Genomic DNA, 57,671 nt, shown 5'->3' with positions numbered 1-57,671 from the left:
TATCAGATCCATTAGAAATAATGTTATGCACTGTATTATTAGATATATTTTCTAATAAAAAAACAGGAATAATAGATAAAAAAAATTTTGTATTAAAAAACATCATTTTCACCTCATTTAAACCAATCACAAAATTGTCGAAATATATTTAATAAAATAGAATAAAATGAATATTCTTTTTTTTTTTTTACAATATACATTTTATTTTGAGGTAATTCTTTTATTAAATTAATCGAATTTTCAGTTACACCTAATAAAAGTTTAACGTTATTAACGTATAATATACAAATATATTGTGTAGGACTTAAATAAATTTTATCAACAATACAAATTGTATCAGAACTACTTTTTTTCCTAAAAAAAAATTTAAATTTTGTTATCAATAAAAATAATATATATAATAATAAAAAACAATAAATATATTTTCTTCCTAAACTAATTTCCTGGTTATATTGATTCCATATTTTATCTTTTATATCAAATGTATCGATAAATTGAATATAACTATATAATTCCATAAAATATCCATATTATTAAAATAATTTCTTAAAATCAATTTCATAATAATTTTATTATTCGAACACCATATTTTTTATTATGAACAACTAATTCTCCTAAAGCAACAAGATTTTTATTTACAAATATATTTAATGGTTCATCTACTTTATCTTCTAATTCTAAAATAGAACCTTTTGATAATTTTAATAATTCTTTAATAGTAATTTTTTTTTTACCTAACTCTATAGTAACAGAAACTGGAATTGATATAATTGATTTTTTATATACAAAAAAATCATTAATAATTTTTTTGTTAAAATCTATATTTTCTATTTTTTTTTTTACTATATCGTCATCATATATATTATTTATATTATCTTCTAAGTTTAATTTACTTGATATTGACTGTACACTATCTTTTTTAAATTTTTCATTTTTTTTATGCATAAAATTATTCTCAATACAAGTGAATTTTAATATTCACATAGTTTAAATATTATATATATAATATATCAATTAATACAAGAAAATTATTTTAAAAATTAATAAATATATTTATATGTTCTATTAAAAATTTTAAATTTTTAAAACATTTAAATATTTAAATTGTTCTACAACATTAATAGGTATATAAATCTTTAATATACTAATTACTTTATTTAAATTTATTTTAAAAACAAAACACACATAAGATAGATTAACAAAATGATTATATAAAAATTTATTTATTATAATATATTTAAAATCATTAATAACAAATGTTTTAATATTTTTTAAAAAAGTTTTATTTAAAATTACAAAAATTCTTTTAAATAAAATATTTAAAATTTTAATTTCATTTTTATTTAAATATAAATTTTTATCACATTCATATAAATCAGATGTATAATTACCAAAAAAATAATTCATAAAAATATAAAAAAAATTATTTTTTAAAAGCAATAAACACCTATCAGTATAATTATTTAAAAAAAACTGTTTTCCTTTGTAATTAAAGTATTTAAAATTAAAATTTTTTTTATTATATTTAACATAACTATCTAAAAGTTTTAGATTAACGCAAAAAGAAAAAAACTTTTCAAATTTTTTCTTAAATAAACAAAAAAAATCATAAAAAAAATTTTTATAAAAAGATTTATTTCTTTTTAAAATAAAATTTAAAAAATTTATACGATTTAATATTTTTTTGTCTATTTTTCTAAATAAATAGTCAGATTTTAAAGATATAATATGAGACTTTCTGTTTTGTATATAAATATACGCAGGTATATATTTTTTTAATAACATATTATTTTCACATATAACTTAATAAATAATTTCATTAAATAAATAAATAAATATAAATTATTTTTTTTTATTATACAAAAAATAATTATAAATATTCAAACATATAATATTATCTTCACTTTGTTCCGCTATTCTTTTTCGTTTCTTTTTATAAATTTTTAAACGCATTTCTAATTTTTTCCATTGCTCTAAATTAGAATATAATTTTTTATATACTAAAAACTTTTCTTTAATTTTTTTTTTTAAATAATTTATTAAAGTATTCTGTTGTATTATTAACTTTTGTAACATTGATAAAAATTCTATATAACGTTTAATTATATACTGTAAAGTACCATAAATAAACTTTTTATACAAAAAAAAATTATATTGATCTTGATATTTCTTTAATTGTAATAAATATCTTTTTATTTCTATTTTTTTATTCTTATAACTTTCCATAGAAAAAATATTTTTTTTTATATCTAATTCTATTTTTTTTTTAAAATATATATATGAGAAAGATTAAATTTCATATTTATTACCTTAAATATATTAAATTCTTTTTAATAATTCTGTTAATTCTAAAAGAGATTGATCATATGTACAACATTCTAAAAAATTTTGCTGCAAAAATTTTTCTAAAAAGGGCCATATCTTAATTGAGTCATCTAACAATTTATTATTTCCTTTAGAATAAATACCTAAATTAATTACATCACGATGATAATAATAACATGAAATTAATTTTTTAATATAAATAGATTTTTTCTGATGATCATGATCAACAATAGAATGCATAGATCTACTAATTGATTTTTCAATATCAATAGATGGGTAATGACCAGATTTTGATAAAAAATTTGATAAAATAATATGACCATCTAAAACAGATTTTGCTATGTCTAATATAGGATCATTATGTTCATCACCTTCAGTTAAAATAGTATAAAAAGAAGTAATTGAACCAAATCCTTCACTATTAATATTACCTGTTCGTTCAATTAAATATGGAATATTCGAAAAAATAGAAGCTGGATAACCCTTTAAAACCGGTATTTCATTCATAGAATTTGATATTTCTCTATAAGCCATAGCATATCGTGTAAGTGAGTCTACTATTAGTAGTACATGATTATTTTTTTTACAAAAATATTCCGCAATAGATGTGGCATATTGAACAGATTGAATCTTAAACATCGGAGAAACATCTGCGGGAGATACAATAACAACTGATTTTTTTAAACTTTCAATTCCTAATGTATTATTAATGAATTCTCTTACTTCCCTTCCCCTTTCTCCAACTAAAGAAATAATAATTATATCTGCGTTAGTATGTCTAGATATCATACCAAGAAGCATGCTTTTTCCAATTCCAGCTTGAGAAAATATACCCATTCTTTGACCTCTACCAATAGTTAATAAACTATTAATAGCTCGAATACCAGTATCTAAAATTTCTGTAATTAAAGTTCTTTTTAATGGATTAATAGATGGTTTGAAAAAATCAAATAACATTTTTTTTGATTTAATGTCACCTAAATTATCTAAAGGATTACCAAATCCATCAAGTACTCTTCCAAGTAATTTAAAACCAAAAGGAAATTTTAAATATGAGTTTATTTGTTTCTGAAAATTATACTGTGAAAAAACTTTTGCTCCCGGAAAAATACCATCTAATCTATGAATAGGTATTAAAAAAACGATTTTTTCTTTAAAACCTAATATTTTACATAAAACAGTAGATAATTTATTATTATATATACGTTCTACCCAACAAAAATTTCCTATAGGTAAATATATACCAGTAGCTTCAATAATTAAATTATTTACACTTATTACTCGACCAAAAAATAATTCATAAGAAAAAATTGATATGTTTTTTTCAAATTTATCAATTTTATTAAACCATTTATTTAATACATCATTCATATTTACTAATCCAATAAATTAGCTGATCTATAAATTCTATCCCAAAAAGATTGAATTGAAGCATTTATTTCTCCTTCTGAAGTAATAATTCGGTAATCATTAATATTCATTTTTTTATTTTTAATAACTGTCCATCCATATGTGTTCATTAATACTCCAAATTTTTTTATTATTAAATAATAATTATCTGGATGAACATGTAACTGTAATTTATTAAAAATATAATGTGATGTTTTAATTAATTTGTCAATTTTTTTTATTATATAATTCTTATTAACTGATAAAATATCATCTACTAAAATTTTTGATATATGCAATACAATTCTTATTAAACGTTTTGAAAAATTATTATTAAACTGATATATAGCAATACGAAACTTATTTAATAAATCGGCATATTTCATTTCTATACATTTATCTTTATTTTCCAAAAAGTAATTATTTGAAAAAGAACACCCTTGTAACCATCCATCTATATATCCTTTTTTATACCCCTCAGTTAATCCATTTTTATAATTTTTTTGATATATATCAGAATAAGATGTATTATTATCTTTTTCTTTAGTAATTTCAACAAATGATAAATTTTTATATTTAATAAAATTAGAAGTAGGTATTAAATCTAATTTTTTAGATAAATTTTTAGGTTTCCATTTTTTCCATAAATTATCTTTTGAAATATTTTTCATATATTATAACCTATTTTTCTTTTATAATAATTTTGTTATCTTTTATAAATTTCTTGATATTTCTCAATAATAAATTTTTTTTTAAATATATTGTTTCAAAAGAAATTAATTTTTTTTTAAAAGAATTTTTTTTAAAATATTCGTATTTTTTATGTGACATATTAGAAATAAATTTATTTTTTATAGCATAATCTGTGTTATGCAAAACAATACATAAATTATCTATATCTGTATTATTTATAATAAATTTAATACTACTATCTTCAATATTTATTATATTTTCAAATTTAAAATATTTACTAATTATTTTATTCAAAATATTTATATACGGGGTATTTATTTTTTTTACAAGTTGAATTATATTTTTTTTTTTAAAAAAAGATACAATATTTATTATTTTATTAATTCTTTCTTCTTCTAAAATAAAAATTTTATGTGTATTTAACCACAAATTAATTATTTTATTTAGTTCAATAAACCCAAAACGATTTAAACCTGAAAAATTAAGCATTTTCATTAAAATATCTAATCTTTTTTTTGTATCAAAAAATGATAATATTTTTATAGATAAATTAGTATTCATATACATTAATACAGAAGAAGTAATATTTAAATTTTCTTTTTTTATTAATATAAAAATATTTTTTGAACCTAATTTTTCTAAATTATAGATATTTTTTAAAAAAGAACTTTTAATAAGACTGTCCTTTAATAATTTATAAGCTTTATCAGTATTCATGGTTTTTTCTAAAATTTTTAATAAATATGTTCTTAAATCAAAATTAAAAATTTTATCTTTTTTTAATAAATCATAAAATTCATAAATTACAATATCGGAATATTTTATAATTTTTATATCAAACGATATTATTGTATCAATAAATTTCTTAATTTCTGATTTAGTAAAATATTTTAAAACTCTAGCTGAATCTTCTATATCCATAGATATTAGCAATAAAGCACTTTTTTGTATACCATTTAAATGCATCATTTCTTTTTTATCCAATAACGTATAACTTGTTCAATAATTTTTGGATTTTTCTGAAGAAAATCCTTTTTTATAAAAAAATCATTTTTATTTACATTATCTATTTTATCAAGATCAGATTTATTTATATGTCCTATAGAATTACTTGTTTTATGTTTATTTAAATTATCTTTTGAATTTAAAAAAAATTTTTTTTTATTAATTAATTTACCCTTCATAAATAGAAAATAAAAAAACAAAAAAATAATTAATATTCCAAAAAAAATATATATTTTATAATATTGATTAAAATTATTATATACAGAGTTTTTATTAAAAAAAATAGTACTAGATGAATCAGAAAATAAATAATTCATTATATGAATATGATCACCTCTTTTACTAGAAAAATCTATTACCAATTTAATTGTATTTTCTATATCTTGTAATTCTTTTTTAGATAAAGGTGACAATATACCTGAACTATTTTCTTTATAATTTATCAATATTGTTACAGTTAAATTTTTAATATCTGATTCTTTAAACCCTAAAAGAGAAATATTATTATTTGTAAATACTGTATTAGAATCTAATATTTTATTTTTGAAACTAAAAAAATAATTACTTTTAGATGAAAAAATATCTAAAATATTATTTATTGATTGTTGTGATTTTGGGTTAATTAAATGTATTTTTTGTTTTTTAGGTTTATTTACAAAAATATTTTTATTATTTTTATTTACTTTAACATGTACAACAAAATTTTTTAATCCATATATTGGAATTAAAATTTTACTAATACAATCACAGTAATACTCTTCTAATATATTAATATTTCTATATCGATTATCATTAAAAAATTTAGTATTATTCAAATCAAATTTATTTAAAATATTTCCAAGATGATTAACTAAAACAATATTATCCGGGGATAAATCAGGAACACTGCCAGAAATTAATAATATAATAGAATCTATTTGTTCTTTTTTTAAACTAGTATTTGGAAGCAAAGTCACAATTATCGAAGCAGAAGGAGTTTGTTCATCTCGAAAAAAATCAGTATCTTTCTTACAAACTAAATGTACTCTAGCATGTTGAATGGGAAAAATATGTTCTAAAGTTTTAGATAATTCACCTTCTAATCCTCGATGATAATTAATATGCTCACGAAATTGACTCGTACCTAATTTTTCTTTATCTAATAATTCAAAACCATAATTTTTTTTTAAAATATTATTATTTATTAAAGAAAAACGTATTTCGTTCAATTTATTTTCAGGTACTAATAATGTTCTAGAAAAATTACAAAAACGATATGAAATATGCATATTCTTTAATTTAGATATAACCCATCTACTATCTGCGTCTGAAAGATTAGTATATAATACTACATAATTAACCTGTTTAGACCATAAAAAAAAAGAAAAAGAAATAAAAAAAACAAAAAACAGAATAAAAAAAACGAATTTTATTTGATTAAATATATAAATTAAAAAATCATTCCATTTTTTTTTAATATTTAAAAAAAACATATTAATAATATCCATAATTTTTCCCTCAAAATAACTATGATATAATACTTAATTTATTAAGAATTATATTTTAAAAAAAATATTTTTAATTATATAAAAAATTTAAGTATATTAATTATATTTATAATATAAAAATTATATTATATAATATAAGATATTAAAATAGGAAAAATATTATGAAAATAAATCGTATACAAAAAAAAATTATAAAGTTCGCAGAACCTATAAAAATAAAAAATGAAAAGAAAAATAAAAAATTTATTAAAATATTCAAAAATATATTAAAAAAACCAGTTTATATTAAAAATAATATACAAAAAAAAAATAATAAAATTATCTCTAAAAAAAAAGTAAGTATCAAAGAAATAGAACTTAAAAAAAAACAAATAAATATATTAATACAAATTAATAATAAAATAATAAAAACATATGAAGAAATAATGAATATGCCGGTTTAATTTTATTTAAAAAAATAATTAATCATACTTATTAAAATATTTTATTAAAAAAATTGTAAATATAATTTATATTATTTAAAATATTTTTTATGTATTATATGTTTAATATCATTAAATATAATAAACATGTTATTATATTTATAATTATTTGATATATAAACATATAATTTTTTTTAAAAATATTATTTTTAATATTTATTATATTTATTTATATAATAATAAAAATTATTATTTATCTATAAATATATATTTATTTCTCTAATATTTTTAATTCTATATATTTTATTAAATTTTTTATTCTAGATAAAAATTTATTCTTTCCAATATATAAAATTATAGAAGAAATATTAGGTGTATCTTTTTTACCTGCAATACTGATTCTAATTAAAACTGCTATATCTTTAAAACATACTTTAAACTTTAGTATAGATTTGTTTATTAATAAAAGAATATTTGATATACTCCATTGGGTTAATAAAAAAAATTTTTTATATAAAAATTTTAATATCTTTAAATTAAAAATACTACAATACACATGAATATCAAGTATTTTTGATAAATTAATATCTTTATAAAAATAACGATAGGATAAAGCAAATTCATGCAAAGTTTTATGATGACATAAAAAATCCTTTATTAAACCTTTCATATCAATATTTTTATCTAAAAAAATTTTTTTTATTTGAGTATACATAATAAAATATTGATATACTTTTTCAAAAGGAAGATTATTTAAATGATAGTGATTTAACCATAAAAGCTTTTTATCATTTACAATACTAGGAGATTTACTAAGAGATTGTAAATTAAATAAATTTTTCATTTCATTAATCGTAAAGATCTCTTTATCTTTATAAGACCATCCTAATCTTAAAACATAATTTAATATCGCTTCTGGTATGAAACCTTTATGAATATAATTACTAACACTCATTACATGATTTCTTTTAGATAATTTTTTTCCTTCAGAATCCAAAATCATTGATACATGGGCATAAACCGGAATTCTTGCATTTAAAGCATTTAATAAATTAATTTGTCTAGGAGTGTTATTAATATGATCTTCACCTCTAATAATATGTGTTATATTCATTTTCCAGTCATCAACAACCACACAAAAATTGTATGTTGGCATACCATTAGATCTCTGAATAATTAAATCGTCTAATTCTTTATTAGAAATACATATTTCTCCTCGAATCATATCTGTAAATTTAACTAATCCAGAAGTAGGATTTTTAAATCGAACAACATACGGAATATTAAATTTTTTAATACAAGAATTTTTATATCTACATTTTCTATCATATTTTGGTTTTTGTTTATTTAAAATTTGATTTTTTCTTAATTTATTTAATCGATCCTGTGAACAATAACATTTATATGCAATATTATTTTTTAACATAGATGATATTATATCTTTATATATCTTTAATCGATTACTTTGATAAAAAGGCTCTTTATCCCAAAATAAACCCAGGTAATTTAAAACATATAAAATGTCTTTAATAGAATTATCATTTACTCTTTTTATATCAGTATCTTCAATACGCAGAATAAATGTTCCGTTATTTTTACGCGCAAACAGCCATGAATATAAAGCAGTTCGTAAACCACCAATATGTAATAGTCCGGTTGGACTAGGAGAAAATCTAGTTTTAATTTTCATAAATATACTCAAGTTTAATAATAATAATTACTATAAATATTCACAACAATAAATATATTCTAATAATTGTATATTTTTTAACCAAATAAACAAATATATGTAAAATATATATTGACTCATAATATATCTGCTTTACAATATATAATAGAAAAAGGGTGATTAGCTCAGTTGGTAGAGCTTCTCCTTTACACGGAGAGGGCCGGCGGTTCAAGTCCGTCATCACCCATAAATAAATATTAGGGTCGTTAGCTCAGTTGGTAGAGCAGTTGACTTTTAATCAATTGGTCGCAGGTTCAAATCCTGCACGACCCAAAAAAATATTTAATTAATTATCTATTTTATTTAGATATAAAAAAAATATTCAATATTTGAATTAAATTTAAAATAATTTTTTTATTGTTTTTTTTTTGTATAAATTTAATTATAGAATTTGCAATATTTGTACCAATACCTTTTATTTTTAATAATGTCAAATAATCTGTATATAAAAATTTTTCAATAGACATAAAATAATTAGATAAAAGTCTAGAAATAGAATTTCCTACATATAAAATTCCTAAAGAACAAATAAATTTATCTAAACTAACATTTTTAGAAAAATTAATATTTTCAATAATTTTATTAGATAATTTTTTACCTAATCCAGATATTTTCTGTAAATAATTAATATTTAAATTAAAAAAATCTACTGGAGTATTTAAGTAACCGTAATTTACTAATTTAACAATATTTTTTGGACCAAGTCCTTTAATTTTCAAACAATTTTTTGAAGAAAAATAAATTAATTTTTTTAAATTTTGATCTGGACATAAAAAATCATTAGGACAAAAATAAGAAACTAAATTTGTAGAATATAATAATTTAGTCCCACAAGATAAACAGTTAAGTGGAAAAATAATTTTTTTAATTGATTTATCCCTTTTACTTATTATAACTTTTCTAATTTTAGGGATAACTTCTCCAGCGCGGTATACAAGAATAAAATCATTAATATGTAAATCTAATTTTTTAATTATTCCAATATTATGTAAGGATGCTTTACTAATAGTAACTCCCCCAATATTTATAGGTATAAAATGAGCAATAGGGGTAATAACTCCTGTTCGACCAATTTGAAAAGATACACCTGTAATTCTTGTTTCTACATCAAAAGAAGGAAATTTTAAAGCAATAGACCAACGAGGATACTTTTCTACATAACCTAATTTTTCCTGTAAAAAAATAGAATCGACTTTTACAACAATTCCGTCTATTTCAAAATTTAATTTGGATCTACGAATATTAACTATATTATAAAAATTGATAATTTTATTAATACAGCCAGATAACAAAAAATCTTTATTTAATGGAAAACCCCATTCTTTTATTTTTATTAATCGTTCATAATGACTATTAATCTTTTTTTTATAATGAAATAACCCATAACCATAAACAAAAAACATCAATTTTCTTTGCTTAGTAATTTTATAATCTAATTGACGCAAAGAACCAGCAGCAGCATTACGAGGATTAGAAAATATTTTCTTATTACTAGAAATTCTAGATTTATTTAAAATAAAAAAATCAGATTTTGTCATAAAAACTTCTCCACGTATTTCTATTTTTTTAGGAAAATCATTTCCCTTTATTTCCTTTGGTATAGAAGAAATTGTAAAAACATTTTTAGTAATATCTTCTCCTATTTTGCCGTCTCCACGTGTAGAAGCTGATACTAACAAGCCATTTTCATAAAATAAATTAACAGCTAATCCATCAAATTTAAAATCACAATAATATTTAATGTTATCTGTATTTTTTAAGTATTTTTTTATTTTTTTATCAAAATAAATTATATCAGAAATATCATTAGTACTATTTAATGATAACATTGGAGTTTTGTGAATATATTCAGAAAAAACATATAATTTTTTTCCACCGATTTGATTTAAAAGACGATCTGATATATCAAATGATTTTTTTTGCCCGTATTCTTTTTCTAATTTAATTAATTGAATACATAATTCATCATATATAGAATCTGATATTATAGGAGAATCTAAAGTATAATACATATAATTATGATATCTTAATTGTAAACGTAATTCTATAATTTTATCATAAATTGATTTAATCATATATACACCATAAAATAAAAAAACTAATAAATAAATTATAAATATTATATATATTAATATTATTTTAATAAATAAATATATAATATTATTTATACTATAAAATAGTATTTCTTATATAGAAGATAACTTCTATATATAAAAATTATACATAAAAAATTTTTTTATTAAAAAAAATAAAATTTATTTTATTAATAAAAATTAATTTAAATATATATTCAACATAACTACATATACATATATTTATTTAAAAATGAAAAATAAAAAATATATTTTTTCACCAATATCTGGATTTATTCAAAATATTAATGAAACAAAAGATTCATTAAACTATAAAAAAAAAATAATAATTCATTCAAATAAAAAAATAATTGTTTCTCCTTGCGATGGAATAATAAAAAACTATTTTCCTAAAAAAAAGAATTTTATAATTCAATCTTATCCTAATTTAAATATATATGTAAAAAATAAATATATTTTTCATAAACAAAAACTAGATAATTTTATTTCTATAATAAAAAAAACTAGAAAAATATGTTCTGGAGAAACTATTTTTGTAATAAATGATTTAAAAAAACATAATAAATCTATATATACTCAAACAATAATTGAAATCTTATGTAATAAAAAAATGCATAAAATAAAAAATTCTTTATATAAAGTAAAAGCCGGTGTAACTATATTAACGTATATATAATAAAATTTATATTTATATAAAAAATATATTATTTATTTCTCCAAACATTTAATGCTTTTACTCTTAATCGATATAATTCATTTTTAATTTCAATACCTTGAAATAAATTTTTATTTATAAAAGAATCAATAGATATATTTTTAATAATAGAAAACATAGATTTTAATAATTTACCCAGTGTCATATTTTTATTTAAATTTTTTAAATCATTTTTATAATAAAAATTTAAATATATTAATTTATTTAATCTATCTGGCTTTCTCCACACATCAATAATATTAAAAAAATTAACAATTAATTCAGAACTTTGTAATTCTATTATTTGTAAAAAATTGTGAAAACCACACAGAAAAATTGCAATTTTTTGAGTTTCTTTTGGAACTTTCAGTCTTTCACATAAACTTTTAACTAATAAAACAGGTTTTTTATAAAAAAAATAATTTTTTGTATTAAATCTCGAAATAGAATATATTTGACTAATAAATTGTAAAAAATAAGCAAATCTTATGTCTAAGTTATTTGTAATTTTAGAAATACGTGATAGTTCAAAAAAACTATAGCGTAAGAAATTCTTTTGATTTATAAAAAAATGACATAAAAGAGATTTTTTATAAAAAAAATTAATTTCTGGAAATAAATAAATTAATGCATTACAACTATGTAATACCTGAAAATAAATATGAGGGTTAGGAGAACATAAACCTTTTTTAGTTTCGCTCCAAACTCTTTCAGGTGTTAAATATAACAATTCTTTCCGCATACACATTAATTTCATTAAAAATAAAGTTTTTTTTGCAATATAAAAACCTAAATGAGATAATGTAGCAGCAAAACGAGCAACTCGTAATACCCTTAAAGGATCTTCTTGAAAAGAAGATGAGACATGCCTTAAAACTCTTTGTTTAAGATCTCTTTTTCCATTAAAAAAATCAATAATATTTCCATAATTATCTTGTGCCATTGCATTGATAGTTAAATCACGTCTAATTAAATCATCTTTTAATGTGATATCAGGAGAAAAATTAAATAAAAAACCTGAATACCCAAATCCATGTTTTCTTTCAGTTCTAGCTAAAGCATACTCTTCATGTGTTTTAGGATGTATAAAAACCGGAAAATCTCGTCCCACTTGTTGATATTTTTTTTTTAACATTTTTTCTGGAGTAGAACCAACTACTAACCAATCACGATCATGAACAGGAAAACCTAACAAACGATCTCTAACAGATCCACCAACTAAATAAATTTTCAATAAAATATCCAAATAAAAGTATAATAAAAAAAATAATAAAAAAATTATTTTTAAAAATTTACTAAAAATTAATAAAAAATATTTAATATTTAGCAGAATAAACAAAAAATAATTTGATTTATATAAAAATAAATATTATTAAAATAATATATTAATTACTAAAATTTGTCTGTTATATTGTAATAATAATTAAATTAATCAATTTTATCATTAATTAATAAATCTGGGAATACTCTAATAGAGTTATGGCAAGAATATATATTAGAATTATATTTTAAAAATCCTACATACGCAATCATAGCTGCATTATCTGTACAAAAAATTTTTTTAGGAAAAAAACATTTTCCTTGATTAGATTCAACTAAATTTTTTAATTTTTTTCTTAATAAATGATTAGAACTAACTCCCCCACATACTAATAAATTTTTCAAATTAGTTTTTTGAATAGCAAGTTTACATTTTACTACTAACGTATCCACAATTGCTTCTTCAAAAGACTTAGCAATATTAAATCTTTCTTGAAGTAAATTAGGATTATTTAAAATAATATTTTTTACATGTGTTTTTAAGCCAGAAAAACTAAAATTTAAATTAGAATATTTAGTCATAGGACGAGGAAAAAAATATTTTCCAGACTGACCATGTTTTGCTAAATCAGATAATTTTTTACCACCTGGATATCCTAATCCTAATAATTTTGCTATATAATCAAAAACATTTCCAACTGAATCATCTAAAGTTTCACCTAAAATAGTATATTGACCAAATTTATGAGAGCTAATTAACTGAGTATTAGCCCCTGAAACTAATAATGCTAAAAAAGGAAAAATATTATTTGTATGGTTTAACATAACAGATAATAAATGACCTTCTAAATGATTAACTGAAATAGAGGGAATATTAAGAGATAAAGATAAAGATAAAGCAATCGTTGAACCAACTAAAAGAGACCCTGAAAAACCAGGACCAATAGTGTATGCAATTGCATCAAAAATATTTTTCTTAGTAATAAAATTTTTATCAGTAAAATGTTGAGAAAAAATTTTTTTAATTAAAAAAATTAACTGATTCAAATGAGATCTTGCAGCTAACTCAGGTACTATACCGCTAAATTCAGCATGAACTTTATTTTGATTAAGTGTAGAGTGAAAAACTAATCCTATCTTTTGATCATAAATAGCAACTGAAGTATCATCACATGATGTTTCTATTCCCAATATTCGCATAATTATCCTAAAATTTTTTATAACTAAAATTTGTTAAAATATAAATTATCTATCTAAAAATCTATATTATATATTATGATATAATATATATTATAAAAATAAATATTATTCCGTATATATTCTATTTATGAAATAATAAAATTTATATAAAAAATTATACTCTATTAATTTTTACTGTGCTAATATTCATTTAGAAGTAAATAAATAAATTTATAGGAATTATTATGCCGATGATCAAAATAAGAGAAAATGAACCTTTTGATGTTGCATTAAGAAGATTTAAAAGATCTTGCGAAAAAGCAGGAATACTCTCTGAAACACGCCGAAGAGAATTTTATGAAAAACCTACAACAGAAAAAAAAAGAGCAAAAGCTTCAGCAATAAAAAGATTAGCAAAAAAATTAGCAAGAGAAAATGCTAAACGTACTCGAATGTACTAATAAAAAACATTATTATATTCTAAAATATTGAGACCGTTAATTATATATAATAACGGTCAAAAATCAAAAATAAATATATGATAATCAAAAAAAAAACAAAAAAAATTCCACAAAAATTTATTTATGAATTAGTAGAAAAAACAGATATTATTGAATTAATTAATAAATATGTTACATTAAAAAAATCAGGAGATAATTATAAAACTTTGTGTCCTTTTCATAATGAAAAAACACCTTCTTTTATTGTAAATCAAAATAAACAATTTTTTTATTGTTTTGGTTGTGGAATACACGGAAATGTAATAGATTTTTTAATGCAATATGAAAAATTAGATTTTTTAAGTAGTATTATGGAATTAACTACATTAAATGGAATGAATATTCCATATATAAATAATAATTATACACTTAACAAAAAGTATTCTTATAAACAAAAAATATATTTAGTTTTAAAAAAAATATCAGAAATATATACAAATAATTTATTTATTTTACCAAATACAGCATATATATATCTTATAAAGCGCGGTATTAATCAAAAAACAATGAAAAAATTTTCATTAGGTTTTGCAACATCCAATAATTATCAAATTACTAGTTATATTCAAAAAAAATACACAAATAAATCAATTATTAAAGATTGCGGTTTAATCCTTCAAAATACAAAAAAAACAAAATATGATCGATTTAAAGAAAGAATTATTTTTCCTATAAAAAACAAATATGGACAAATTCAAGGATTTGGAGGAAGAGTTTTAAAAAAAAATATTAAACCTAAATATTTAAATTCTCCAGAAACAATTACATTTCATAAAAAAAAAAATCTTTATGGAATATATGAATTAAATTTATATAATCCAAAACCTAAAAAAATATTAGTAGTAGAAGGATATCTAGATGTTATTTCACTAAATCAATTTAATATAAATTATTCAATTGCTTTACTAGGAAGTATAATTACAAAATATCAAATACAAATACTATTTAAAATCAGCAAAAACATTATTTTTTGTTTCGATGGAGATAACGCCGGTCGTAAAGCAAACTGGTTTTCATTAAAATTATCATTATCATTTTTAGATGATAACTGTACAATAAATTTTCTATTACTACCAAAAAACGAAGATCCAAGTAGTTTGATTGTTAAAGAAGGAAAAAAAAAATTCGAAAAAAGAATCCAAAAATCTGAAACATTATATTCTTTTTTTTTTAGAAAAATTTCTGATAAAATGAATTTAAGTTGTATCAATGATTGTATAAAATTAAGTTTATTAACTATTCCATTAATTAAAAAAATTCCAAGTAAAATAATAAGAATTCATTTACGAACAATGCTCGGAAATAAAATAGGAATATTAGATACATATCAACTAAATAAATTAATTTCTATACCAATAAAAAAAATTTATAAAAAAAATATTATACCAATTAAAATTACTACAATGAGATTATTAATTAGTTTAATTATTCAAAATCCAAAATTAGCAAAAAAAATAAAAAAAATAGAGAAAATTAAACAATTAAATATAATTGGAAAAAATATTCTTATTAATTTAATAAAAATAATTATTAAAAACAAAATCTTTAAAACTGGTCATTTATTAGAATTTTATAGACATACTAAATTAGAAAAAATTTTTCAATATTTAAGCACATGGGATCATATGATTATAAAAAATAAAATATATTCTTTAACTAAAGAATTATTTAATAATCTTTTAATACAAGATTTAGAATATAAATATAATAAATTAATTACTTTAGAACGAAAAAAAGGCCTTAATAATGAAGAAAAAAATAAATTGTGGAAAATAAATAAAAAAATAATTAAAATTAAAAATAAAAGATATTCATTTTAATAAATATTAAAAAATATTTAATTTCATTAAATAATTTATACTATAAGGTGAACCATAGTTTATTTATACACAATATATATTTATATATACAAAAAAACAGTACAATTAAATAAATTTTATATATAAATAAATATATATATTTTTTTATTAAAATAAACTAATAAATATAAACGGATATCGTCTTATGAAAAAAAAACCAAAATCACAATTAAAATTACTTGTTTCACATGGAAAAGAACAAGGATACCTAACATATTCAGAAGTACATGATCATCTTCCAGATGAAATTATTGACTCAGACCAAATAAAAAATATCATACAAATGATAAAAGATTTAGGAATTCAAGTTGTAGAAGAAGCCAGAGAAATAGATAAACTAATTATTAATGAAACATCCGCAGATACTGATGAAGATACAGTAGAAGCAGCTGCTCAGGTTTTATCTAATGTTGAAACAGATATTGGTCGTACAACAGATCCTGTTAGGATGTATATGAGAGAAATGGGAACTGTAGAACTTCTTACTAGAGAAGGCGAAATAAATATTGCTAAACGCATTGAAGAAGGAATAAATCAAGTACAGTGCACCGTTTCTGAATATCCCGATGCTATTCTATATTTATTAAAACAATACAATCGAGTTGAATCAGGAGATATTAGATTATCAGAATTAATTACGGGATTTGTAGATCCAAACACAGAAACAAATTTATCTCATCCTTCTGAAGAAATATTAAATAAAATAATAAAAAATACTTCAAAAAAACACTTAAATATTGAACAAACAGAAGAACCGGAAGATGTCTATAATCCTATAGATCCAAATTTAGCTAAAAAAAAATTTTTACAATTAAAAAAACAATATAATATTACTAATAATACTATAAAAATAAAAAAAAGAAACCATAAAGATTCTATACATGCTATACATGAACTATCTGAAATATTTAAACAATTTCGATTAGCTCCTAAACAATTTAATTATTTAGTAAAAAATATGAGAAAAATGATTCAAAAAATCAGATTCCAAGAAAGAAAAATAATGAAATTATGTATAGAAACCTGTAAAATACCTAAAAAAAATTTCATACAATTATTTAAAGGAAAAGAAACAAATTTTACATGGTATAATATTGCTACAAATAAAAAAAAAACATGGTCTTCTAAATTAGATTTAGTAAAAAGAGATATAAATAATAGTGTTAAAAAGTTACTAATTATTGAAAAAAAAACCGGTTTAACTATTACACAAGTAAAAGATATTAATAAACGTATATTGTTAGGAGAAGAAAAAGCAAAAAGAGCAAAAAAAGAAATGGTTGAAGCAAATTTAAGATTAGTAATCTCTATAGCTAAAAAATATACTAATAGAGGATTACAATTTCTAGATCTAATTCAAGAAGGTAACATTGGATTAATGAAAGCTGTTGATAAATTTGAATATCGACGAGGATATAAATTTTCTACCTATGCAACATGGTGGATACGTCAAGCAATTACTAGATCTATAGCAGATCAAGCAAGAACTATTCGTATTCCAGTACATATGATTGAAACAATTAATAAATTAAACAGAATTTCTAGACAAATGCTACAAGAAATTGGAAGAGAACCAACACCAGAAGAACTATCTGAAAAAATGTTAATTCCAGAAGAAAAAATTAGAAAAGTATTAAAAATTGCTAAAGAACCTATCTCTATGGAGACTCCAGTAGGAGAAGATGATGATGCTCATTTAGGTGACTTTATTGAAGATACAAATCTAGAATTACCTTTAGAATCGGCTACTTCGGAAAGTTTAAAAGCAATTACAAATGATGTTTTATCGGGTTTAACAGAAAGAGAAGCAAAAGTACTAAGAATGAGATTCGGAATTGATATGAATACCGATCACACCTTAGAAGAAGTTGGAAAACAATTTGATGTAACACGTGAAAGAATACGTCAAATTGAAGCTAAAGCATTAAGAAAATTAAGACATCCTAGTAGATCAGAAATATTAAAAAGTTTTTTAGACAATTCCTAATCTAGTATTAATATCTAATTAGATAGATATTTTAAAAAATAATTTTTCTATAAAATTTTTATATAAAAAATATACTCAAAAATAAATAATATTATATCTTTAATATTATTTAACGTTTAATAGTGCCATATTACAACTTATATACAAAAAAATATAATTTTTCATATTTTTTTTAAAATATTTATACAATAAAAATTATATTATTTTCTAATAAAAAACATATATATTTTATTAAATTTAAAAAAATAATTATAAAAAATTTATAAAATATAAATATCTGTTAAAAATATTAATATAATAAAAAATTATTATAATTGTATAATTATACAAATTTACGTTTATAAAAAACAAATATAAAAAATAATTTTTATTAAAAAATAACCATACTATTTATATTACATTAAATATATATTTATTTATATAATTTTTTTAATGTCACGCGATATAAAGAATATCGCGTGATTTACAAAATATTTTTATTATATTATATCGTACCATATAAAAATACATTTTATTTTTCAAGACTTAGTAAACGCTTCTCTATATTAGCTAAAGCCATTTTAGTTTGTATTTTAGAAACTCCACCAATAGAATTCTTTTTTTCTAAACAAGATTCTAATGTTAAGTATTGATATATATCCTTCTCAATTATTGAACAATATTTTTTTAAAAATAATAAATCTAATTCTTCAAGATGCTTATTTTGATGAATAGCTTCTATAACAATTTTTCCCGAAATATAATGAGCATCTCTAAAAGATATTCCTTTACTAACTAAGTAATCTGCTAATTCTGTGGCATTACTATAACCTTCTTGAGCGGTTTGTTTACAACGTAAATTATTTAATTTCATATTATTCAATACTAAACTACTCATTTTTAAACAATCTTCCCAAATATCTAAACCTTGAAATAAATATTTTTTATCTTCTTGAAAATCTTTATTATAAGATAAAGGTAACCCTTTCAATAAAGTAAATATAGATATTAAAGAACCATATACTCCACTACACTTTCCTCTTATTAACTCTAAAATATCTGGATTTTTTTTTTGAGGCATTAATGAAGATCCAGAAGTTATTTCATCAGATAATTCAATAAAATTAGCTTCTCCTGAATTATAAAATATTAAATCTTCAGAAAAACGAGATAAATGCATCATACTAATAGATGCTGTAGATAAAATCTCTAAAATAAAATCTCTATCAGAAACACTATCTAAAGCATTAGTAGTACAATTTGAAAAACCCATAATATCAGCTAATTTTTTTCTATTAATATTCAATGAAGTACCTGATATGGCTCCAGATCCTAAAGGAGACAAATCTAAGCGTTTAACTGTATCTATCATTCGCAATCGATCTCTTTCAAACATATCAATGTATGCTAAACACCAATACGAAAATGTAATTGGTTGCGCTCTTTGTAAATGTGTATAACCTGGAATAATAGTATTTTGTTGTAAGGTAGCATGATTAAAAAAATTACGTTGTAATTTAATAATTTCTTTCAAAATACGATTTGATTTTCTTTTACACCATAATTTTAAGTTAGTAGCAATTTGATCATTACGGCTTCTACCTGTATATAATTTTTTTCCTAATTTTCCAATTTTTTTTACTAAAGTTGATTCTATCCAACTATGAATATCTTCAGAATCTGAAGACAAGATTTCATTAATATTATATATATACTTTTTTAAAATCCATTTTAAAGTTTTTTCAATTAATTTTTGTTCATTATTAGTTAAAATTTTACTATCTAACAACATTTTTGACCAAGCTATAGAAGATTTAACATCATCTTTTATTAATCTATAATCCGTATTTAAAGAGTTATTAAATCTTTTAAATTGTATATTGGATACTTTCTTAAATCTACCACCCCAAAGAGACATATTTTTACCTCAAAAAATACAAAAAACATATCAAATATTATTTTTGACGATTTAATGAACGAATGCGTGATGATAATGAAAATAAACGAATAAAACCTTGAGCATCTAATTGACTGTATACGGAATCTTTACTAAAAGTAGCATATTCTTGTGAATATAACGTATTTAATGATTTCTTTTGTAAAATATTAACTGAGCCTTTATATAATTCTACTACTACTTCACCCGAAATACTATTTGATAATATTTCTGAAGACTGTTGAAGCGATTTTCTTATTGGAGTAAACCATTTTCCATCATATATTATTAACGACATATCTAATGCAATTTTATTTCTCCAATACATACTATCTCTATCTAATATTAATTGTTCTAAACCTCTTAAAGCGTGATATATAATAGTCCCACCAGGAGTTTCATAACAACCTCTTGATTTTATACCAACAAGACGATTTTCTATAATATCAACGCGACCAATAGCATGTGTACTTCCTAAATTATTCAGTTTATTTAAACATTCATAAGCACTTAAACGTTTATGGTTTACTCCTACTACACAACCTTTTTTAATTTGCAAATGTATTTTTTCAGACTTATTAGGAGCATCATGAGGGCTTTTAGTCCATACCCAACAATCATTATTTGGAGCATTCCAAGTGTTTTCTAAAATTCCACCTTCGGTAGAAACATGAAAAATATTTTCATCTCTACTATAAATCTTTTTCTGAGTTACTGTAGTATTAATATTTTTTTGGCGTAAATATTCTAATAACTCTTCTCTAGATTTAAATTTCCATTCTCTCCACGGAGCTATTACTATTAAAGAAGAATCTAAAGCAGCATATGCTGATTCAAAACGTACTTGATCATTTCCTTTTCCTGTTGCTCCATGACTTACACCAATTGCCTTAATTTTATGAGCATAATCTACTTGAGATTTAGCAATTAATGGCCTTGCAATTGCTGTTCCTAATAAATATTGTCCTTCATATATTGCTCCAATTTTCAACATAGGAAATACATATTTATTTACAAAATCATTTCTTAAATCAGCAACATAACAATCTGAGGCTCCAGACATAATTGCTTTTTCTTTAATATTTTCTAAATCTAAACTAGATTGTCCAATATTTGCAACAAAAGCAACAACATTAAATTTATAATTATCTTTTATCCAAGGTATAATAGCTGAAGTATCTAAACCACCTGAATACGCTAAAACGATTGTATTTTTTATACTTCTATTTTTCATATTGTTTATAAACCTATTTTATTCTATAATTTTAGTGCCGATAGATTTTCCTGTAAACACATCTAATAAATCATTTAAATTATGCCAACTAGCTATTTCAACTGGTTTTTTTAAAATTTTTGATACTACTAATGCAGATTTTATTTTAGTAATCATTCCATTGGTTATTGAACCTGAATCAAGTAAATTATTTATTTCTCTATAAGAAATTTCTTTAATACGCTGACCTTTACCATCTAAAACAGCATTTACGTCTGTTAATATAATTAAATGTCCATTTAATATAATCGTTAATATCATTGCTACTATGTCTGAATTAATATTAAAAATATTACCTTCTAAATCTAAACCAGAAGAACAAATAAAAGGAATAATGTTTTTTTCTAAAAACATTTGAATAATTTTTATATATTCTAATATTTCTTTTTTATTTTTTTTTAAAAAAAAATTAATCTCTTTTATAGAAACGGGATTTAAAATTAATTCATTAAAAAAATCTGTTAACAACAAACTTTGTCCTGTAATTTTGTATCTTTTTGACCAAGCTAACAGGCGTATATTAACAATGTTAGGTAAAATAGAAAATAATATATTCTTAGTATTTAATTTTTCAATTGAACAAAAATTATTTTTTGAAGAAGAAAAATTAAATTTTTGAAAAATATTTCTACTAAATAAACAACTTCCGTTAACTAATATTATTCCTCTTTTTTTTAAATTATAAAAAACATGTATCGCTTTAAATAAACGTTTTATAGCATTATTATTATTCAATAATATACCACCTATTTTTACTACTAAAGGACCTTTCATTATTAAAAACCTTATATTAAATATTTAATTATTAATTTATATAAAATATATAATATAAATAATAATTCAAATAAAAATTTAAATATATCTTTAATATAAAAATATTTTATTTATAAAATATATAAAAATTTATTTGATTAAAATAAATGAATTTTATATTGAATAAAACGTTGTAAATAATTTTACTAATTATATAAAATAAAATAACTATAAATTATTTATATTAACTAATATTTATTAAAATAATTAAATCAAGCCTAATTTATAAAAAATTCTTAAACTCAAATCAGATTGATTTAATGTATATAAATGAAAACTTTTAATACCTTCGCGATATAAACTAACTATTAAATCTACAGCAATACTTACACTTAAATCAGTACATTTATCTTTATCATCAGAATATTTATAAAAAAAATCTAAGATCCACCGAGGAACATAAATGTTTGTCATATTAACAAATTTTTTTAATTGATTAATGTTTAATATAGGTAATATTCCAGGTATTAAATCAATTTTTAAATCCATCATTAAACAATTATCACGAAATTTTAAAAATTTATTAATACTAAAAAAAAACTGTGTAATAGCTGCAGTAGCACCTAAATCTACTTTATTTTTTAAATTAATTAAATCTTCTTTTAAACTACGAGATTCAGGGTGTAATTCAGGATATGCTGCAACTAATATTTTAAAATCATTTACAGATTTTAATAATTTAATTAAATCAACTGCATATATTACTTTTTTAGAATAATTAAAAGGCAAATCACCTCTTAAAGCAATAATATTTTTAATTCCGTGACTCCAATATTTATGTGCAATATCTTTTATTAAAGATTCATTTAATCCTATAGTGATAAAATGAGCAAATAATTTTGCATCAGTTAAAGGAAACATTTTTTTTAAAACAAAAAAAGTTTTATCATATTTATCTATATTTATACTATTTGTTACTGAAAAAAATTCTGGATTACATTTATTTAACATTTTAACTGAATGAAATAACTTATTTTCTAAAAAAATATTTTTAGGAGGAAATACCTCAAAAGAAATTTTAATCTTATTTTTTAAGTTAACTGGTTCGTCGTTATATTTTTTTTTTCTATCTTTAAAAATAGTTATCATATCTATATCCTAATTACTATTATTAATATTTAAATTATTAAAATTAAAAATAATATATAAAGTAATATTATATTTTATAAATAAATACCTACTAAATATAAATTTTTTTATTTAAAAATATTAACTTTATTAAATTAATCTAAATATTTATTTATATCTATAAATAAATAAAAAAAACTATTTAATTTTTAACTTTATTTTAAAAAATAAGTATATAAAATATTATAAATAATATAGTTATAAAAATATTAAACATTTATAAAAATAAAATCATATATAAAAAAAATAACAAATAAAAACTAAAATAGAAAATTTTTATTATTTAAAAATTTTTTTAAATTAGTATAACATTTATTAAATTAATAAAGTACTTTATAATATATCTTATATATTTTTATTAAAAATAAATATTAATCTTTTTAAGAAAATATTTTATATTCATAAAAAAATATGTTATAATCAAAAAAAATAAAAAATATTTATTTTTTTAAAAAATATATTATTTTATATAAATAATTATTAATTTTATTTATTTAAAAATATATTAATTAATATAAATAAAAAATATTATAATATAATTTTATAGCCGGCTTAGCTCAGAAGGTAGAGCAACTGACTTGTAATCAGTAGGTCACCAGTTCAATTCCGGTAGCCGGCAAAAATATAGGTGGGATTCCCGAGCGGTTAAAGGGAGCAGACTGTAAATCTGACGTCATTGACTTCGAAGGTTCGAATCCTTCTCCCACCATAAAATAAAAAGCGGGCATCGTATAAAGGATATTACCTCAGCCTTCCAAGCTGATGATGCGGGTTCAATTCCCGCTGACCGCTTTATATAAAATTATGTATAAAAAGCTGATATAGCTTAGTTTGGTAGAGCACATTCTTGGTATGAATGAGGTCCCTAGTTCAAATCTAGGTGTCAGCATAATAAAAATTATGTTTTATAAATTACTAAAAATAAATAAAAAAAAATATATTTTTAATTAATTGAAAATATTTATTATTTTATATAAAATAAATTTATATTTAATATTTAAAATTTAAAAAAATTTTATTATTATTTTTTTTAAAAAATAATAATTTATTTATTTTAAAAAAAATATTATGATATATTATAAATAATTTTTTGAAAAAAAAATTTACCTTTATAAGAGAACTATAATTATGCATATTTATAACATATATCAAATATATATGAACCATAAAGAAAAAATAAAATGGTTTTGCATAATTACTATAATTTCATCAATAATTTTAACTTATATTTTTTTTTTATATAAATTATCAAAAACATTAAAAATAATTTTTTTTAGTACATTATTTATAATATTATTAAAAATATTTTTTCATACAATTTTAAGTAAAAAAATACTTATATTCATTAATGAAATAAAATTAGAATTATTAAATATTGTTTGGCCTTCTTTTAAAGAAACAGCACAAACAACAGGAATTGTTATATTATTAATAATATTAACATCTATATTTTTATGGATAATAGATGGAATTATACTTCGTATAATATCTTATATATTTTCACTGAGGTTATAGAAATTGTATGTAGAAAAAAAAAAATGGTATGTTCTTCAATCTTTTTCAGGATTTGAAAATAGAGTTGCACAATCTATATTAAATAATGAAAAAATAAAAAAAATGAAAAATATATTCGGACAAGTAATTGTTCCATCTGAAGAAGTAATAGAAATTAAAAAAGGAAAAAGAAAAAAAAGTGATTATAAATTTTTTCCAGGATATATTTTAATTGAAATGATTATGAACAACTATAGTTGGCATTTAATAAAAAGTTTACCTAAAGTATTAGGTTTTATAGGTAGCTCTTCTGAAAAACCAACACCTATTAATAGTAATGAAATAAATATTATTCTAAAAAAAATAAAAAAAATTGGCGATAAACCTCGACCAAAAAAAATATTTGAACCAGGAGAAAATATCCGTGTTAATGATGGCCCCTTTTCAGATTTTAATGGCATTGTCGAAACCGTTGACTACGAGAAGAACAGGTTAAGAGTGTCTGTATCAATATTTGGACGGTCAACTCCTGTTGAACTAAACTTCAGACAGGTTGAAAAATATTGAATAAAACAAATTAAAAACAATTTTATTTTTATAAAATTGTTTACTTAATTACAAGAAGAATTATGACTAAAAAAATTACAGCATATATAAAATTACAAGTACTATCTGGAATGGCTAATCCTAGCCCTCCAGTAGGTCCAGCTTTAGGACAAAAGGGAGTAAACATCATGGAGTTCTGTAAAAATTTTAATTTACAAACATCTAAATTAGAAAAAGGAATTCCAACTCCAGTTATTATAACTGTTTATGCCGATAAATCATTTACTTTTATAATTAAAACACCTCCTGCCTCAATATTATTAAAAAGATGCTTAAATATTAAACATGGATCGAAAAAACCTAAACATGATATTATTGGTCATATTACAAAAAAACAAATCAACCAAATTGCTAAACAAAAAATGGTAGATATGACAGGATCAAATATTATTCAAATAGAAAAAACTATTGAAGGAACTGCTCGTTCTATGGGAATTACAGTAATAAAGGAATAAAAATGAAAGAAAAATCAAAAAAAAAGCAATTCAATCAAAAAAAAAAAAAAAAAAAAAAAAATTATAAAATAAATAAAGCTATAGAAATATTAAAAAAAATAAAACCAGCAAATTTTATAGAAAGCATAGACGTAGCGTTTAATTTAAATATTAATCCTAAAAAATCTGAACAAAATGTCCGTGGGTCTGTTATATTGCCTCACGGAACAGGAAAAAAAATAAAAATAGCAGTTTTTACTACTGGAAAAAATATAAAAATAGCTCAATCATATGGAGCAGATTTTGTAGGAATGGAAGATTTAGCTAATATTATAAAAAAACAAAAAATTAAATTTGATTTAATAATTGCTTCACCAGAAGCAATGGAATTAGTTGGAAAATTAGGACCAATATTAGGACCTAGAGGTATTATGCCCAACCCAAAATTTGGAACTGTTACTAAAAATATAAAAAAATCAATAAAAGATGCAAGAAAAGGGAAAATAAATTATAAAAATGATAAAAATGGTATTATACATAGTAATTTTGGAAAAATAAATTTCTCTAATAAAAATTTATATGAAAATTTTTTAGCATTGTACCACTCTATTAAACAATCTAAACCAGCCCAATTAAAAGGAATTTATTATAAAAAAATTAGTATATCGACTACTATGGGTCCGGGAATAAATATTGATCATCTATCTTTATAAAATCATATTTTTATTAATTAAATCAATTATATTTTATATAAAAAATATTTTTTTTAAAAAATAATCAATGATATATGAAAATTTCATAAAAAATTTAAATGCCTTCTATCCTTAAATTTATAATATAAATTATTTATAATTGTTTATAAACATCATTAAAAATAGGATAAAAAAATGGCGTTAAATCGTAATAAAAAACAAGATATAATTAAAAAAATTAATACAATTGCAAAAAAATCATTATCTATAATAACAGCAAATCCATCAAAAATTGAAGTAAATAAAATTAACATATTACGTAAAAAAGCTAAAAAATTTCATGTAAAAATTTATTTAACTAGAAATACTTTACTAAAAAAATCTTTAAAAAAAACAATTTTTTCTAAACTTATTGAAATATTGAAAGGACCAAACTTAATTGCATTTTCTCTTCAACATCCAGGCAGCGCAAGTAGATTATTTATAGAATTTAATAAAAAAAATACAGATTTTAAAATAAAAAATGCAATTTACGAAAATAAAATACTTGATCTAAAAGAAATTCATGATTTAGCTACACTACCAACACATATCGAATCTATCCTTAAATTTATAATAATATTAAAAGAAATATCATTAGGAAAATTCCTACGATTACTTAATCAAATCACTCACAAATCAACATAATAATCTAATTTTTTTAAATATATTCTTAACTAATTTGGATATAATAATCATGTCAATTACTAAAGAAGAAATTTTAGATACTATCTCTAATATGTCAGTAAAAGAAATTATGCAATTAATTTCTGCAATAGAAAAAAAATTTGATATTTCATCAAATATTCCATTAAATATAAAACAAGATTCTTCAAAAAATAAAAAAGAAGAAAAAGTATTATTTAATGTAAAATTAATTTCTATAGGAAGTAATAAAGTTTCAATTATTAAAATAATACGAAGTACTACTGGATTGGGGTTAAAAGAATCCAAAGATCTAGTAGAATCAGCACCCACTCTTATTAAAGAAAATATAACAAAAGAAAATGCAGAAAGTTTAAAAAAAACTCTTATAGATTCTGGTGCTACAGCAGAAATAATATAAAACTAAATAATTTAAAATTAGAATTAACACCTAACTAATGACTGGTGATTTATAAGTCACCAGTTCTCATAATTACTATAATATAATATAATATATTTAATAAAAGCAACAAAAAATTCAATAAAATCCAAAAAAATATTTATTTTTAAATTTAATAAACATTTATATACAAAATAATTATATAAAAAATTATTTAAAATTATAATAATACACTAAGGAAACAATGGTTTACTCTCATACTGAAAAAAAACGCATCCGAAAAAATTTTGGTAAACAAAAAAATATTTTAGATATTCCTTATCTATTATCTATTCAAATAGATTCATTTAAAAATTTTATCCAATCAAAAAAAAGTAATCATGAAGGATTAGAGGCTGCATTTCAATCAATTTTTCCTATTTATAGTTATAACGGATCTACTGAATTAAAATATATTTCATATAATTTAGGAAAAAAAACATTTGATGTACAAGAATCTCAAACGAGAGGTACAACATATTCAGTTCCATTAAGAGTAAAACTACAATTAATTATATACGAAAAAGAATCAAATAATACTATTGTTAAAAATATTAAAGAACAAGAAGTATATATGGGTGAACTACCTTTAATGACAAAAAATGGAACATTTATTATTAATGGCACAGAAAGAGTTGTTGTTTCACAATTACATAGAAGTCCTGGTGTTTTTTTTGACAGTGATAAAGGAAAATCACACTCATCAGGGAAAATATTATATAACGCAAGAATTATACCTTATAGAGGGTCATGGTTAGATTTTGAATTTGATTCTAAAGATAATCTATTTGCACGAATAGATCGTCGAAGAAAAATTCCAATTACTATAATACTACGAGCTCTAAAATTTAATACAGAAGATATACTTAAAATTTTTTTTAAAAATGATATTTTTTATATAAAAAAAAATTCAATCAAAATGGATTTAATTCCAAAAAGATTACGCGGAGAAATTATACCATTTAATATCATAAAAAATAAAAAAGTATACTTAAAAAAAGGAAAAAGAGTAACAACACAGAATATTATCGAATTAGAAAAAGACTGTGTTACCTCAATAAAAGTGCCGAAAGAATATATTTACGGTAAAATAATTAGTAAAAATTATATTGATCCTAAAAATGGAACAATATTTATTAAAGCAAATACAAAATTAACAAAAGAAGATTTCAAAAAAATTAAAAAGTTCGGTTATAAAAAAATATGTGTTTTATTTATTAATGATTTTGATCACGGATCATATATTTCAGATACATTACGAATTGATTCTACAAAAGATCAAAATACTGCGTTAATAGAAATATACAGAATGATGAGACCTGGAGAGCCACCTACTAAAGAAGCTACTGAAAATTTATTTAATAATCTTTTTTTCTCTAAAGAAAGATATGATTTATCTCCAGTTGGTCGAATGAAATTTAATAAATCTTTAAATCGTACAGAAAAATGCGGACCTGGAACATTAGATAAAAATGATATTCTTGAGGTAATAAAAAAATTGATTAATATTCGTAATGGAAAAGGAGAAATAGATGATATTGATCATTTAGGAAATCGTCGCGTGCGATCAGTTGGAGAAATGGTAGAAAATCAATTTAGAGTCGGATTAATTAGAGTAGAAAGAGCGGTAAGAGAAAGATTGTCATTAAGTGATTTAGATATATTAATGCCACAGGATATTATTAATGCAAAACCTATATCTTCTGCAATAAAAGAATTTTTCGGATCAAGTCAATTATCTCAATTTATGGATCAAAATAACCCTTTATCAGAAATTACACATAAACGTAGAATTTCAGCATTAGGAATTGGAGGATTAACAAGAGAAAGAGCTGGTTTTGAAGTCAGGGATGTTCACCCTACACACTACGGAAGAGTCTGTCCAGTAGAAACACCAGAAGGACCTAATATAGGATTAATTAATTCTTTATCAATATATGCAAGAACTAATCAATATGGTTTTTTAGAAACTCCTTATAGAAAAATAATAAATAATATAGTTACCTGTGATATTAAATATTTATCTGCTATTGAAGAAGGAAATTATATTATTGCACAAGCTAATACAAAAATCAATGAAAACGGTCAGTTTTGTGAAAATTTCGTTATATGTAGACATAAAGGAGAATTTGGTTTATTTCATAAAAAACAAGTCCATTATATGGATGTTTCAACACAACAAATAGTTTCAGTTGGAGCATCGTTAATACCGTTTTTAGAACATAATGATGCTAATAGAGCCCTTATGGGAGCTAATATGCAAAGACAAGCTGTTCCTACTGTAAAACCAGAAAAACCATTAGTAGGAACGGGAATGGAAAGATCAGTAGCAATTGATTCAGGTGTAACAGTCATTGCTAAAAGAAGTGGAACTATACAATATGTTGATGCATCAAAAATAGTTATAAATGTAAACGAAAAAAAAATTAATGCATATCAATCTGGTATAGATATATATAATTTAACAAAATATACCCGATCAAATCAAAATACCTGTATTAATCAAATACCTTGTGTTTCTCTAAATGATAAAATTAAAAAAGGTGATGTATTAGCAGATGGACCCGCTACTGATTTAGGAGAATTAGCTTTAGGACAAAATATGCGAGTAGCTTTTATGCCATGGAATGGATATAACTTTGAAGATTCAATTCTTATATCAGAAAAAGTTGTCAAAGAAGATCGATTTACGACCATTCATATTCAAGAATTGTCATGTATTTGTCGAGATACTAAATTAGGTTTGGAAGAAATAACTGCTGATATACCAAATGTAGGTGAATCAGCATTATCAAAATTAGATTCTTCAGGAATTGTATATATAGGAGCAGATGTATCTAGCGGGGATGTCTTGGTGGGAAAAGTAACACCTAAAGGCGAAACACAATTAACACCCGAAGAAAAATTATTAAGAGCTATTTTTGGAGAAAAAGCTTCAGATGTAAAAGATTCTTCATTACGTGTTCCTAACGGAGTAAATGGAACTATAATTGATGTACAAATATTTACTAGAGATGGAATAAAAAAAGATCAACGTACACTAGAAATAGAAGAAATGTTATTAAAAAAAGCAAAAAATAATTTAACAGAAGAACTAAAAATATTTGAAATCAATATTATTATGAGAATAAAGAAAATATTAATTAAATCAGGTATAAAAAAAAACAAAATAAATATGACTTCTTTAGATAATTATTTTAAAAATTATTCTAAAGAATCTAATTATAAAAAAAAAGAAATAAAAAAATTAGAAAAACAATATAAAAAATTAAAAAAGAAATTTACAAAAAAAATAGAAGATAAAAATAAAAAAATAAAAAAAGGTGATGAATTATCTCCAGGAATTTTAAAAATTGTTAAAGTATATTTAGCAGTAAAAAGAAAAATACAACCCGGCGATAAAATGGCTGGAAGACATGGAAATAAAGGAGTCGTATCTAAAATTAATCCTGTTGAAGATATGCCTTATGATAAAGAAGGAGTACCAATAGATATTGTATTAAATCCATTAGGTGTACCATCACGTATGAATTTAGGTCAAATTCTTGAAACACATTTAGGTTTAGCTGCAAAAGGAATTGGAAATATTATAAATAAAATGTTAAAAAAACATAAAAAAATATATAAAATTCGTCAATTTTTACAAAAAGCATATAATCTTGGAGATAAAACAAATCAAAAAGTTAAATTAGAAAATTTTTCTGACAAGGAAATATTGCAATTAGCAAAAAACTTATGTAACGGAATGCCAATTGCAACACCAGTTTTTGATGGAGTAAATGAAAAAGAAATACAAGAACTATTAAAAATGGGTAATTTACCTACTTCAGGACAAATAACTTTATTTGATGGGCGGACCGGAGAAAAATTTGAAAGAAAAATTACAGTAGGATATATGTATATGTTAAAACTTAATCATTTAGTAGATGATAAAATGCATGCTAGATCTACAGGATCGTATAGCTTAATAACACAACAACCTTTAGGTGGAAAGGCGCAATTTGGAGGGCAAAGATTTGGAGAAATGGAAGTTTGGGCATTGGAAGCATATGGAGCTTCCCATATATTACAAGAAATGTTAACAGTAAAATCTGATGATGTTACAGGAAGAACTAAAATGTATAAAAATATAGTTAGTGGAAAATATCAAATGGAACCAGGAATGCCTGAATCATTTAATGTATTAATAAAAGAAATACGTTCTTTAGGAATAAATATTGAATTAAATAACGATTAAAATATTAATATAAAAAAAATATAAAAATAAATCTCATCAAAAACCTAAAATATTAACTATTCATATATTTATAAGAATAATCCATGAAAGATACATTAAAATTTTTTAAAAATAACACAAAAAATGAAGAATTCGATTCTATTAAAATTTCATTAGCTTCACCTGAAATTATACGATCATGGTCTTTTGGGGAAGTTAAAAAACCAGAAACAATAAATTATCGAACTTTTAAACCTGAACGTGATGGATTGTTTTGTGCTCGTATATTTGGACCTATAAAAGATTATGAATGTTTATGTGGTAAATACAAACGCTTAAAACATAGAGGGGTAGTTTGCGAAAAATGTGGTGTTGAAGTTACTCAAAGTAAAGTTCGTAGAGAAAGAATGGGTCATATCGAATTAGCTTCTCCTATAGCGCATATCTGGTTCTTAAAATCATTACCTTCACGAATTGGTTTACTAATTGATATGCCTCTAAGAGACATAGAAAGAGTATTATATTTTGAATCATACGTAATTATAGAACCAGGTATGACAAATTTAGAAAAATATCAAGTTTTAACAGAAGATCAGTATATACATGCTATTAATGAATTTGGAGACGAATTTGAAGCTCAAATGGGAGCAGAAGCAATACAAAAAATTTTAAAAAAAATGGATTTAAAAAACACATGTATTCAATTAAAAAAAGAAGTATTAAAAATAAATTCAGAAACAAAAAGAAAAAAAATGACAAAAAGAATTAAATTAATTGAATCATTAATATCTTCTAAAAATAAACCGGAATGGATGATTCTAACTGTTCTTCCGATATTACCTCCGGATCTTAGACCGTTAGTTCCACTAGATGGAGGTAGATTTGCTACATCTGATTTAAATGATTTATATAGGAGAGTTATTAATAGAAATAATCGATTAAAACGTTTATTAGAGCTTTCTGCTCCCGACATTATTGTTAAAAATGAAAAAAGAATGTTACAAGAATCAATTGATGCTTTATTAGATAATGGAAGACGCGGGAGGTCAATTACTGGTTCAAATAAAAGACCTCTCAAATCTTTAGCTGATATGATAAAAGGAAAGCAAGGTAGATTTAGACAAAATCTATTAGGAAAAAGAGTAGATTATTCCGGTAGATCTGTAATTACAGTAGGCCCTTATCTACGTTTAAATCAATGTGGTATACCTAAAAAAATGGCATTAGAACTATTTAAACCTTTTATATATGGAAAATTAGAAAAAAAAAATCTTGCTACTACTATAAAATCTGCAAAAAAAATGGTAGAACAAGAAGAACCTATTGTATGGGATATACTAGATGAAATTATTCATAAACATCCTATTTTATTAAATAGAGCGCCAACATTACATCGATTAGGAATTCAAGCATTCGAACCAATGTTAATTGAAGGAAAAGCAATACAATTACATCCTTTAGTATGCGCTGCCTATAATGCTGATTTTGATGGCGATCAAATGGCAATTCATATTCCATTAACAAAATCTGCTCAAATAGAAGCTAGATTATTAATGATGTCAACAAAAAATATACTTTCACCGGCAAATGGGGAACCCATTATTGTTCCATCTCAAGATGTAATTTTAGGTATATATTACATGACAAGACAAAAACATAATGGAAAAGGAGAAAATATGTTACTATCTTCTTCAAAAGAAGCTGAGCGAATGTATTATCTAGGCGCGGTAGATTTACATTCTATTGTTAACGTTCGTATACATGAATATATTAAAGACGATAAAAATAATTTTATAAAACAAAAGAAAATAATAAAGACTACAATAGGAAGAGCGATATTTTGGACAATAATACCAAAAGGATTACCGTTTAACATTATAAATAAAACATTAAAAAAAACAGATATATCTAAAATTTTAAATACTTGTTATAGAATATTAGGATTAAAAGATACAGTAAATTTAGCTGATCAAATCATGTATATTGGATTTTCATATGCAGCAAAATCCGGCGTATCCGTTGGTATAAATGACATTATTATTCCAAAAGAAAAAACAAATATTATTTTTGAAGCAGAAAAAGAAGTATCAGAAATACATAAACAATTTCAAACAGGATTAGTAACAGTAAGTGAACGATATAATAAAGTAATAGATATCTGGGCGACAGCAAATGAAAATATTGCTAAAGCTATGATGAAAAATTTATCATATGATATTTTATATGACAATTATCAAAAAAAAATAATACAAAAATCTTTTAATAATATTTTTATTATGGCTGATTCAGGAGCTAGAGGTTCTGCCGCACAAATACGACAGTTAGCAGGAATGCGAGGATTAATGGCAAAACCCGATGGATCAATTATAGAAACACCTATAACAGCAAATTTTAGAGAGGGATTAAATGTATTACAATATTTTATTTCTACACACGGAGCAAGAAAAGGATTAGCTGATACAGCATTAAAAACAGCAAATTCAGGTTATTTAACTAGAAGGCTGGTAGATGTAGCACAAGATTTAGTAGTTACGGAAACTGACTGTAAAACTCGAAAAGGAATATTAATGAGTTCATTAATTGAAGGAGGAGACGTTAAAGAATCATTAAAAGAAAGAGTATTAGGTCGAATTACTGTAGAAAATATTTATTATTTAGATTCTATTAAAATTATGATACCACATAATACGCTACTAAATGAAAAATTATGTAATATGTTAGAAAAAAATTCTATTGATACTATTAAAGTAAGATCAGTAGTACACTGTGAAACAACTTTTGGAGTATGTGCATATTGCTATGGACGTGATTTAGCTAGAGGGAAATTAGTTAATAAAGGAGAAGCAATAGGGGTTATTGCTGCACAATCTATTGGTGAACCAGGAACACAGTTAACCATGCGAACATTCCACATTGGTGGTGCAGCTTCAAAGGTAGCTTCTGAATCAAGTATTAGAATCCGAAAAAACGGAATAATTCATTTAAATCAAGCAAAATCAGTAATTAACTCTAACGGAAAAATTGTTATTACTTCTAGAAATGTTGAACTAAAATTATTGGACAAACTAGGAAAAACACAAGAAAGTTATAAAATACCTTATGGATCTATTTTAACAAAAGGGGAAGGAAAAAAAGTTTATGCAGGTGAAATAATTGCTACATGGGATCCCCATACTATTCCTGTTATTACTGAAGTAAGCGGATATATTAAATTCATTGATATGATTGACGGACAAAGTATTACAAAACAAAACGATGAATTAACAGGCTTATCTTCTATAGTAATTTTAGATCAATCTGAGAGAAATATACAAGGAAAAGATTTAAAACCATCACTCAAAATTATAGATAAAAACGGTTTGGATGTATTTATCCCTGGAACTGAAATGCCCGCTCAATACTTTTTACCAGGAAAATCTATTATACAGCTAGATAATGGAATAAAAATATCTTCAGGAGATACATTAGCTAGAGTTCCACAAGAATCAGTAGGAACAAAAGATATTACTGGTGGACTACCAAGAGTAGCTGATTTATTTGAAGCAAGAAAACCAAAAGAACTTGCTATTTTAGCTGAAATAAATGGAATTGTTTCATTTGGAAAAGAAACAAAAGGTAAAAGAAGATTAATTCTTACACCTCCAAATGGAAATAATACTTATGAAGAAATGATTCCTAAATGGAGACAACTAAATGTTTTTGAAGGAGAAAGAGTAGAAAAAGGAGATATTATTTCAGATGGACCTGAATCACCTCATGATATTTTAAGATTAAGAGGAATACAATCTGTTACAAATTATATAGTAAATGAAGTTCAAGAAGTTTATAGATTACAAGGAGTTAAAATTAATGATAAACACATTGAAGTAATAATTAGACAAATGTTAAGAAAAGCAACAATTATAAATTCTGGTGATTCCCCCTTTTTAAAAGGAGAACAAATAGAATATTCACGAATAATACTAGAAAATAAAAAAATAAAAAAAAACAAAAAAAAAATAGCTACATTTTCTCGAGATTTATTAGGTATCACTAAAGCATCATTAGCTACAGAATCATTTATTTCAGCAGCATCATTTCAAGAAACTACTCGAGTATTAACAGAATCGTCTGTTGCAGGGAAAAAAGATAAATTACGCGGATTAAAAGAAAATGTTATTGTTGGACGATTAATTCCAGCTGGAACTGGATATCAATACCACAAACAAAGATTAAAAAATAGAATAAAAAATTCTTCTAACAAAAAAAACAATAAAACTTCTATTAGCGCAGAAGAAGCCGCTGCAAATTTATCTGAACTATTAAATTCTACAGAAAATATCAATAACAGAATATAAAAAAAATTCGAGCTGATATTACAAACAGCTCGATATATTTTTATATAAAATTAAAAATATACTTTTAATTTTTATAAAAACAAAAAAATAAAAAATACTTAATAAATTATTAAGTACGCGCTATCAGAATAACTACTACTTAATTTACCACTAAATACAACCAATAAAAAAGATTGCATTAAGTGGAATAAAAAATTTAAATTTATTTTTTTAAAAAATTCTTTCGAATATTTATAGTGGCTTGTACCATATTCTGTAACGCTAATGATGTTTCTACCCAATTACGAGTTTTTAAACCACAATCCGGGTTAACCCATAATTGTTCTAATGATATATACTTTAAAGCTTTAATTAATAATTTTTCTATCCATCTTACAGTAGGTATATTTGGAGAGTGAATATCATAAACCCCGGGACCAATATCATTCGGATATTTGAATGTTTTAAAGAATTCTAATAATTCCATATCAGATCGAGATGTTTCAATAGTAATAACATCAGCATCTAAATCTACTATAGAAGACATAATGTCATTAAATTCACAATAACACATATGTGTATGAATTTGAGTACTATCTTTTACTCCAAATGAGCATAATTGAAATGATTTTACAGACCAAGATAAATAATCATTCCATTCTTTTTTTCTTAACGGCAATCCCTCTCGTAAAGCAGGTTCATCAATTTGAATTATATTAATACCAGATTTTTCTAAATCCAATACTTCATCTTGTAAAGCTAAAGCAATCTGTTTAGATATATTTTCTTTAGAAACGTCTTCTCTAGGAAATGACCAGCATAAAATTGTTACTGGACCAGTCAACATAGCTTTTACTGGTTTTTTAGTTAGAGATTGAGCAAATTTAGACCATTTTACTGTAATTGGAGTAATTCGACTAATATCTCCTACAATAATTGGCGGCTTAACACACCGAGAACCATAACTTTGTACCCAACCATATTTAGTAAATACAAAACCCTCTAAATATTCACTAAAATACTCTACCATATCATTACGTTCAGGTTCACCATGAACTAATACATCTAAACCTAATTTTTCTTGTTGAATTATATTATTTTTAATATGTATTTTAATCTCTCTTTCATAATCTAACTGATTAATTATTTTATTATTATAATCTAATCTTAATTTTCTAATTTCTTTAGTTTGTGGAAAAGAGCCGATAGTAGTTGTTGGTAATATTGGTAAATTTAATTTTTTTTTCTGAATTTTAGAGCGTATAAAAAAACTATTTTTTCTTTTTATTTGATCTAAAGAAATTTTTGAAACACGTTTTTGAACAACTACATTATTAACAATATTAGAAGATCTATATGCATAAATTGGTTTTATCCAATTATGTAATTCTTGTATATCTAATTTTTTATTTAATACACGAGATAAAATAGATAATTCTAAACATTTTTGAACACCAAAAGAAAACCATGATTTTACAAAATCTGTTAAATTATCTTCTATAGATACATCCACAGGAACATGTAATAAGGAACATGAAGAACTGATCCAAAATGTATTTTTAAAATTCATAAAAGGTTTTAATTTATTAAACCACTCAAGAAGATTTGCTTTCCAAATATTACGACCACTAATTATTCCTAATGATAATAAAAAATTATTATTTACATAATTATGTAATTGAGATAAATTATATTTTCCAGAAATTAAATCAATATGTAAACCATGAATAGGTAAATTGTTAATTATCTCTAAATTATGATGTATATCACCAAAATATGTAGCTAACAAAATTTTTATTTTATTTTGATTTAATATATTATATGATAATTTAAATGATTTCTTCCAATCCTTCGGAAGGTCTAAAACTAAAATTGGTTCATCTATTTGTATCCATTCAACTTTTCTATAACTTAACTCTAATAATACTTCTTGATAAATAGGTAATATTTTTTCTAAAAGATCTAATTTATTAAAATAAATTCCCTTTACTTTGCCTAACCATAAATAAGTTAAAGGACCTAACAAAACGGGTTTTACTGAATATCCTAAAGATAAAGCTTCATCAACTTCTTCAATAATTTGTTTCCAAGAAAAATAAAAATTTTGATTATTAGTAAATTCAGGAACAATATAATGATAATTAGTATTAAACCATTTTGTCATCTCTGATGCTGAACAATTTTTATTAGTTAACTTAGAACCTCTAGCTACACGAAATAAAGTGTCTAAATTTAACTCTTTTTCATCAAAACGATGGCGTTTAGGTATATTATTAATCATCATGCTGATATTTAAAACATGATCATACCAGGAAAAATCACCCACTGTAACATAATCTAAACCACTTTTAATCTGAATTTTCCAATTTTTTTTTCTAATTTTCTTTCCAGCTATTAATAATTCATTTAATGTAATTTTGTTTGACCAATAATTCTCTTGAGCAGTTTTTAATTCACGATACAAACCAATTCTAGGAAATCCTAGTATATGATTTTTTATTGACATACATGTTTTTTCCTATTTTTATTTTAAAAAATTTTATTTATTGAAATAAATATTAATAAAAATTTTATATTTATAAAATTAAAAAAATAATAATATTTACTAAAAAAAAAGAATTTATAATTTAAAAAAATAAATTGTATAGCATTCTCTGTTAATGGATGTAAAAATTTAAATAAAAAAAATTATTTAATTTAAAAATTAAATTTTTTTAATTACAGCTGAATATTAATAAATATTATATGCATAATAATATTATGAATATATATAACATTATTATAAATACACTTTAAAAAAAATTAAAAATATTTTTATTTATTTTAAAAAATAAATATATGTAAAAATTTAATAAATATTGAATAAAAAATTCATTATAAATGATTTATTAAAATTTCAATAAAAATAAAAATAATAAAAAAATTTAAAAAAATTAAATATATTTTCTATAAAAAATTATTAATATAATTTATAATTTTTCTTTTAAAAAAAAAATTTTTAAAATTTAATAAAACAATAGTATTTTTGAAAAATTTGTAATAATTAAAAAAATCAATTATTTTATTTAAAAAAATTATATTTTATTAAAAAAATAAATTATTTATTTTAAATACATTAAAATACATTTTTATATTTTTTTTTAATAAAATCAAAAATTTTTATACATAACGAAAATTATTCATTTTTTTAAAATGAAATATCTATTAAAATAATCTAATTTATATAATTAAAAAATAAATTATAAAAAAGTTTGATATTAAAATATTCTTATAAATATTAAGTCATATTTAAAAAAATATTATGCTTCAATAGCAATTTTTAATTTTTTCATTGCATTTTTTTCTAATTGTCTAACCCTTTCTGCTGAAATTCCGTAATCCTGAGCAATTGCTTGTAATGTAATCTTAGAATCATTATGATCTAACCAACGCCGCTTAATAATTTGCTGACTTCTTTCATCTAAAACTAATAAAGCATTACTTAACTTGGTAGTAGCATGAGATGCCCAATTTTCCTTTTCTACCTTAACTGCAAAATTTGATTTTTTATCTTCTAAATAAAAAGAAGAACGTAAATTATTTACAGAGTAATCTGTATAAGAATCTTTCGAAGTAATATCAAAAGTAATATCTTGAGCTGACATGCGAGCTTCCATTTCTTTAACTTCTCTTTTACTAACTCCTAATTCACGAGCAACAATTTCTATTTCATTACGATTAAACCAACCTAATCTCTTTTTTGATTTTCTTAAATTAAAAAATAATTTTCGTTGAGCTTTTGTTGTAGCGACTTTAACTATTCGCCAATTTTTTAAAACATACTCATGAATTTCAGATTTTATCCAATGTACAGCAAAAGATACTAATCTAACGTTAACATCTGGATTAAATCTTCTAATAGCTTTCATTAATCCAATATTTCCTTCTTGAATTAAATCTGCTTGCGGTAAACCATATCCTGAATAATTTTTTGCAACATGAATTACAAAACGTAAATTTGATAAAATTAATAATTTTGCAGATTCTATATCACCGTAAAAAAATAACTTTTTTGCTAATAACTTTTCTTTTTTTGAAGTTAGTATAGCAAAAGAATTTGCCATTCGAATATAAGCATCTAAACTACCAATATTAAAAAAACTAATTGTATTGATTTGATTTTTTATTTTTTTCATTTTATCCTAAAAATAAAATACATGATATATAATAACATACCAATTAATCACAGTAGGTATTGATAAATACATATTATTTAATAAATATTAAGAAAACTATTAATGAATTGTTTTTTATTAAATATTTTAAAATCTGTTATTTTTTCTCCTGTACAAATATAACAAACTGGAATCAGTAAATCACTAAAAATAGAAAAAATAACACCTCCTTTTGCTGTTCCATCTAATTTTGTTATAATAGATCCAGTAATATTTAAATTAGTAGAAAAAATTTTAGCTTGTTGCACTGAGTTTTGACCTATTCCGGCATCTAAAACTAAAAATATTTCATAAAATGAAGTTAAATAAAATTTTTCAATTACTCGATTAATTTTTTGTAATTCTTGAATTAAATGATTTTTATTATGCAAACGGCCAGCAGTATCAATAATTAAAATATCTATTTTTTTTTTTATTGCGTTTTGAATAGAATCAAATACAACAGAAGCAGGATCAGAACCTAATGCCTTTGAAAAAACTGAAATATTATATTTTGAACCTAATTCTACTAATTGATCAATTGCAGCAGATCGAAAAGTATCTCCAGCAGATAAAAGAACAGTTTTTCCTAATTTTTTATAGTAATGCGCTAATTTTACAATAGTAGTCGTTTTTCCAACCCCATTAACACCAATGACTAAAATAACAAAAGGCATGCTTGGATTAATATATCTATCTGTTTTTTGAGTTATTTTTAACATATTTAATAACTGTTTCTTAAATATTCTTACAGCTACTGTTGATTCCGTAATATTATTTTTTTCAATAGCTAATTTAAACATATATAATATTTTTTCAGTAGAACTAGTTCCAAAATCAGATAATAATAATAAATTTTCTAACTCTGTAAAAATACGTTTATCTAATTTTTTTTTAGAAAAAATATTTTTTATACTCAAAGTAAAAAAATCTTTCGCTGTTTGTAAAGAATTTTTAAAAAAAGAAAAAAATTGGTTTTTAGGTACAGATTTATTAGAATGAATTAAATTATTTGTATCTTTAAGCTTAGACTCAATTAATATTTTTTTTTTAGAAAAAATATTTAATCTAGAAAAAAAATTTTTTTTTTACTACACATATACACCTCATTATTTATTATAATGCATAAAATAAAATTTAAATTAATAATAATTCTATTAAGTAGAGCAATAAATATGAAAACAAAAAAACAAAAAAAAATCCGCATTACTGGCGGAATATTTAAAGGAAGAGTACTACATTCTATAAGTAAAACTAATATACGCCCCACTAGAAACTGTATTAAACAAGTAGTTTTTAACTGGTTACAAAAATATATTAAAAATTCAATATGCTTAGACTGTTTTTCTGGAAGCGGTAGTTTAAGTATAGAATCAATATCTAGATCAGCTAAGTCAGTAATAGCATTAGAAAAAAATTATATTTTAGTAAAAAGAATAAAAGAAACATTAAAAAAATTTTTAATTAAAAATATATCTGTATTACATGTAAAAACACAAAAATGGTTAAAAAAAAAAGGAAATCCATTTGATATTATCTATTTAGATCCACCATTTAATAACAAATTATTATTAAATCAATCTATAATATATTTAGAAAAATATAACTGGACACAAAAAAATTCAATAATATATATTGAACATGCTGATAATAATATATATATACCAAATAATTGGAAATTAATGAAAAAAAAAAAAATCGGTATTGTTTTATTATCATTATTCTATAAATATAAAAATATATAAAAAAAGTTAATAAAAAAAAATATTAAAATTATTCTATAATAATAGAAATATATGCAATTAAAAATAAAATATATACTAACAATAATATTTAAAATAAAATATAATATTCTTATACAAGAAAATCTATTTTTACATAAACAACAACAAATTACAATATACAATATATATTTTTATTATTAATTTTTATAAAAACAATAAAAATAAATATATAATATTTTTTCAATTGAACTATTGTATATATTTTTACCTATAAAAATAAATTTAAAGGAAAAAATAATATAAATGAAAAATCTTTTAATAAAATTAAAAAAAATAATGCCTAAATATATACAGCCAAAATTTTATAATGATAAAGAATTATTAATTTGGAATCAAGAACAAGGAAAAAAATATTCTAAATCTATAATTCAAAAAAACAAAGCTATGAAAATACAAAAAATATTAGGTAGATCAGGAATAAAAGAGTTATATATAAACTGTTCATTTAAAAACTACTATATACAACATGAAGGTCATAAAAAAGTACTTTATGCAGCAAATAAATACGCAAAAAACTTTCAAAACAGTATTGCAAACTTTATTTTTTCAGGTCGACCTGGAACAGGGAAAAACCATTTAGCTGCTGCAATTGGAAATTATTTAATTTCCAACGGGAATAGTGTATTAATTATTAGTATTGCAGATCTTATGTCAAATTTAAAAGGAACATTTAATAAATCTTTTAATAAAGATGAAATGACAGAAAAAAAATTATTACATAATTTATGTATTTTAGATTTATTAATAATTGATGAAATCGGAATGCAAACAGAATCTCGATATGAAAAAATAATTATTAATCAAATTATTGATAGACGTTCATCATCAAAAAAATCTACAGGAATGTTATCTAACTTAGATTATAAAAGAATGAATAATTTATTAGGCGAAAGAGTTATGGATAGAATGCGATTAGGAAATAGTTTATGGTTGACATTCGAATGGAATAGCTATCGGAAGAATATAAATGAAAATAAAAAATATTAATTATAATTAAAAGATAAAATTAATTATCTAATTATACGAGAAACATATTTTCCAATACGAGTATCAATTCGTATTAAATCACCTTTTTTAATAAATAAAGGCACACGCACAGTAATACCTGTTTCTAATTTCACTAATTTTGTAGATAAATTAACTGTATCACCTTGTATTGCTACATCCGTATTTTTAACTTTTAAATTAATAAAATTATCTGTATATACAGAAATAGGAGAATTATTCCATAAAGTTATCTTGCAAATAGAAAGATTTGTTAACCATTTTTCACAACCAAATAAAAATTTTTTTAAAACATGAATATGTTCAAAATTTTTTTTATTCATAAATACCCAAATATATCTAGTATTATATAAATATAAGGATTCAATTTCTATAACATCAGTAGAATAAAAAGTATCTGTTGCTTTAAATGTTTTATTTAATATTTTATTCGTTAATAATTCTTTTAATTTAATTCTAACAAAAGCCTGACCTTTTCCCGGTTTAATAAACTCACTATATTGAACTTCATATGGATTATTTTTTATTAAAATTTTTAATCCAGATTTTAAAGAATTACCACTATATGCTGTCATAATATATATTATCTCAAAATACATTAATAATAAATACAATCAAAATATCCTCCTTGTTCTCACAATAATAGTTCCAGAGAACAAGAAGATAATTAAAAAAATTTATAATACTAAATAATTTTTATTTTCTTTATAAGAAAAATAAAAAAATTTAATAAAAAAAAGATTACATCATTCCACCCATACCACCCATACCACTTCCTGGAGCAGTATTTAAATCAGGTGAAGATTTTTCGTCCTTAGGTAAATCTGTTACCATGCATTCAGTTGTAATCATTAAACCTGCTACAGAAGCAGCATATTGTAATGCAGAACGAGTAACTTTTGTAGGATCTAAAATACCAAAAGATATCATATCTCCATATTCATCAGTAGCTGCATTATAACCATAATTACCCCTTCCATCTTTTACATTATTTGTTACTACAGATGGTTCTTCACCAGAATTTGCAACAATCTGACGTAAAGGAGCTTCCATTGCACGTAAAGCTACACGTATTCCAACATTTTGATCTTCATTTTGACCATTAATACGAGAAATTTTTTCTGCTACTCGAACTAAAGCAACACCACCTCCAGGAACTACACCTTCCTCTACTGCAGCTCTTGTTGCATGTAAAGCATCTTCAACACGAGCTTTTTTTTCTTTCATTTCTACTTCTGTTGCTGCCCCAACTTTTAATACAGCCACACCGCCAGAAAGTTTTGCTAAACGCTCATTCAATTTTTCTTTATCATAATCAGAAGTTGCTTCACTTATTTCTTGTCTAATTTGATTAATACGACTTTTAATAGTATTTTTTTCACCATTACCATCAATTATAGTAGTTGTATCTTTACTAATTACTACACGTTTTGCTTGTCCTAAATCTTCTAAAGAAGATTTTTCTAATTCCATAGCCAATTCTTCTGATATAACAGAACCGCCAGTAAGAATAGAAATATCTTGTAACATTGCTTTTCGACGATCTCCAAAACCAGGAGCTTTAACAGCAGAAACTTTAACAATACCTCTCATAGAGTTAACTACTAAAGTTGCTAAAGCTTCACCTTCTAGATCTTCTGAAATAATTAATAAAGGTTTACTAGATTTAGCAACAGCTTCTAAAATAGGTAAAAGTTCACGAATACTAGAAATTTTTTTATCTGCCATTAGAATATAAGGATTATCTAATTCTACTAAACCAGTTTCTGGTTTATTAATAAAATAAGGAGATAAATAACCTCTATCAAATTGCATACCTTTTACTACTTCTAATTCATTTTGTAATCCAGTACCTTCTTCTACAGTAATTACACCATCATTCCCAACTTTTTCCATAGCTTCAGCTATTAAACTACCTACTTTTTCATCTGCATTTGCAGAAATAGTACCAACTTGTGTAATAGCTTTAGAATCAGAACATGGGACAGATAATTTTTTTAATTCATCAACAGCACTAATAACTGCTTTATCAATACCTCTTTTTAAATCCATTGGATTCATTCCTGCAGCTACAGCTTTTAAACCTTCATTAACTATAGATTGAGCTAATAAAGTAGCAGTTGTTGTTCCGTCTCCAGCTGCATCATTAGCTTTAGATGCAACTTCTTTAACCATTTGAGCGCCCATATTTTCAAATTTATCTTCTAATTCAATTTCTCGAGCTACAGAAACACCATCTTTAGTAATGCTTGGCGGGCCAAATGATTTATCTAAAACAACATTTCTTCCTTTTGGTCCTAGTGTTACTTTTACAGCATCTGCTAAAACATTAACTCCGCGAAGCATTTTAATTCGAGCTTCATTGCCAAATTTTACGTCTTTTGCTGCCATTTTAAAATATCTCCTTAAAATTTTAAATTGAAAGTAAATATTATATAATACTATTATTCTTCTATAATTGCTAAAATATCACTTTCTGTAAGAATTAACACTTCTTCATTGTCAATAGTTTCAGTTTTTGCTCCATAACCTTCATTAAAAATTACAATGTCGCCTATTTTTACATCTAATTTTTTAATATTTCCATTATCTAACATGCGACCTTTACCTACCGATAAAACTACTCCTCGAGTAGATTTTTCTGCAGCAGAACCAGTTAAAACAATACCACCTGCTGATTTTGATTCTGCTTCATTTCGCTTAACAATAACTCTATCATGCAATGGACGAAGCTTCATATTTATCAATCCTCTTTAATAAATTTAATATTATATTTTTAAAAAAAACAACAAATAATATTTATATTAATGAACTCTTACATTTTAAGAATATATGGACCTTAATAAAGAATTTCAAGGGGTATTTAAATTTTTATTTAATTCTTTGAATAATAAAATTTTTAAAAATAAAAATATTGACAAAACTAATATTTTAATGTTTAATATTTTTAAATGCCCGGATAGCTCAGTCGGTAGAGCAGGGGACTGAAAATCCCCGTGTCGGTGGTTCAATTCCGCCTCCGGGCATACTTTTAATAAAAAATTATTTTATTTTAGTTATATAATTTTCTTATTTCCCAATACAAAATTCAGAAAATATTTTATTTAGTAAATCATCATTACTAAAATATCCAGTAATTTTTAATAAACAATCCATAGATAAACGAATATTATCTGATAATAATTCAATACATTTATTTTTAAACCAATATTTTTTACCATCAAGTAAATATTTTAATGAATTTTCTAGTTCTGATAAATGTCTTCTTCTAGCTAAAAAAATACCTTCAATATTATTTAATGAACCAGATATTTCATTAATTCTATTTTTTAAAAAATCTAATCCAGTTTTATTTTTAATTGATAAGTAAATACATTTGAATTTTTTATAAATAATTTTTAAACATGGATCTTGATTAATAAGATCTATTTTGTTAAAAATAAAAGTAATATTTTGATTTGATTTTAATTTATTAATACTCTTAAGAATTAATTTATTATTAAATAATTGATTATTAGTAATATCTAACATCAAAAATATATGATCACAAGAATAAATTTTTTTTTTTGCTAATTTTATGCCTATTTGTTCAATAATATCTTTACTTTTACGTAATCCAGCAGTATCCATTAATTCACAGGATATTCCATTTATCCATATATTTTTACAAATTATATCACGAGTTGTACCGGGGATATCAGTAACAATCGAAGCTTTTTGATTAGATAAATAATTAAATAAACTAGATTTACCTACATTAGGGGAACCTGAAATAACTATTTTAATACCTTTTTGTAAAATATTGCTATGATATGCAGTATTAATTAATTTTTTAATTAATTTAATAACTGTAATTAAATCTATTTCTATACTTTTAAATAAAAATAATTCATTCATTTCATCAGGAAAATTAATAATAGCTTCAACTCTAGAATAGAGAATCTTTAATTGTTCTATAATAGAACATATTTTTTTTGAAAAACTACCAGACAAAGAACGTAAAGCTGCTTTAATAGAAAGCTCGGATTCTGCATTAATTAAATCACAAACTGCCTCAGATTGTATTAAATCTATTTTTTTATTTAAAAAAGCTCTTTCAGAGAATTCTCCTGGACGTGCCATACGTACATTTTTAGTTAACAATATATTTTTTATTAATAAATCTAATAAAAACGGATTACCATGACCGTGAAACTCTAATATATCTTCCCCGGTAAAAGATCTAGGAGAATTAAAAAATAAAGCTATTCCATTATCAAGAATATTTCCATTAATATCTAAAAAAGATACATAATGTGCAAATCGTTCTTTCATTGAAATTCTTAAAAATTTTTTTATTATTTCTAAAACAGAAGATCCTGATATTCTTATAATTCCAACGCTAGAACGACCAAAAGCAGTAGCGGGAGCTACAATAGTTTCATGAAATACCATATACTATTTTTATTCCATATATAAAAAAATAATTTTATTCAATAAAATTATTTTTTTTATTATTTAAATAATTATTATTAATGATTTTATATATCTTTATTAACAAAATTTATAGATATAAACCACTGTTGAAAAAAAGTAATAAGATTATTAGTGATATAATATATTATTAAACCGGAAGGAAGCCATAAAAAAAAAATAGTACTCAGTAATGGCATAAAACACATAATATTTTTTTTTTCAAAAACATCCTTAAAATCTAAACTATTACTTTGAGTAAGAAAAATACTAAAACCCATAAAAAATGGTAATATATAATATGAATCATAACTTGATAAATCATGAATCCATAAAAAAAATGGCGAATGTCTTAATTCAATAGAAGATACTAATACATAATAAAATGACAAAAATATTGGAGTTTGTATTATAAAAGAAAAAAAACCACTAACTGGGCTAATTTTATTAAATGAATACAAAGATAAAATTTTTCTATTTTGTTTTTTAAAATCACTATGATATTTTTTTTTTATTGTTTGAACTTTTAAATTTAAAGATTTCATTTTTAACACAGATATATACTGTAATTTTGTTAAAGGATATATAATTATCCTGATTAAACATGTAATTACAATAATTGTAATACCCCAATTATGAAATATACTATAAAAAAAAACTAATAATTTAAATAATGGATAAGAAATTATATTTAATAACCCGTAATCAATAGTAGATTCTAAATTTTTAGAAATATAAGATAATTTATTTTGAATATTCGGTCCTATCCAAAGACAAGAAGATACTTTATAAACAGAATTAGGGTTAATACAATCTTCCGGAGAAATAAAACCTATTACGGCGATATTTTTATTAATGCAATTAGAATATATCATATATTTTTTAATAAATTTAGGAATCCAAGCTGTTAAAAAATATTTTTGTAACATTGCTATCCATCCATTACGCGTTATTAAATTTATATTTTTTTTATGAAAAATATCATCAAAACTATGTTTTTGATAATTTTTTTTATCACTGGAAAAAGCAGTACCTGTATAAGATTTTATGTTAAAAAAATTATTCAAAAAACTATTTTTTTTCGGTAAAAATATTGTTTGTTGTATTTCACCAAATATAGACTGATATATCGTTTTATTACTATTATTATGAATAATATATTCTATATCAACAGAATACGATCCTCTTTTTAAAGATATTATTTTTGTATAAAGAATATTATCAACAGACTTCCAATTCATAAATACTTTAATTTTTTTTTTTCCAGGCTTTAATTTATATAATACTGATTCTACTGTATATATAGGTTGTTGTCTTTTAAAAAAAAAATCAAAATTATCTCGTTTTAAAAATCCATCAACAATTCTATATATAAACTTTTTCTTATTTTTTAATAAAACAAAAGGAGAATTTGTATTTACATGATTTTTATATTTTAATAAAGTTGCATGTTCAATATTACCACCTAATAAATTAACATCTAAGGATAATACATCATTTTGTATATTAATTAATTGATTTTTATTATCACTAAAATTATTATTTAAAATCTGAGATGTAAAATTATTTATTTTTAAATTATTTTTGTTTATAAAAATATTCAAATGAAAAAAATTCCATAAAAAAAAAGAAAAAAAAATACTAGATATTACAAAAAAAATACGTTTAAAATACATCATAAAAAATTTCTCATTATTAAATATAAAAAAATAAAACATAACATATATATTATGTATAAGAATTCATGGTATAATCTATTTAAATAAATTAAAAAAATTATTAATTTTTATAAATCCATAATTTTTGCAAAAAATAAAAAATACTTTTATTATTTAATAAATTTATATTTTTCTTTACAACAATAATAAAATCCATTAACAACAAATTATTTTGAACTAAACGAAAACTTTCCTTAATAAGGCGCCGAATACGATTACGATCATGCGCGTATGTAATATTTTTTTTAGAAATTGAAATACCTAATCTTGGAAATTTAAAATGATTTAAACATACAAACATAATAAATGTTTTTGTATAAATTCTTTTTTTTTGAATATAAACATTTTGAAATTGAATATTAGATAATAAACGTAATTTTTTTTTAAAAGAAAATTGAAACATATTGTTATATTTTTATAAAAAGTTCTAAACACATAAAACTGAACGTAATTTAGAACGTCGACGTGATAAGATATCTCGTCCGCCTTTAGAAGACATTCGAGCTCGAAAACCATGCGTACGGTTACGTTTAATAACAGATGGTTGAAAAGTACGTTTCATATAAATTTTTCCTTTATAAAATCTAAAAAATATATAAATAATATTTAATAACATATCAGTTATATATTTTATAATCAATTATTAATTTTTTAAAAAATATAAAATTATTTCTAATAAGTGTATTTAAATAATTATTTTTAAAATATAAAAATTTAATATTATTACATTCTTTTAATAAAAATATTATAACAAATAACTTTAAAAGATATATTTTAATTCAAAAAAAAACAAAAAAATATAATTTTAATTATTTTTTAAAAATTAATTATATAATATTTTTGATTTAGAAGAATATTTAAAATACTTAAAATCATTAAAAATAGAATTTAATATATAAATATTACTGTTAAAATCTGTAATAAAAAATAATATAATTAATTTATATACTTCTAAATAACTTTATCATTAGAATGCATTTGAAAACAGTATATAAATAATTTTAAAAAATTGCTATACAAATTTTGTAATAAAAAAACCTCTATTTATTATGGCATATCTATTAAATAAAAAATCAAATATATTACTATATAATCAAAATATATATAAAAAAATAGAAAAAAAAAAAAAACAAAAAAACAAATACCTACATATACAGGGATTAATCAAAAATATCAATTTCATAATTTCATTAAAGGGAAATCAAATAAATTAGCTCTTTATGTATCTTATAAATTTACAAATAATTTAAAAAACTTTTATAATCTATTATTTTTATATGGAAAAACAGGTTTAGGGAAAACACATTTACTTCATGCTATTGGAAATAAAATTCTAATAGAAGATTATCGTAAAAAAGTAATTTATGTACATTCAGAAAATTTTATTCAAAATATGATAAATTCCTTAAAAAATAATTCTATTGAAAAATTTAAAAATTATTATCGTTCTATTGATGTTTTATTAATAGATGATATTCAATTTTTTTCTAATAAAAAAAGATCTCAAGAAGAATTATTTAATACATTAAATACTTTATTTGAAAAAAGACAAAAAATTGTAATAACCGCAAATTGTTATCCAAGTTATATCAGTGGAATCAATGAATGTTTGAAATCTAGATTTAAATGGGGTTTAACTATATCAATTAATCCTCCTGAATTAAATACTAGAATTGATATTCTATTACATAAAGCTCTTGAAAATAAAATTAATTTAACATATGAAGTAGCAAGATTTATTGCAAAAAAATTATATTCTAATGTAAGAGAATTAGAAGGTATTTTAAAAAAAATACATATAGCTTCTTTATTTAATAAAAAAAAAATAACAATTCTTTTAGCTAAAAGAATTTTAAATAAATTAATAAAATATAAAAAAAAAAATATCGATATATTATCTATTCAAAAAATAGTCTCCAAATATTTTAATATTACAATATCAGACATGATTTCCAGAAAAAGATCAAAATCTATTGTACAATCTAGACAAATTGCAATGAAACTAACAAAAAAATTAACAAAATATAGTCTTTCAGATATAGGTATTGCATTTGGAAAAAAAAATCATACTACTGTTCTTTATGCTTGCAAAAAAATCAAACAATTTAAAAAACAAAAAAAAAAAATCTACTATGATTTTTTATATTTATTTAATCAACTAAATTCATAAAATATGAAATTCAAAATAAAAAAAAATGATTTTTTAAATTCATTTAAAAAAAATAATAGAATTATCACAAAAAACCCAATATTTCCAATACTAGAAAATATAATCATAAAAATTAATCAAAATATATTACAATTAACTAGCTCTAACTTAGAAATAGAAATAAATACATATATAGATAAAGAATATTTTATTTTCTATAAAAAAGGCTGTATTACAATCTCTGGTAAAAAAATATTAAATATTTGTCGTAATATACCAAATAATAAAGAATTATATTTTCAATTAATTAATAAAAAGATGTATATCAAAATATCTAATAGTTTATTTAAATTAAATGTAACTTCACATAAAAATTTTCCAATATTTCAAAAATTTACTAATTCAAAAATATTTTTTATTTCACAAAAAATATTAAAAGAAATAATTTTATTAACGCATTTCTCAATAGCTCGTAATGATATTAGAAATTCTTTAAATGGAATGTTATTCGAATATAAAAATAATTATTTATATGGCGTAACTACAGATGGACATAGATTATCCATATATAAAGTCAATTTAAATTTAAATACATCTACATTTTCTATAATTATAAATAGAAAAAGTATATTAGAATTATCTAGAATAATTTTATTAAATAAAGATTTAATAAAAATTAAAATTAATAATAATAATATATCTTTTAAAATAAATAAAATATCACTAATAACAAAATTAATAAACAGTGATTTTCCAAATTATAACGATATTGTATTAAAAAAATATAAATATTGTATATCAATATCAAAAGAAAAATTAAAAGAATCTTTATTAAAAACATCAATTTTATGTAATACAAATTTTAAAGGTGTTTCTTTAAATTTTTCAAAAAATTTATTAACGATAACATCTAAAAATCAAGAAGATGAAGAATCTTATGATTCATTTTCTATTTATTATATATATGAAAATATCTCATTTTCTATAAATGTATTTTATTTACTTGATGTTATTAATGCATTAAATTCTAAAAAAATTAATATTTTATTTAATAATCCAATTTCTAGCATTCAAATTCAATCAAATTTACAAAAAGAAATAAAATATATTATTATGCCTTTAAAATTATAATAATATTTTTTATTTTAAATAAAATTTTTATATTTTTATAAAAATTTTCAAAAAAAATATTTATCTTTAAATAAAAGTATTTTTAAAAAAAATTATTTATATATAAATAAAAAATAAAAAAATATAAATCTAAAATAGGATATTATATGTCAAATTTATATACCTCATCTAATATTAAAATATTAAAAGGGCTAGATGCAGTTAGAAAAAGACCAGGTATGTATATTGGAGATACTGATGATGGAACTGGATTACATCATATGGTGTTTGAAGTAGTAGATAATTCAATAGATGAAGCTTTAGCTGGATACTGTAACTTAATTAATGTTGTAATATACAAAGATAATTCTGTATCAATAAAAGATAATGGAAGAGGAATACCCGTTGATATTCATCCAGAGGTAGGAATATCTGCTGCAGAAGTAATTATGACTGTTTTACATGCTGGAGGAAAATTTGATGATAATTCATACAAAGTATCAGGTGGTTTACATGGAGTAGGAATATCTGTAGTAAATGCTTTATCAGAAAAATTAAAATTATATATTTATCGTGAAGGAAAAAAATATCAACAAATATATTTTAATGGAAATTCTAAACAACCTTTATTAAATGTCGGGAAAACAAAAAAAAGAGGTACAAAAATTCGGTTTTGGCCAAATAAAAAAATTTTCACTAATCAAAATATTTTTCAATGTGAAATTTTACAAAAAAGACTAGAAGAATTATCTTTTCTGAATTCTAGTTTATTAATACAATTAAAAGATTTAAGAAATAAAAAAAAATTTAAATATTTTCATAAAGGTGGAATTAAATCTTTCATAAAGAATATAAATTACAATAAAAAACCTATTCATAATAAAATTTTTATTTTTAAAAGAAAAAAAAAAAATATTGAAGTTAATATTGCTATGCAATGGAATTCAACATTTCAAGAGAAAATACTTTGTTTTACAAATAATATACCTCAACAAGATGGCGGTAGTCATTTATCTGGTTTACGCGCAGCTTTAACAAGAACATTAAATTATTTCTCTGATCGAGAAAGATCAAGTAAAAAAAACAAGATTACAATTACTGGTGATGATACAAGAGAAGGTTTAACTGCATTAATTTCAATTAAAATGTTTAATCCTAAATTTTCTTCTCAAACAAAAGAAAAATTAGTATCTTCAGAAGTAAAATCTGTTGTTGAAACATTATTAAATGAACATTTAATGGATTTTTTATTAGAAAATCCAAGAGATTCAAAAATTATTATTACTAAAATAATACAATCTGCAAGATCTAGAGAAGCTGCAAAAAAAGCAAGAGAAATCACAAGAAAAAAAGGAGCGTTAGAAAACACGAGTCTCCCCGGGAAATTATCTGATTGTCAAGAAAAAGATCCTTTATTCTCAGAAATATATTTAGTAGAAGGTGATTCAGCTGGAGGATCTGCGAAACAAGGTAGAAATAGAAAAAATCAAGCAATATTACCACTAAAAGGTAAAATATTAAATATAGAAAAAGCTAGATTTGAAAAAATAATAAATTCACCAGAATTAATTACATTAATTACCGCTTTAGGTTGTGGTTTTGGAAAAGAGGAATATAATCCTAAAAAATTAAGATATCATTATGTTATAATCATGACTGATGCAGATATAGATGGATTACACATCAGAACACTATTATTAACATTTTTTTTTCGACAAATGCCTGAAATTATAGAACAAGGTCATATATACGTTGCTCAACCACCTTTATATAAAATTAAAAAAGGAAAAAAAGAAAAATATTTAACAAATACAAAATCATTATATAAATATCAATACCAATTAATAAAAAAAAATAGTTATATAAAATATAAAATAAAAAAACAAAAAAACAAAAGAAAATTTAAAAAAATTCTACATGAATATAAAAAAATTAATAAAATTTTTCTTTTTTTAAGTAAAAAAATTCCATTATTTATTTTTAAAACTATTATTTATTTAATCCCATTAAATAATTTAAAAAAAAAGAAAAATGTAAAAAAATGGATAAAAAATCTAATAAAAAATTTACAAAGACAAAAATATTTAAATAAAAAAAATATATATTCTTATCAAATAAAAAAATATCATAATTATTATGAACCAATACTAAATATTAGTGATAAAAATAATTTTTGTTCATATCACTTAAAAAATAAATTTTTCTTAAATAAAAAATATAAAAAAATTCTTAATTTTATTAAAAAAATTAATTATATGATCTCAAACAATGCTTATATTAAATTTAATAAAAAAAAATTTAAATTTAATAATTTAGATAAAGTAATTAATTTATTAATTAAAGAAACAAGAAATTTTCTTGTTATTCAAAGATATAAAGGATTAGGGGAAATGAATCCTGAACAATTATGGACAACTACAATGAATCCAAAAACAAGAAAAATGTTACAAATTACCATGAATGATGCTAGTATAGCAAATGAAATGTTTAGTACATTAATGGGAGATTCTGTAAAACCCAGAAGAAATTTTATTAAAAAAAATTCTTTATATGCAAAAAATATTGATATTTAAATGTTTTAAAAACTATAAAAAATACTTTACCAGTAGAGATATTAATTTCGGCAGGAAATTTATTTAAGAAACCTGCCAAAATATATTAATAGATTTTAAAAAAAAATATAAAAAATTAATTAATATTTCATTTTTTTTAGAAAAATCAATAATATAGAAATTGCTACAGGAGTTATTCCTGAAATACGAGATGCTTGTCCTATAGAATTAGGTCGGTATTTATTTAATTTAATTATTACTTCATTAGATAAACCTGTAACACATTTATAATCATTAATTATAGATAAACAAGTATTTTCATTACATATACATTTTTTTACTTCATCTTTCTGACGTTGAATATATCCATAATATTTACTTTTTGTCTCAATTTCTTCTATTACGGTTTTATCTGTTAAAATAGAATTATTAGGTATATAAAAATTTAAAAAATCCATCAAAATATCATACGATATATTTGATATTCTTAAAAAATCAAAAGCAGTACATGTTTTTTTTAATCTAATATTAATATTTTTTTTCTTGAAAAAATCATTTATAAATTTAGGTTTTATAATAATACTTTTTAAACGATAATATTCTTTTTTGATAGAATATTTTTTTTTAGAAAAGATTTTCCAATGTTTTTGACTAATTAAACCAAAATTATAAGCGATTTCTGTTAAACGTTCATCAGCATTATTTTCTCTTAATAATAATCTATATTCTGCCCTTGAAGTAAACATACGATATGGTTCAGAAGTACCTTTATTACATAAATCATCTATTAAAACACCTATATATGCTTGGTTTCTTTTTGGAAACCAAAATTCCTTATTTTGAATTAATAAAGAAGAATTTATACCTGCAATTAAACCTTGCGCTGCAGCTTCTTCATATCCTGTTGTACCATTAATTTGACCGGCTAAAAATAAATTTTTAATAACTTTTGATTCTAGTGTCATATTTAAATCTCTAGGATCAAAATAATCATACTCCACAGCATATCCAGGATAAATAATATGTGTTTTTTCTAATCCTTTAATTGAAAGAATCATTTTTTTTTGAATAGAAAAAGGTAAACTTGTAGAAATACCATTGGGATAAATTACATTGCTATTTATACCTTCAGGTTCTAAAAATATTTGATGACGATTTTTATCCGGAAATCGTACTATCTTGTCTTCAATTGAAGGACAATATCGCGGACCCACCCCAGTAATACTGCCGTTATATAACGGACCACTACTTAAATTATTTTTAATAATTTTATGTGTATTTAAATTTGTATATGTTATATAACACGGAACTTGAATAGGGTGTTGTGAAACACAACCTAAAAAAGAAAAAACAGGAGTAGGAGTATCTCCCCATTGTTTTTCTAAAATATCTAAATTAATAGTTTTTAAACTTAATCTTGGTGGAGTTCCAGTTTTCAAACGTCCAATTCGAAAAGAAAAATTTTTTAAATTTTTTGCTAAAATAGACGAAGAAGAATCATTTCGTCGACCACCAGATGAAATATCTGAACCTATATACATTTTTCCATTTAAAAAAGTTCCTGTAGTTAATATTACTACAGAACTTTTAAAAGAATCACCATTACAAGTTAACACTCCATAAACCTGATTATTTTTAATAATTAAATTAGATACTTCTCTCTCAAGAATAGTCAAATTATTCTGATTTTTTAAAAAATATTGCATTTTTTTTTGATATAAAATTCTATCTGCTTGAGCTCGAGTTGATCGTACAGCTGGTCCTTTTTTAGAATTTAATACCCTAAATTGAATACCAGAATAATCAATTACTCTTGCCATTAAACCCCCCATAGCATCAATTTCTTTTACTAATTGACTCTTTCCTAAACCGCCAATAGCAGGATTACATGATAAAACGCCAATAGTATTAATATTTTGCGTTAATAATAAGGTTTTTTGGCCCATTCTTGAAGAAGCAGACGCTGCTTCTGTACCAGCATGTCCAGCTCCAATTACAATAATATCAAATTTTTCATAAAAAACCATTTTTTTTTCCTGATAAAATATTTTTTTATTTATATATATTTATATATAT

At 21.9% G+C, this 57,671-nt stretch carries 46 protein-coding genes and 7 tRNA genes (1 of these 53 running past the window's edge); 25 read left to right on the top strand and 28 right to left on the bottom strand.

All coding sequences use genetic code 11. From position 1 onward, the window contains the following. From fliP to fliF, 9 genes are all read right to left on the bottom strand, one after another. A protein-coding gene (gene fliP / locus BUCICURT3053_RS00265; protein ID WP_154061036.1) for a flagellar type III secretion system pore protein FliP crosses the window boundary here: on the bottom strand, positions 1 to 103 show its beginning. The gene continues 629 nt to the left of window position 1, outside the view; only the first 103 of its 732 coding nucleotides appear in the window; it begins with the start codon at positions 101 to 103; the stop codon falls past the left edge of the window. Between the two features lie 10 nt (positions 104 to 113). Further along, entirely contained in the window at positions 114 to 518 is a 405-nt protein-coding gene (locus BUCICURT3053_RS00260; RefSeq protein WP_154061035.1) for a flagellar biosynthetic protein FliO, read from the bottom strand. 40 nt (positions 519 to 558) lie between these two features. Further along, positions 559 to 945 (bottom strand): flagellar motor switch protein FliN, encoded by a 387-nt coding sequence (gene fliN, locus BUCICURT3053_RS00255; protein WP_154061034.1) that lies wholly within the window; start codon positions 943 to 945, stop codon positions 559 to 561. Positions 946 to 1,074: 129 nt separating this feature from the next. Further along, complete coding sequence (locus tag BUCICURT3053_RS00250) at positions 1,075 to 1,407, bottom strand: hypothetical protein (protein ID WP_154061033.1); 333 nt, start codon at positions 1,405 to 1,407, stop codon at positions 1,075 to 1,077. A gap of 435 nt (positions 1,408 to 1,842) precedes the next feature. Next, positions 1,843 to 2,226: a hypothetical protein gene (locus BUCICURT3053_RS00245; protein ID WP_154061032.1), complete on the bottom strand. Its 384-nt coding sequence runs from the start codon at positions 2,224 to 2,226 to the stop codon at positions 1,843 to 1,845. A gap of 93 nt (positions 2,227 to 2,319) precedes the next feature. Continuing rightward, on the bottom strand, positions 2,320 to 3,696 hold the full coding sequence (locus BUCICURT3053_RS00240) for a FliI/YscN family ATPase (RefSeq protein WP_154061031.1): 1,377 nt from the start codon (positions 3,694 to 3,696) through the stop codon (positions 2,320 to 2,322). Positions 3,697 to 3,701: 5 nt separating this feature from the next. Next, entirely contained in the window at positions 3,702 to 4,385 is a 684-nt protein-coding gene (locus tag BUCICURT3053_RS00235) for a FliH/SctL family protein (protein WP_154061030.1), read from the bottom strand. 10 nt (positions 4,386 to 4,395) lie between these two features. Further along, a complete protein-coding gene (locus tag BUCICURT3053_RS00230) occupies positions 4,396 to 5,391 on the bottom strand; it encodes a FliG C-terminal domain-containing protein (RefSeq protein WP_154061029.1) in 996 nt (331 codons plus the stop codon). After that, positions 5,373 to 6,899 carry a flagellar basal-body MS-ring/collar protein FliF gene (fliF, locus tag BUCICURT3053_RS00225; protein WP_154061028.1) on the bottom strand — a complete coding sequence of 509 codons (1,527 nt, stop codon included), beginning with the start codon at positions 6,897 to 6,899 and terminating at the stop codon, positions 5,373 to 5,375. Before fliF ends, BUCICURT3053_RS00230 begins: the two co-directional genes overlap by 19 nt. A 161-nt stretch (positions 6,900 to 7,060) precedes the next feature. Between fliF and BUCICURT3053_RS00220 the strand changes: the two genes are divergently transcribed. Further along, positions 7,061 to 7,342 (top strand): flagellar hook-basal body complex protein FliE, encoded by a 282-nt coding sequence (locus BUCICURT3053_RS00220; RefSeq protein ID WP_154061027.1) that lies wholly within the window; start codon positions 7,061 to 7,063, stop codon positions 7,340 to 7,342. Between the two features lie 250 nt (positions 7,343 to 7,592). Here the strand turns inward: BUCICURT3053_RS00220 and gltX are convergent, their stop codons facing one another. After that, positions 7,593 to 9,011: a glutamate--tRNA ligase gene (gene gltX / locus BUCICURT3053_RS00215; protein ID WP_154061026.1), complete on the bottom strand. Its 1,419-nt coding sequence runs from the start codon at positions 9,009 to 9,011 to the stop codon at positions 7,593 to 7,595. Positions 9,012 to 9,164: 153 nt separating this feature from the next. On the opposite strand from gltX, the gene BUCICURT3053_RS00210 reads away from it, so the two are divergent. After that, positions 9,165 to 9,237 (top strand) — tRNA-Val (locus BUCICURT3053_RS00210). A gap of 13 nt (positions 9,238 to 9,250) precedes the next feature. Continuing rightward, positions 9,251 to 9,323, top strand: a tRNA-Lys gene (locus BUCICURT3053_RS00205). Positions 9,324 to 9,349: 26 nt separating this feature from the next. Here the strand turns inward: BUCICURT3053_RS00205 and ligA are convergent. After that, positions 9,350 to 11,125, bottom strand: coding sequence for an NAD-dependent DNA ligase LigA (ligA, locus tag BUCICURT3053_RS00200; RefSeq protein ID WP_232037235.1), 1,776 nt, complete (start codon positions 11,123 to 11,125; stop codon positions 9,350 to 9,352). Between the two features lie 250 nt (positions 11,126 to 11,375). Between ligA and BUCICURT3053_RS00195 the strand changes: the two genes are divergently transcribed. Then, complete coding sequence (locus BUCICURT3053_RS00195) at positions 11,376 to 11,819, top strand: PTS glucose transporter subunit IIA (RefSeq protein WP_154061025.1); 444 nt, start codon at positions 11,376 to 11,378, stop codon at positions 11,817 to 11,819. A gap of 28 nt (positions 11,820 to 11,847) precedes the next feature. On the opposite strand, the gene BUCICURT3053_RS00190 is transcribed toward BUCICURT3053_RS00195, so the two are convergent. Beyond that, on the bottom strand, positions 11,848 to 13,071 hold the full coding sequence (locus tag BUCICURT3053_RS00190) for a CCA-adding protein (RefSeq protein WP_154061024.1): 1,224 nt from the start codon (positions 13,069 to 13,071) through the stop codon (positions 11,848 to 11,850). Between the two features lie 194 nt (positions 13,072 to 13,265). Next, positions 13,266 to 14,297 carry a tRNA (adenosine(37)-N6)-threonylcarbamoyltransferase complex transferase subunit TsaD gene (tsaD, locus tag BUCICURT3053_RS00185; RefSeq protein ID WP_154061023.1) on the bottom strand — a complete coding sequence of 344 codons (1,032 nt, stop codon included), beginning with the start codon at positions 14,295 to 14,297 and terminating at the stop codon, positions 13,266 to 13,268. A gap of 224 nt (positions 14,298 to 14,521) precedes the next feature. On the opposite strand from tsaD, the gene rpsU reads away from it, so the two are divergent. The 3 genes from rpsU (at position 14,522) to rpoD (ending at position 18,622) form a co-directional block, all read left to right on the top strand. Then, on the top strand, positions 14,522 to 14,737 hold the full coding sequence (gene rpsU, locus BUCICURT3053_RS00180; protein ID WP_154061022.1) for a 30S ribosomal protein S21: 216 nt from the start codon (positions 14,522 to 14,524) through the stop codon (positions 14,735 to 14,737). A gap of 77 nt (positions 14,738 to 14,814) precedes the next feature. Next, a complete protein-coding gene (gene dnaG, locus BUCICURT3053_RS00175) occupies positions 14,815 to 16,596 on the top strand; it encodes a DNA primase (RefSeq protein ID WP_232037234.1) in 1,782 nt (593 codons plus the stop codon). 184 nt (positions 16,597 to 16,780) lie between these two features. After that, on the top strand, positions 16,781 to 18,622 hold the full coding sequence (gene rpoD / locus BUCICURT3053_RS00170; RefSeq protein ID WP_154061021.1) for an RNA polymerase sigma factor RpoD: 1,842 nt from the start codon (positions 16,781 to 16,783) through the stop codon (positions 18,620 to 18,622). A gap of 511 nt (positions 18,623 to 19,133) precedes the next feature. Here rpoD and argH read toward each other — a convergent pair. The 4 genes from argH to BUCICURT3053_RS00150 form a co-directional block, all read right to left on the bottom strand. After that, entirely contained in the window at positions 19,134 to 20,519 is a 1,386-nt protein-coding gene (gene argH / locus BUCICURT3053_RS00165) for an argininosuccinate lyase (protein ID WP_154061020.1), read from the bottom strand. Between the two features lie 37 nt (positions 20,520 to 20,556). Then, on the bottom strand, positions 20,557 to 21,771 hold the full coding sequence (locus BUCICURT3053_RS00160; protein ID WP_154061019.1) for an argininosuccinate synthase: 1,215 nt from the start codon (positions 21,769 to 21,771) through the stop codon (positions 20,557 to 20,559). A gap of 18 nt (positions 21,772 to 21,789) precedes the next feature. Beyond that, entirely contained in the window at positions 21,790 to 22,584 is a 795-nt protein-coding gene (locus tag BUCICURT3053_RS00155) for a hypothetical protein (protein WP_154061018.1), read from the bottom strand. Positions 22,585 to 22,830: 246 nt separating this feature from the next. Next, complete coding sequence (locus tag BUCICURT3053_RS00150; RefSeq protein ID WP_154061017.1) at positions 22,831 to 23,712, bottom strand: methylenetetrahydrofolate reductase; 882 nt, start codon at positions 23,710 to 23,712, stop codon at positions 22,831 to 22,833. A gap of 585 nt (positions 23,713 to 24,297) precedes the next feature. Between BUCICURT3053_RS00150 and BUCICURT3053_RS00145 the strand changes: the two genes are divergently transcribed. The 12 genes from BUCICURT3053_RS00145 to rpoC all read left to right on the top strand — a co-directional run bounded on the left by BUCICURT3053_RS00145 (position 24,298) and on the right by rpoC (position 36,653). Beyond that, positions 24,298 to 24,370: transfer RNA gene (locus tag BUCICURT3053_RS00145), tRNA-Thr, on the top strand. Between the two features lie 8 nt (positions 24,371 to 24,378). Next, positions 24,379 to 24,460 (top strand) — tRNA-Tyr (locus BUCICURT3053_RS00140). A 10-nt stretch (positions 24,461 to 24,470) separates the two neighbouring features. Continuing rightward, positions 24,471 to 24,544, top strand: a tRNA-Gly gene (locus BUCICURT3053_RS00135). Positions 24,545 to 24,566: 22 nt separating this feature from the next. After that, a tRNA-Thr gene (locus tag BUCICURT3053_RS00130) sits at positions 24,567 to 24,640 on the top strand. 239 nt (positions 24,641 to 24,879) lie between these two features. Further along, the gene (secE, locus tag BUCICURT3053_RS00125; protein WP_154061016.1) at positions 24,880 to 25,266 is read left to right on the top strand and encodes a preprotein translocase subunit SecE; all 387 of its coding nucleotides are present in this window, start codon (positions 24,880 to 24,882) and stop codon (positions 25,264 to 25,266) included. 3 nt (positions 25,267 to 25,269) lie between these two features. Further along, entirely contained in the window at positions 25,270 to 25,812 is a 543-nt protein-coding gene (gene nusG, locus BUCICURT3053_RS00120) for a transcription termination/antitermination protein NusG (protein WP_154061015.1), read from the top strand. Positions 25,813 to 25,874: 62 nt separating this feature from the next. Next, entirely contained in the window at positions 25,875 to 26,306 is a 432-nt protein-coding gene (gene rplK, locus BUCICURT3053_RS00115) for a 50S ribosomal protein L11 (RefSeq protein WP_154061014.1), read from the top strand. A gap of 2 nt (positions 26,307 to 26,308) precedes the next feature. After that, positions 26,309 to 26,998, top strand: a complete 690-nt coding sequence (rplA, locus tag BUCICURT3053_RS00110) for a 50S ribosomal protein L1 (RefSeq protein ID WP_154061013.1) — start codon at positions 26,309 to 26,311, stop codon at positions 26,996 to 26,998. A gap of 174 nt (positions 26,999 to 27,172) precedes the next feature. Then, positions 27,173 to 27,664, top strand: a complete 492-nt coding sequence (rplJ, locus tag BUCICURT3053_RS00105) for a 50S ribosomal protein L10 (RefSeq protein ID WP_154061012.1) — start codon at positions 27,173 to 27,175, stop codon at positions 27,662 to 27,664. Between the two features lie 49 nt (positions 27,665 to 27,713). After that, positions 27,714 to 28,082, top strand: coding sequence for a 50S ribosomal protein L7/L12 (gene rplL, locus BUCICURT3053_RS00100; RefSeq protein WP_154061011.1), 369 nt, complete (start codon positions 27,714 to 27,716; stop codon positions 28,080 to 28,082). 223 nt (positions 28,083 to 28,305) lie between these two features. Continuing rightward, positions 28,306 to 32,337 (top strand): DNA-directed RNA polymerase subunit beta, encoded by a 4,032-nt coding sequence (gene rpoB, locus BUCICURT3053_RS00095; RefSeq protein ID WP_154061010.1) that lies wholly within the window; start codon positions 28,306 to 28,308, stop codon positions 32,335 to 32,337. An 83-nt stretch (positions 32,338 to 32,420) separates the two neighbouring features. Then, the gene (gene rpoC / locus BUCICURT3053_RS00090; RefSeq protein ID WP_154061009.1) at positions 32,421 to 36,653 is read left to right on the top strand and encodes a DNA-directed RNA polymerase subunit beta'; all 4,233 of its coding nucleotides are present in this window, start codon (positions 32,421 to 32,423) and stop codon (positions 36,651 to 36,653) included. Positions 36,654 to 36,855: 202 nt separating this feature from the next. On the opposite strand, the gene metE is transcribed toward rpoC, so the two are convergent. The 3 genes from metE to ftsY form a co-directional block, all read right to left on the bottom strand. Beyond that, entirely contained in the window at positions 36,856 to 39,138 is a 2,283-nt protein-coding gene (gene metE / locus BUCICURT3053_RS00085) for a 5-methyltetrahydropteroyltriglutamate--homocysteine S-methyltransferase (protein ID WP_154061008.1), read from the bottom strand. A gap of 793 nt (positions 39,139 to 39,931) precedes the next feature. Next, a complete protein-coding gene (gene rpoH, locus BUCICURT3053_RS00080; RefSeq protein ID WP_420021833.1) occupies positions 39,932 to 40,798 on the bottom strand; it encodes an RNA polymerase sigma factor RpoH in 867 nt (288 codons plus the stop codon). An 86-nt stretch (positions 40,799 to 40,884) separates the two neighbouring features. Then, positions 40,885 to 41,745: a signal recognition particle-docking protein FtsY gene (gene ftsY / locus BUCICURT3053_RS00075; RefSeq protein WP_232037232.1), complete on the bottom strand. Its 861-nt coding sequence runs from the start codon at positions 41,743 to 41,745 to the stop codon at positions 40,885 to 40,887. A 255-nt stretch (positions 41,746 to 42,000) separates the two neighbouring features. On the opposite strand from ftsY, the gene rsmD reads away from it, so the two are divergent. After that, positions 42,001 to 42,570, top strand: coding sequence for a 16S rRNA (guanine(966)-N(2))-methyltransferase RsmD (gene rsmD, locus BUCICURT3053_RS00070; RefSeq protein ID WP_154061005.1), 570 nt, complete (start codon positions 42,001 to 42,003; stop codon positions 42,568 to 42,570). A 282-nt stretch (positions 42,571 to 42,852) separates the two neighbouring features. Next, entirely contained in the window at positions 42,853 to 43,596 is a 744-nt protein-coding gene (dnaC, locus tag BUCICURT3053_RS00065; RefSeq protein WP_154061004.1) for a DNA replication protein DnaC, read from the top strand. Positions 43,597 to 43,619: 23 nt separating this feature from the next. Here dnaC and efp read toward each other — a convergent pair whose 3' ends face one another. From efp to BUCICURT3053_RS00050, 3 genes are all read right to left on the bottom strand, one after another. Beyond that, positions 43,620 to 44,189: an elongation factor P gene (gene efp, locus BUCICURT3053_RS00060; RefSeq protein ID WP_172598434.1), complete on the bottom strand. Its 570-nt coding sequence runs from the start codon at positions 44,187 to 44,189 to the stop codon at positions 43,620 to 43,622. Between the two features lie 166 nt (positions 44,190 to 44,355). Continuing rightward, a complete protein-coding gene (gene groL, locus BUCICURT3053_RS00055; protein ID WP_154061003.1) occupies positions 44,356 to 46,005 on the bottom strand; it encodes a chaperonin GroEL in 1,650 nt (549 codons plus the stop codon). 53 nt (positions 46,006 to 46,058) lie between these two features. Next, a complete protein-coding gene (locus tag BUCICURT3053_RS00050; protein WP_154061002.1) occupies positions 46,059 to 46,352 on the bottom strand; it encodes a co-chaperone GroES in 294 nt (97 codons plus the stop codon). Positions 46,353 to 46,567: 215 nt separating this feature from the next. On the opposite strand from BUCICURT3053_RS00050, the gene BUCICURT3053_RS00045 reads away from it, so the two are divergent. Then, positions 46,568 to 46,640: transfer RNA gene (locus tag BUCICURT3053_RS00045), tRNA-Phe, on the top strand. 43 nt (positions 46,641 to 46,683) lie between these two features. On the opposite strand, the gene mnmE is transcribed toward BUCICURT3053_RS00045, so the two are convergent. The 4 genes from mnmE to rpmH form a co-directional block, all read right to left on the bottom strand. Then, positions 46,684 to 48,048, bottom strand: coding sequence for a tRNA uridine-5-carboxymethylaminomethyl(34) synthesis GTPase MnmE (mnmE, locus tag BUCICURT3053_RS00040; protein WP_154061001.1), 1,365 nt, complete (start codon positions 48,046 to 48,048; stop codon positions 46,684 to 46,686). An 86-nt stretch (positions 48,049 to 48,134) separates the two neighbouring features. Beyond that, complete coding sequence (gene yidC / locus BUCICURT3053_RS00035) at positions 48,135 to 49,742, bottom strand: membrane protein insertase YidC (protein WP_172598433.1); 1,608 nt, start codon at positions 49,740 to 49,742, stop codon at positions 48,135 to 48,137. Positions 49,743 to 49,845: 103 nt separating this feature from the next. Further along, positions 49,846 to 50,187, bottom strand: a complete 342-nt coding sequence (gene rnpA / locus BUCICURT3053_RS00030; RefSeq protein WP_154060999.1) for a ribonuclease P protein component — start codon at positions 50,185 to 50,187, stop codon at positions 49,846 to 49,848. 24 nt (positions 50,188 to 50,211) lie between these two features. Then, positions 50,212 to 50,346, bottom strand: coding sequence for a 50S ribosomal protein L34 (rpmH, locus tag BUCICURT3053_RS00025; RefSeq protein WP_154049088.1), 135 nt, complete (start codon positions 50,344 to 50,346; stop codon positions 50,212 to 50,214). Positions 50,347 to 50,925: 579 nt separating this feature from the next. On the opposite strand from rpmH, the gene dnaA reads away from it, so the two are divergent. From dnaA to gyrB, 3 genes are all read left to right on the top strand, one after another. After that, complete coding sequence (gene dnaA / locus BUCICURT3053_RS00020) at positions 50,926 to 51,954, top strand: chromosomal replication initiator protein DnaA (RefSeq protein ID WP_331865590.1); 1,029 nt, start codon at positions 50,926 to 50,928, stop codon at positions 51,952 to 51,954. Positions 51,955 to 51,957: 3 nt separating this feature from the next. Next, complete coding sequence (gene dnaN / locus BUCICURT3053_RS00015; RefSeq protein WP_154060998.1) at positions 51,958 to 53,064, top strand: DNA polymerase III subunit beta; 1,107 nt, start codon at positions 51,958 to 51,960, stop codon at positions 53,062 to 53,064. A 146-nt stretch (positions 53,065 to 53,210) separates the two neighbouring features. After that, positions 53,211 to 55,616, top strand: a complete 2,406-nt coding sequence (gyrB, locus tag BUCICURT3053_RS00010; protein WP_154060997.1) for a DNA topoisomerase (ATP-hydrolyzing) subunit B — start codon at positions 53,211 to 53,213, stop codon at positions 55,614 to 55,616. Between the two features lie 119 nt (positions 55,617 to 55,735). Here the strand turns inward: gyrB and mnmG are convergent, their stop codons facing one another. Further along, positions 55,736 to 57,622 (bottom strand): tRNA uridine-5-carboxymethylaminomethyl(34) synthesis enzyme MnmG, encoded by a 1,887-nt coding sequence (mnmG, locus tag BUCICURT3053_RS00005; protein WP_154060996.1) that lies wholly within the window; start codon positions 57,620 to 57,622, stop codon positions 55,736 to 55,738. Between the last annotated feature and the right edge of the window lie 49 nt (positions 57,623 to 57,671).

This window comes from Buchnera aphidicola (Cinara curtihirsuta), assembly GCF_900698895.1.
Taxonomy (GTDB): Bacteria; Pseudomonadota; Gammaproteobacteria; order Enterobacterales; family Enterobacteriaceae; genus Buchnera_F; species Buchnera_F aphidicola_AX.
Note: the sequence above shows the minus strand (reverse complement) of the source record. Positions and strands in the feature narration are given on the sequence as shown.

Bases quoted from the DNA above. Each gene is read 5' to 3' on its own strand.
- metE (WP_154061008.1), bottom strand. From the start codon at position 39,138: ATGTCAATAAAAAATCATATACTAGGATTTCCTAGAATTGGTTTGTAT.
- efp (WP_172598434.1), bottom strand. From the start codon at position 44,189: ATGACAGCATATAGTGGTAATTCTTTAAAATCTGGATTAAAAATTTTA.
- rplL (WP_154061011.1), top strand. From the start codon at position 27,714: ATGTCAATTACTAAAGAAGAAATTTTAGATACTATCTCTAATATGTCA.
- rplJ (WP_154061012.1), top strand. From the start codon at position 27,173: ATGGCGTTAAATCGTAATAAAAAACAAGATATAATTAAAAAAATTAAT.
- rsmD (WP_154061005.1), top strand. From the start codon at position 42,001: ATGAAAACAAAAAAACAAAAAAAAATCCGCATTACTGGCGGAATATTT.
- BUCICURT3053_RS00260 (WP_154061035.1), bottom strand. From the start codon at position 518: ATGGAATTATATAGTTATATTCAATTTATCGATACATTTGATATAAAA.
- dnaG (WP_232037234.1), top strand. From the start codon at position 14,815: ATGATAATCAAAAAAAAAACAAAAAAAATTCCACAAAAATTTATTTAT.
- groL (WP_154061003.1), bottom strand. From the start codon at position 46,005: ATGGCAGCAAAAGACGTAAAATTTGGCAATGAAGCTCGAATTAAAATG.
- gltX (WP_154061026.1), bottom strand. From the start codon at position 9,011: ATGAAAATTAAAACTAGATTTTCTCCTAGTCCAACCGGACTATTACAT.
- fliF (WP_154061028.1), bottom strand. From the start codon at position 6,899: ATGGATATTATTAATATGTTTTTTTTAAATATTAAAAAAAAATGGAAT.
- BUCICURT3053_RS00160 (WP_154061019.1), bottom strand. From the start codon at position 21,771: ATGAAAAATAGAAGTATAAAAAATACAATCGTTTTAGCGTATTCAGGT.
- ligA (WP_232037235.1), bottom strand. From the start codon at position 11,125: ATGATTAAATCAATTTATGATAAAATTATAGAATTACGTTTACAATTA.
- mnmE (WP_154061001.1), bottom strand. From the start codon at position 48,048: ATGGTATTTCATGAAACTATTGTAGCTCCCGCTACTGCTTTTGGTCGT.
- rpoB (WP_154061010.1), top strand. From the start codon at position 28,306: ATGGTTTACTCTCATACTGAAAAAAAACGCATCCGAAAAAATTTTGGT.
- dnaC (WP_154061004.1), top strand. From the start codon at position 42,853: ATGAAAAATCTTTTAATAAAATTAAAAAAAATAATGCCTAAATATATA.
- BUCICURT3053_RS00050 (WP_154061002.1), bottom strand. From the start codon at position 46,352: ATGAAGCTTCGTCCATTGCATGATAGAGTTATTGTTAAGCGAAATGAA.
- BUCICURT3053_RS00195 (WP_154061025.1), top strand. From the start codon at position 11,376: ATGAAAAATAAAAAATATATTTTTTCACCAATATCTGGATTTATTCAA.
- rpmH (WP_154049088.1), bottom strand. From the start codon at position 50,346: ATGAAACGTACTTTTCAACCATCTGTTATTAAACGTAACCGTACGCAT.
- rpoD (WP_154061021.1), top strand. From the start codon at position 16,781: ATGAAAAAAAAACCAAAATCACAATTAAAATTACTTGTTTCACATGGA.
- BUCICURT3053_RS00250 (WP_154061033.1), bottom strand. From the start codon at position 1,407: ATGAATTATTTTTTTGGTAATTATACATCTGATTTATATGAATGTGAT.
- BUCICURT3053_RS00245 (WP_154061032.1), bottom strand. From the start codon at position 2,226: ATGGAAAGTTATAAGAATAAAAAAATAGAAATAAAAAGATATTTATTA.
- tsaD (WP_154061023.1), bottom strand. From the start codon at position 14,297: ATGCGAATATTGGGAATAGAAACATCATGTGATGATACTTCAGTTGCT.
- BUCICURT3053_RS00150 (WP_154061017.1), bottom strand. From the start codon at position 23,712: ATGATAACTATTTTTAAAGATAGAAAAAAAAAATATAACGACGAACCA.
- BUCICURT3053_RS00220 (WP_154061027.1), top strand. From the start codon at position 7,061: ATGAAAATAAATCGTATACAAAAAAAAATTATAAAGTTCGCAGAACCT.
- mnmG (WP_154060996.1), bottom strand. From the start codon at position 57,622: ATGGTTTTTTATGAAAAATTTGATATTATTGTAATTGGAGCTGGACAT.
- argH (WP_154061020.1), bottom strand. From the start codon at position 20,519: ATGTCTCTTTGGGGTGGTAGATTTAAGAAAGTATCCAATATACAATTT.
- rpsU (WP_154061022.1), top strand. From the start codon at position 14,522: ATGCCGATGATCAAAATAAGAGAAAATGAACCTTTTGATGTTGCATTA.
- gyrB (WP_154060997.1), top strand. From the start codon at position 53,211: ATGTCAAATTTATATACCTCATCTAATATTAAAATATTAAAAGGGCTA.
- secE (WP_154061016.1), top strand. From the start codon at position 24,880: ATGCATATTTATAACATATATCAAATATATATGAACCATAAAGAAAAA.
- rpoC (WP_154061009.1), top strand. From the start codon at position 32,421: ATGAAAGATACATTAAAATTTTTTAAAAATAACACAAAAAATGAAGAA.
- rplA (WP_154061013.1), top strand. From the start codon at position 26,309: ATGAAAGAAAAATCAAAAAAAAAGCAATTCAATCAAAAAAAAAAAAAA.
- rnpA (WP_154060999.1), bottom strand. From the start codon at position 50,187: ATGTTTCAATTTTCTTTTAAAAAAAAATTACGTTTATTATCTAATATT.
- BUCICURT3053_RS00235 (WP_154061030.1), bottom strand. From the start codon at position 4,385: ATGAAAAATATTTCAAAAGATAATTTATGGAAAAAATGGAAACCTAAA.
- BUCICURT3053_RS00240 (WP_154061031.1), bottom strand. From the start codon at position 3,696: ATGAATGATGTATTAAATAAATGGTTTAATAAAATTGATAAATTTGAA.
- yidC (WP_172598433.1), bottom strand. From the start codon at position 49,742: ATGTATTTTAAACGTATTTTTTTTGTAATATCTAGTATTTTTTTTTCT.
- dnaN (WP_154060998.1), top strand. From the start codon at position 51,958: ATGAAATTCAAAATAAAAAAAAATGATTTTTTAAATTCATTTAAAAAA.
- fliN (WP_154061034.1), bottom strand. From the start codon at position 945: ATGCATAAAAAAAATGAAAAATTTAAAAAAGATAGTGTACAGTCAATA.
- rplK (WP_154061014.1), top strand. From the start codon at position 25,875: ATGACTAAAAAAATTACAGCATATATAAAATTACAAGTACTATCTGGA.
- BUCICURT3053_RS00155 (WP_154061018.1), bottom strand. From the start codon at position 22,584: ATGAAAGGTCCTTTAGTAGTAAAAATAGGTGGTATATTATTGAATAAT.